This window comes from Streptomyces sp. NPDC007875 (assembly GCF_042868035.1).
In the GTDB taxonomy this organism is placed as follows: Bacteria; Actinomycetota; Actinomycetes; order Streptomycetales; family Streptomycetaceae; genus Streptomyces; species Streptomyces antimycoticus.
Map to the genome: position 1 here is coordinate 1 of NZ_JBIADZ010000009.1, position 57,310 is coordinate 57,310.

General features: G+C 71.5%; 46 protein-coding genes and 7 pseudogenes (1 of these 53 cut by a window edge). 27 read left to right on the forward strand and 26 right to left on the reverse strand.

The window, feature by feature from the left end; all coding sequences use genetic code 11:
• Window positions 1-430: 430 nt before the first annotated feature.
• Both ACFYOY_RS19760 and ACFYOY_RS19765 read left to right on the forward strand, forming a co-directional pair.
• Window positions 431-694, forward strand: a pseudogene (locus ACFYOY_RS19760) (D-2-hydroxyacid dehydrogenase); the annotation flags it as partial.
• Window positions 695-764: 70 nt separating this feature from the next.
• Window positions 765-1,178 carry an NAD(P)-dependent oxidoreductase gene (locus tag ACFYOY_RS19765; RefSeq protein ID WP_351887484.1) on the forward strand — a complete coding sequence of 138 codons (414 nt, stop codon included), beginning with the start codon at window positions 765-767 and terminating at the stop codon, window positions 1,176-1,178.
• Window positions 1,179-1,216: 38 nt separating this feature from the next.
• Here ACFYOY_RS19765 and ACFYOY_RS19770 read toward each other — a convergent pair whose 3' ends face one another.
• Window positions 1,217-1,645 (reverse strand): pyridoxamine 5'-phosphate oxidase family protein, encoded by a 429-nt coding sequence (locus tag ACFYOY_RS19770; protein WP_388588388.1) that lies wholly within the window; start codon window positions 1,643-1,645, stop codon window positions 1,217-1,219.
• Between the two features lie 141 nt (window positions 1,646-1,786).
• A pseudogene (locus tag ACFYOY_RS19775) lies at window positions 1,787-2,622 on the reverse strand (NAD(P)H-binding protein).
• 82 nt (window positions 2,623-2,704) lie between these two features.
• On the opposite strand from ACFYOY_RS19775, the gene ACFYOY_RS19780 reads away from it, so the two are divergent.
• The gene (locus tag ACFYOY_RS19780; protein WP_388588391.1) at window positions 2,705-3,664 is read left to right on the forward strand and encodes an AraC family transcriptional regulator; all 960 of its coding nucleotides are present in this window, start codon (window positions 2,705-2,707) and stop codon (window positions 3,662-3,664) included.
• Between the two features lie 66 nt (window positions 3,665-3,730).
• Here ACFYOY_RS19780 and ACFYOY_RS19785 read toward each other — a convergent pair whose 3' ends face one another.
• On the reverse strand, window positions 3,731-4,270 hold the full coding sequence (locus ACFYOY_RS19785; protein WP_388588869.1) for a GNAT family N-acetyltransferase: 540 nt from the start codon (window positions 4,268-4,270) through the stop codon (window positions 3,731-3,733).
• Window positions 4,271-4,445: 175 nt separating this feature from the next.
• Here ACFYOY_RS19785 and ACFYOY_RS19790 point away from each other — a divergent pair.
• Window positions 4,446-4,604 (forward strand): annotated as a pseudogene (locus ACFYOY_RS19790) (FAD-dependent oxidoreductase); the annotation flags it as partial.
• A gap of 179 nt (window positions 4,605-4,783) precedes the next feature.
• Here the strand turns inward: ACFYOY_RS19790 and ACFYOY_RS19795 are convergent.
• Window positions 4,784-5,713: an NADP-dependent oxidoreductase gene (locus ACFYOY_RS19795; protein ID WP_388588872.1), complete on the reverse strand. Its 930-nt coding sequence runs from the start codon at window positions 5,711-5,713 to the stop codon at window positions 4,784-4,786.
• A gap of 181 nt (window positions 5,714-5,894) precedes the next feature.
• Here ACFYOY_RS19795 and ACFYOY_RS19800 point away from each other — a divergent pair, with 181 nt between their 5' ends.
• Window positions 5,895-7,028 carry a helix-turn-helix domain-containing protein gene (locus tag ACFYOY_RS19800; RefSeq protein WP_351887497.1) on the forward strand — a complete coding sequence of 378 codons (1,134 nt, stop codon included), beginning with the start codon at window positions 5,895-5,897 and terminating at the stop codon, window positions 7,026-7,028.
• Between the two features lie 386 nt (window positions 7,029-7,414).
• On the opposite strand, the gene ACFYOY_RS19805 is transcribed toward ACFYOY_RS19800, so the two are convergent.
• Window positions 7,415-7,699 (reverse strand): hypothetical protein, encoded by a 285-nt coding sequence (locus ACFYOY_RS19805; RefSeq protein WP_351887500.1) that lies wholly within the window; start codon window positions 7,697-7,699, stop codon window positions 7,415-7,417.
• An 11-nt stretch (window positions 7,700-7,710) separates the two neighbouring features.
• Between ACFYOY_RS19805 and ACFYOY_RS19810 the strand changes: the two genes are divergently transcribed.
• The 3 genes from ACFYOY_RS19810 to ACFYOY_RS19820 all read left to right on the forward strand — a co-directional run bounded on the left by ACFYOY_RS19810 (window position 7,711) and on the right by ACFYOY_RS19820 (window position 10,030).
• Entirely contained in the window at window positions 7,711-7,995 is a 285-nt protein-coding gene (locus tag ACFYOY_RS19810) for a hypothetical protein (RefSeq protein WP_388588394.1), read from the forward strand.
• Window positions 7,996-8,114: 119 nt separating this feature from the next.
• Window positions 8,115-9,137 carry a threonine/serine dehydratase gene (locus tag ACFYOY_RS19815; RefSeq protein WP_351887506.1) on the forward strand — a complete coding sequence of 341 codons (1,023 nt, stop codon included), beginning with the start codon at window positions 8,115-8,117 and terminating at the stop codon, window positions 9,135-9,137.
• Between the two features lie 272 nt (window positions 9,138-9,409).
• Complete coding sequence (locus tag ACFYOY_RS19820) at window positions 9,410-10,030, forward strand: L-threonylcarbamoyladenylate synthase (protein ID WP_351887509.1); 621 nt, start codon at window positions 9,410-9,412, stop codon at window positions 10,028-10,030.
• A 30-nt stretch (window positions 10,031-10,060) separates the two neighbouring features.
• Here the strand turns inward: ACFYOY_RS19820 and ACFYOY_RS19825 are convergent, their stop codons facing one another.
• Together ACFYOY_RS19825 and ACFYOY_RS19830 are read right to left on the reverse strand one after the other, a co-directional pair.
• Window positions 10,061-11,515 carry a glycoside hydrolase family 28 protein gene (locus ACFYOY_RS19825; RefSeq protein WP_388588400.1) on the reverse strand — a complete coding sequence of 485 codons (1,455 nt, stop codon included), beginning with the start codon at window positions 11,513-11,515 and terminating at the stop codon, window positions 10,061-10,063.
• A gap of 11 nt (window positions 11,516-11,526) precedes the next feature.
• Entirely contained in the window at window positions 11,527-14,529 is a 3,003-nt protein-coding gene (locus tag ACFYOY_RS19830; protein ID WP_388588403.1) for an alpha-L-fucosidase, read from the reverse strand.
• Between the two features lie 219 nt (window positions 14,530-14,748).
• On the opposite strand from ACFYOY_RS19830, the gene ACFYOY_RS19835 reads away from it, so the two are divergent.
• A complete protein-coding gene (locus tag ACFYOY_RS19835; protein WP_388588406.1) occupies window positions 14,749-15,753 on the forward strand; it encodes a LacI family DNA-binding transcriptional regulator in 1,005 nt (334 codons plus the stop codon).
• Window positions 15,754-15,892: 139 nt separating this feature from the next.
• Window positions 15,893-17,356, forward strand: coding sequence for a hypothetical protein (locus tag ACFYOY_RS19840; RefSeq protein ID WP_351887520.1), 1,464 nt, complete (start codon window positions 15,893-15,895; stop codon window positions 17,354-17,356).
• A 101-nt stretch (window positions 17,357-17,457) separates the two neighbouring features.
• Here ACFYOY_RS19840 and ACFYOY_RS19845 read toward each other — a convergent pair whose 3' ends face one another.
• Window positions 17,458-18,027 carry a hypothetical protein gene (locus tag ACFYOY_RS19845; protein WP_351887523.1) on the reverse strand — a complete coding sequence of 190 codons (570 nt, stop codon included), beginning with the start codon at window positions 18,025-18,027 and terminating at the stop codon, window positions 17,458-17,460.
• 206 nt (window positions 18,028-18,233) lie between these two features.
• Between ACFYOY_RS19845 and ACFYOY_RS19850 the strand changes: the two genes are divergently transcribed.
• From ACFYOY_RS19850 to ACFYOY_RS19865, 4 genes are all read left to right on the forward strand, one after another.
• A complete protein-coding gene (locus ACFYOY_RS19850; protein WP_351887526.1) occupies window positions 18,234-18,635 on the forward strand; it encodes a PPOX class F420-dependent oxidoreductase in 402 nt (133 codons plus the stop codon).
• A 365-nt stretch (window positions 18,636-19,000) separates the two neighbouring features.
• Window positions 19,001-19,282 carry a polyprenyl synthetase gene (locus ACFYOY_RS19855; protein WP_351887529.1) on the forward strand — a complete coding sequence of 94 codons (282 nt, stop codon included), beginning with the start codon at window positions 19,001-19,003 and terminating at the stop codon, window positions 19,280-19,282.
• Window positions 19,275-20,342, forward strand: a complete 1,068-nt coding sequence (locus ACFYOY_RS19860) for a polyprenyl synthetase family protein (RefSeq protein WP_351887532.1) — start codon at window positions 19,275-19,277, stop codon at window positions 20,340-20,342. The genes ACFYOY_RS19855 and ACFYOY_RS19860 overlap by 8 nt, the downstream gene beginning before the upstream one ends.
• 84 nt (window positions 20,343-20,426) lie before the next feature.
• Window positions 20,427-21,590, forward strand: a complete 1,164-nt coding sequence (locus ACFYOY_RS19865; RefSeq protein ID WP_351887535.1) for an oxygenase MpaB family protein — start codon at window positions 20,427-20,429, stop codon at window positions 21,588-21,590.
• A gap of 53 nt (window positions 21,591-21,643) precedes the next feature.
• Here the strand turns inward: ACFYOY_RS19865 and ACFYOY_RS19870 are convergent, their stop codons facing one another.
• Window positions 21,644-23,164 carry an FAD-dependent oxidoreductase gene (locus tag ACFYOY_RS19870; protein ID WP_351887538.1) on the reverse strand — a complete coding sequence of 507 codons (1,521 nt, stop codon included), beginning with the start codon at window positions 23,162-23,164 and terminating at the stop codon, window positions 21,644-21,646.
• Between the two features lie 212 nt (window positions 23,165-23,376).
• On the opposite strand from ACFYOY_RS19870, the gene ACFYOY_RS19875 reads away from it, so the two are divergent.
• Entirely contained in the window at window positions 23,377-26,715 is a 3,339-nt protein-coding gene (locus ACFYOY_RS19875; protein ID WP_388588412.1) for a BTAD domain-containing putative transcriptional regulator, read from the forward strand.
• On the opposite strand, the gene ACFYOY_RS19880 is transcribed toward ACFYOY_RS19875, so the two are convergent.
• Window positions 26,703-26,900, reverse strand: a complete 198-nt coding sequence (locus ACFYOY_RS19880; protein ID WP_388588414.1) for a nuclear transport factor 2 family protein — start codon at window positions 26,898-26,900, stop codon at window positions 26,703-26,705. The genes ACFYOY_RS19875 and ACFYOY_RS19880 overlap by 13 nt on opposite strands.
• Window positions 26,901-26,911: 11 nt before the next feature.
• A pseudogene (locus ACFYOY_RS19885) lies at window positions 26,912-27,382 on the reverse strand (RNA polymerase sigma factor); the annotation flags it as partial.
• Between the two features lie 199 nt (window positions 27,383-27,581).
• Between ACFYOY_RS19885 and rph the strand changes: the two are divergent.
• On the forward strand, window positions 27,582-30,188 hold the full coding sequence (gene rph / locus ACFYOY_RS19890; RefSeq protein WP_388588417.1) for a rifamycin-inactivating phosphotransferase: 2,607 nt from the start codon (window positions 27,582-27,584) through the stop codon (window positions 30,186-30,188).
• Between the two features lie 167 nt (window positions 30,189-30,355).
• Here the strand turns inward: rph and ACFYOY_RS19895 are convergent.
• A pseudogene (locus ACFYOY_RS19895) lies at window positions 30,356-30,682 on the reverse strand (methyltransferase); the annotation flags it as partial.
• Between the two features lie 287 nt (window positions 30,683-30,969).
• Between ACFYOY_RS19895 and ACFYOY_RS19900 the strand changes: the two are divergent.
• Entirely contained in the window at window positions 30,970-31,821 is an 852-nt protein-coding gene (locus ACFYOY_RS19900; RefSeq protein ID WP_351888022.1) for an alpha/beta hydrolase, read from the forward strand.
• Between the two features lie 326 nt (window positions 31,822-32,147).
• On the opposite strand, the gene ACFYOY_RS19905 is transcribed toward ACFYOY_RS19900, so the two are convergent.
• The 7 genes from ACFYOY_RS19905 to ACFYOY_RS19935 form a co-directional block, all read right to left on the reverse strand.
• The gene (locus ACFYOY_RS19905; RefSeq protein ID WP_351887550.1) at window positions 32,148-33,047 is read right to left on the reverse strand and encodes a phosphotransferase; all 900 of its coding nucleotides are present in this window, start codon (window positions 33,045-33,047) and stop codon (window positions 32,148-32,150) included.
• A gap of 139 nt (window positions 33,048-33,186) precedes the next feature.
• Window positions 33,187-34,473: a serine hydrolase domain-containing protein gene (locus ACFYOY_RS19910; RefSeq protein WP_388588420.1), complete on the reverse strand. Its 1,287-nt coding sequence runs from the start codon at window positions 34,471-34,473 to the stop codon at window positions 33,187-33,189.
• 234 nt (window positions 34,474-34,707) lie between these two features.
• The gene (locus ACFYOY_RS19915; RefSeq protein WP_351887556.1) at window positions 34,708-35,373 is read right to left on the reverse strand and encodes a response regulator transcription factor; all 666 of its coding nucleotides are present in this window, start codon (window positions 35,371-35,373) and stop codon (window positions 34,708-34,710) included.
• Entirely contained in the window at window positions 35,366-36,556 is a 1,191-nt protein-coding gene (locus tag ACFYOY_RS19920; RefSeq protein WP_388588423.1) for a sensor histidine kinase, read from the reverse strand. The genes ACFYOY_RS19915 and ACFYOY_RS19920 overlap by 8 nt, the downstream gene beginning before the upstream one ends.
• A 163-nt stretch (window positions 36,557-36,719) precedes the next feature.
• Window positions 36,720-37,361, reverse strand: a complete 642-nt coding sequence (locus ACFYOY_RS19925) for a DMT family transporter (protein ID WP_388588426.1) — start codon at window positions 37,359-37,361, stop codon at window positions 36,720-36,722.
• An 807-nt stretch (window positions 37,362-38,168) separates the two neighbouring features.
• Entirely contained in the window at window positions 38,169-38,855 is a 687-nt protein-coding gene (locus tag ACFYOY_RS19930) for a DUF899 family protein (protein WP_351887565.1), read from the reverse strand.
• Between the two features lie 237 nt (window positions 38,856-39,092).
• Complete coding sequence (locus tag ACFYOY_RS19935) at window positions 39,093-39,776, reverse strand: DUF4232 domain-containing protein (protein ID WP_388588428.1); 684 nt, start codon at window positions 39,774-39,776, stop codon at window positions 39,093-39,095.
• Window positions 39,777-39,973: 197 nt separating this feature from the next.
• On the opposite strand from ACFYOY_RS19935, the gene ACFYOY_RS19940 reads away from it, so the two are divergent.
• Both ACFYOY_RS19940 and ACFYOY_RS19945 read left to right on the forward strand, forming a co-directional pair.
• Entirely contained in the window at window positions 39,974-41,434 is a 1,461-nt protein-coding gene (locus ACFYOY_RS19940; RefSeq protein ID WP_351887571.1) for a helix-turn-helix transcriptional regulator, read from the forward strand.
• A gap of 168 nt (window positions 41,435-41,602) precedes the next feature.
• Entirely contained in the window at window positions 41,603-42,253 is a 651-nt protein-coding gene (locus ACFYOY_RS19945; protein WP_388588431.1) for a DUF4232 domain-containing protein, read from the forward strand.
• A 36-nt stretch (window positions 42,254-42,289) separates the two neighbouring features.
• Here the strand turns inward: ACFYOY_RS19945 and ACFYOY_RS19950 are convergent, their stop codons facing one another.
• From ACFYOY_RS19950 to ACFYOY_RS19970, 5 genes are all read right to left on the reverse strand, one after another.
• Window positions 42,290-43,147 (reverse strand): Gfo/Idh/MocA family protein, encoded by an 858-nt coding sequence (locus ACFYOY_RS19950; protein WP_388588874.1) that lies wholly within the window; start codon window positions 43,145-43,147, stop codon window positions 42,290-42,292.
• Between the two features lie 129 nt (window positions 43,148-43,276).
• Complete coding sequence (locus ACFYOY_RS19955) at window positions 43,277-44,476, reverse strand: ROK family protein (RefSeq protein WP_351888028.1); 1,200 nt, start codon at window positions 44,474-44,476, stop codon at window positions 43,277-43,279.
• A 17-nt stretch (window positions 44,477-44,493) separates the two neighbouring features.
• Window positions 44,494-45,378: a carbohydrate ABC transporter permease gene (locus ACFYOY_RS19960; protein ID WP_351887577.1), complete on the reverse strand. Its 885-nt coding sequence runs from the start codon at window positions 45,376-45,378 to the stop codon at window positions 44,494-44,496.
• Window positions 45,375-46,397 carry a sugar ABC transporter permease gene (locus tag ACFYOY_RS19965; protein WP_351887580.1) on the reverse strand — a complete coding sequence of 341 codons (1,023 nt, stop codon included), beginning with the start codon at window positions 46,395-46,397 and terminating at the stop codon, window positions 45,375-45,377. The genes ACFYOY_RS19960 and ACFYOY_RS19965 overlap by 4 nt, the downstream gene beginning before the upstream one ends.
• A gap of 31 nt (window positions 46,398-46,428) precedes the next feature.
• Window positions 46,429-47,832 (reverse strand): extracellular solute-binding protein, encoded by a 1,404-nt coding sequence (locus tag ACFYOY_RS19970; protein ID WP_351887583.1) that lies wholly within the window; start codon window positions 47,830-47,832, stop codon window positions 46,429-46,431.
• 126 nt (window positions 47,833-47,958) lie between these two features.
• On the opposite strand from ACFYOY_RS19970, the gene ACFYOY_RS19975 reads away from it, so the two are divergent.
• The 5 genes from ACFYOY_RS19975 (at window position 47,959) to ACFYOY_RS19995 (ending at window position 54,221) form a co-directional block, all read left to right on the forward strand.
• Window positions 47,959-49,005, forward strand: a complete 1,047-nt coding sequence (locus ACFYOY_RS19975; RefSeq protein ID WP_351887586.1) for a zinc-binding alcohol dehydrogenase — start codon at window positions 47,959-47,961, stop codon at window positions 49,003-49,005.
• An 11-nt stretch (window positions 49,006-49,016) separates the two neighbouring features.
• A complete protein-coding gene (locus ACFYOY_RS19980) occupies window positions 49,017-49,817 on the forward strand; it encodes a sugar phosphate isomerase/epimerase family protein (RefSeq protein WP_351887589.1) in 801 nt (266 codons plus the stop codon).
• Window positions 49,814-51,169 (forward strand): hypothetical protein, encoded by a 1,356-nt coding sequence (locus ACFYOY_RS19985; protein ID WP_351887592.1) that lies wholly within the window; start codon window positions 49,814-49,816, stop codon window positions 51,167-51,169. Before ACFYOY_RS19980 ends, ACFYOY_RS19985 begins: the two co-directional genes overlap by 4 nt.
• A complete protein-coding gene (locus tag ACFYOY_RS19990; protein ID WP_351887595.1) occupies window positions 51,166-53,082 on the forward strand; it encodes a glycogen debranching N-terminal domain-containing protein in 1,917 nt (638 codons plus the stop codon). Before ACFYOY_RS19985 ends, ACFYOY_RS19990 begins: the two co-directional genes overlap by 4 nt.
• A 158-nt stretch (window positions 53,083-53,240) precedes the next feature.
• Window positions 53,241-54,221 (forward strand): alpha/beta hydrolase, encoded by a 981-nt coding sequence (locus tag ACFYOY_RS19995; protein WP_388588438.1) that lies wholly within the window; start codon window positions 53,241-53,243, stop codon window positions 54,219-54,221.
• Window positions 54,222-54,280: 59 nt separating this feature from the next.
• On the opposite strand, the gene ACFYOY_RS20000 is transcribed toward ACFYOY_RS19995, so the two are convergent.
• Window positions 54,281-54,445, reverse strand: coding sequence for a hypothetical protein (locus tag ACFYOY_RS20000; protein WP_388588876.1), 165 nt, complete (start codon window positions 54,443-54,445; stop codon window positions 54,281-54,283).
• Between the two features lie 14 nt (window positions 54,446-54,459).
• Here ACFYOY_RS20000 and ACFYOY_RS20005 point away from each other — a divergent pair.
• Window positions 54,460-54,561: pseudogene (locus ACFYOY_RS20005) on the forward strand (fumarylacetoacetase); the annotation flags it as partial.
• A 7-nt stretch (window positions 54,562-54,568) separates the two neighbouring features.
• Window positions 54,569-54,763 (forward strand): annotated as a pseudogene (locus ACFYOY_RS20010) (FAD-dependent oxidoreductase); the annotation flags it as partial.
• A 128-nt stretch (window positions 54,764-54,891) separates the two neighbouring features.
• Here the strand turns inward: ACFYOY_RS20010 and ACFYOY_RS20015 are convergent.
• Window positions 54,892-56,502, reverse strand: coding sequence for an MFS transporter (locus tag ACFYOY_RS20015; protein ID WP_351887600.1), 1,611 nt, complete (start codon window positions 56,500-56,502; stop codon window positions 54,892-54,894).
• Between the two features lie 222 nt (window positions 56,503-56,724).
• Between ACFYOY_RS20015 and ACFYOY_RS20020 the strand changes: the two genes are divergently transcribed.
• Window positions 56,725-57,310, forward strand: partial view of a TetR/AcrR family transcriptional regulator gene (locus ACFYOY_RS20020; protein WP_388588442.1) — the 5' portion only. It continues 38 nt past the right edge of the window; 586 of the gene's 624 nt are visible here — the first part of the coding sequence; it begins with the start codon at window positions 56,725-56,727; its stop codon lies beyond the right edge, outside the window.

A 57,310-nucleotide genomic window follows, 5' to 3' on the forward strand; every position in this document is an offset into this window, starting at 1 on the left:
CCACCCCCCAGGTCATCCCTGCGACAGGGGGGAACAGTCATGCCGGGCCCGGAGGCCAGCGGTCCTCTTGCAGGACCGCGAAGAAGATAACGGGGGAGGAGGATCAGATGCGGGATCAGGTGACCGGCAAGGGCCGCGCGGCGGACCGCCTCCGCGTGGCGGTCGCCGCCCCGCTGTCCGAGGAGAACTGCGACCGCATCCGGGAGTTGGAGCCGCGGATTGACCTCGTCGTCGACCACTCCTCCTCCCGCCGATGCGCTGGCCCGCCGACTTCGCCGGCGACCCGGCGTGGCGGCGCGGCCCCCAGCGGCAGCGCGCCTACGAGGCCGCGATCGACTCGGCCGACGCCCTGTACGGCAGTCCCGACGTGGACCCGGCCGCCCTGGCGCGGGCGGTCCGGGCCAACCCGCGGCTGCGCTGGGTGCACACGATGGCCGCGGGTGGTGGCGGCCAGGTCAAGGCCGCCGGGCTGAGCGCCGAAGAGCTCGACCGGGTCCTGTTCACCACCTCGGCCGGTGTGCACGGACGCCCGCTCGCCGAGTTCGCCGTCTTCGGCGTGCTCGCGGGAGCCAAGGACCTGCCCCGGCTGCGGCGCCAGCAGGACGACCGGGAGTGGAGCGGCCGCTGGACGATGGGGCAGGTGAACCAGCAGACGGTGCTGGTCCTCGGCCTCGGCAGGATCGGCCGGGTCGTCGCCGAGACACTCCACGCGCTGGGGGCCACGGTCATCGGCACCAGCAGGAGGCGTCACCGGCGTCTCCACCGTGGTGCACCCCGACCGCATCACCGAGGTGGCTCCCACCGTGGACGCCGTCGTGAACACCCTCCCCGGCACCGAGGCCACCGAGCACCTCGTCGGCGAACGGTTCTTCGGCGCCCTTCGGCCCGGCGCCTGCCTCGTCAACGTCGGCCGTGGAAGTGTCGTCGACGAGGCCGCGCTGATCGACGCGCTCGACTCCGGCCGGGCCGGCTTCGCCGCGCTGGACGTCTTCGAGACCGAACCGCTGCCCGCGCACAGTCCGCTCTGGGACCACGACCGTGTGCTGGTGAGCCCGCACACCGCCGCACTCGATGCGGCGGAGGACCCCCGCATCGCCGAACTCTTCGCCACCAACGCCACCCGGCTCCTCGACGGGCACGAGCTGCTCAACCGCCTGAACACCGTCGAGTTCTACTGACCGGGGCGGCGGCGCACTCGAAGAGGTTGTCGCGGAGGTCAGAACACGTAGCGACTCACGTTCTCCGGGTGGATGACGACACGGACCCAGTCCTCGGCCAGGATCCCGGCGAGGTCGTCGGCACGGGCCGGGTCGTCGAGGTCCCAGTAGCGCGCGGCCAGGCGGGCTGCCAGCTCGTGCGCTCCCTCGGGTTCCACCGTGGTGCGGCCGGCGACCGACAGCCAGCGCTCGCGTTCACCCACCGGGGCGGCGACGACGATCGAGGCGCGGGGGTCACGGCGCAGGCGCCGCACCTTGAGCGTGTCCGGGCCCGTGAACAGCTGGACCGTGCCCTCCGCGGTGGCCTCGAACCACACCGGCCGGGGCTGTGGCGGAAGCGGCCCCCCGGCCACGGACAGAAACCCGTACAGGGGGCGTCGGAGGAACTCGAGGTCCTGCGTGGTCAGCGAAGTGGCGTCGGTGCTCATCGTGGCCCTTCCGATGGGTGAGGGGGAATGGTTTCGAGGTCGTGGAACGAGGCGTCGGCTCGTTCGGAGCGGGTGTTCCGAGGACGGGCGATGGACGGGCGATGGGCGCGATGGCCAGGCAGCTCGGCCGCCGCCGGGCGGTCATCGCCCCCAGGCTCCCGCCGCCGCGGCCCGCACGGCGTAGTCCTCAAAGGTCCGGGGCGCCCGTCCCAGGACGGTGGCGAGATCATCGGTCGTCCCGGCGAGCAGACCGTGTCCCATCAGCACGAACATCTCGGCGACGTGGTGGGCGTCCTCCTCGCCCACGCCTCCTCGACCAGCGCCGCGGTGTACTCGGCGGGGGAGACCTGCCGGTAGGCGATGGGCCGCCCGGACGCCCGGGAGATCAGCTCGACGGCCTGACCGAAGGTGAGCGCACGCGGCCCGGTCAGTTCGTAGATCCGTCCGGCGTGCCGACCGGTCTCGGTCAACACCGCGGCCGCGGCGTCGGCGACGTCCTCCGCGTCGATGAACGGCTCGGGAACCGTGCCGGCCGGAAGCGCCAGCTCCCCGGCGACCAGCGGGGCGTGGAAGACGTCCTCGTCGAAGTTCTGGGCGAAGTTCGACGGCCGTAGGACGGTCCACTCCAGTGCCGAGCCGCGCACGGCGTCCTCGGCCGAGCGCATGTCAAGGCCGAACGTGGAGTCGCCCCAGGTGTCGGAGCCGCGCCCGGAGAGCAGGACCAGCCGCCGCACACCCGCGGCCCCGGCCCGGGCCACGAACTCGTGCACCGGGCCTGGTACGCGCGGGGCCACCACATAGGCGACGGCGATACCCCGCAGGGCCGCGTCCCAGCCGCCGGGGTCGGACCAGTCGAACCGGGTCCGGCTCGATCGGGAGGCGGCCCGCACCGGCGTGCCGTGCAGCCGCAACCGGGCGAGGATCCGCCGACCCGTCTTGCCGGTCGCGCCGAGGACGAGAGTGGTGTCGTTGCTCATAAGTCCGATTGAACACGGCCGACTCGGACGCACCCATGGGTAAAAAGCCGGATCGCCTGTGTATGCGTCTAAAATCGCTGAGGTGGACGCCTTCAGTGACCTGATCCGCGGGGTGCGAGCCCACGGCTCGATGTTCGGCAGCTCGACCCTGTCCCCGCCCTGGGCACTGCACTTCGTGGACGGCGCGCCGCTGACCCTGTGCACCGTCCTCACCGGGGCGGGCTGGATCGTGCCGGAGCACGGCCCGCCCGAGCCGCTGCGCGCCCGCGAGGCCATCGTGGTGCGCGGCCCCGCGACGTTCACCTTCGTCGACGAGGTCGGCACCCGGGCCGAACCGATCGCATGCGGCGAGCATTGCGCGACCCCCGAGCAGGGCGGGACCCGGCACCGGCGTGGCTGGAACGACCCCGGCGGGGACGCCGGCGGGAACTCCGACGACGGCCGCGGTGCGACGACCCTGATCGTCGGCGCCTATCCCGTGCGCGGCGAGATCAGCCGCCGCCTGCTGGACGCACTGCCCGTCGTGCTGCGCGTGGACGCCGGGGGCACGGCCGACCCCGTGCTGGACCACCTCGCCGCCGAGGTCGCCGTCGACACACCGGGCCAGCAGGTCGTACTCGACCGGCTGCTGGACTGGATGCTGGTCTGCACGCTGCGCGAGTGGTTCGACCGGCCCGGCGGTGAGCCCCCGGCCTGGTGGGCCGCCCAGCGGGACCCGGTGGTCGGCGACGCGCTGCGCCTGCTGCACGCCGAACCGGCGGCGCCATGGACGGTCGCCGCCCTGGCCGAGCAGACCGGAGTGTCGCGTTCGACGCTGGCCAAGCGGTTCGCCGACCTGGTCGGCGAGCCCCCGCTGACCTACCTCACCCGCTGGCGCATGACGCTGGCGGCAGACCTCCTGGTCGAGCGGAGGGCCGCGACCATCGCGGACGTCGCCCGTACCGTGGGCTACTCCGACCCGTTCGGGTTCAGCGCGGCATTCAAACGGGTCCGAGGCGCCAATCCCAGCGAATTCCGGCGCACCGCGATCACTGACGCCTGAACCAGGGGTGAGCCAACCCGACGCACCTCGCGGCCGCAGCCTGACCCAGCGCGGCAGCGGAGCACGTCAGACCCTCGTACCACGGGCGATGCGGTAGAGCACGTTCGGACGCAGTGGCCCTTCGGGCTCGGTGGGGTCGTCGAAATCGTCGGCAGGGTCCCGCGTCATGCCGATTCGTCGCATCACCGCCTGCGAGCGGAGGTTGGCGGCCGTGGTCACAGCAAGGATCTCGGGAAGTTCAAGCGTGTCGAAGGCGAAGGCCAGGACCGTCAGCGCGGCTTCGGTGGCGTAGCCCTGGCCCCAGGCCGAGCGGGCGAGCCGCCAGCCGATCTCCACTCCGGTGAACGGCATGTCGTCATCCACCTGATCCAAGCCCGCGAAGCCGATGAACTCGCCCGTGGCCCGCACCTCAACCGCCCACCACCCGTAGCCTCGCTGGTCGAACTCAGCCTGGAACCGCGCCACGGAGGCATCGCTCTGTTCGCAGGTGAGCAGGTCGCCCAAGTGCTCCCGAACCTCGGGGTCGGCATTCATCGCCGCCCATGGCCCAAGGTCGGAGTCACGCCATCGACGGAGGGTGAGACGATCGGTACGCAATTCAGCCATGGTGCCCAGCCCAACGTGAACCCGGCCTCGACGCAATCCATTTTCCTGGTGACACCGCAGGTCGGACGATGCGCTGCCGCACATCGTGCCGGGTCCGGTGGCTGTGCGGCCGCCCGAAGCCAGAGCCTGACCGGCGCCGTCACATTTCCGGGCACCCCGCGTTCCACGAGCCGCGGAGCGGGCACCGGGGCTCCGCGGCATGCCGGTGCGGGTGGGGTTGCGGCCCGCACGCCGCGGAAATGTCCGCCTGGAGGCCGAGACCGGCACCCGCCTGGTGCACAACTACGGGCACGGCGGCTCGGGATTCACCCTGTCCTGGGGCTGCGCACAGGAAACGGCGCGACTGGCCGCCGAGGTGGCGCGGGCCTGGAGGCGTGCTGTGTCTGTGGGGAGCGGGCCGCCGGGTGTGCATCCCGGCGGCCCGCGAGAGCGGCGGCGGCGCTCAGCGCATGGGTATCGAGCTGGATGGAACAGCACCTCCTGTGCCGCGGCACGGCGCCGAGCCATCCCGCCTCAGCGCACGGTGATGACCAGCTTGCCCGTGGTGCGGCCGGTCTCCCCCTGGACATGGGCCCGAGCGCCCTCGGCGAGGGGGAAGGTGCCGGAGACATGGGCGCGGAGCCTGCCCCGGTCGACGAGCTCGGCGATGGCGCGCATCCCGGCCTGGTCGTGCTCGACGAGCAGGGTGACGGCGCGGACCTGTGCCTTCTCCGCAGCGGCCCGGGTGTCCTCGGCCCCCGGCAGCAGGGAGACGAGGACGCCGCCGGGGCGGAGCACGCTCACCGAACGGGTGGCGGTCTCCCCGCCGAGGGCGTCGAGGACGACGTCGTAGCGCTGCTCGGCGTCGGTGAAGTCCTCGGAGCGGTGGTCGACGCAGGCATCCGCGCCGAGTTCGCGCAGGAAGTCGTGCTTGGGGGCGCTCGCCGTCCCGGTGACGTGCGCGCCGCGCTCCTTGGCGAGCTGTACGGCGAGATGGCCGACACCGCCGGCCGCGGCGTGGATCAGCACCCGCTGCCCGGCCCGCAGGTCCGCGGTCTCGACGAGGGCCTGCCAGGCGGTGAGCGCGGCCAGCGGCAGCGCGGACGCCTGGACGTGGTCGATCCCGGCGGGCTTGGCGGCGAAGGCGCGGGTGGGGCCGGTCACATACTCGGCGTGGGAGCCCGACCCGTACGGGTAGGGCAGCATGCCGAACACCTCGTCACCGGGCTGGAAGAGGGTGACGCCGAAACCGGTCTCCACCACGGTGCCGGAGACGTCCCAGCCGAGGGTCAGCGGCGGGGGCGGCAGGAAGATGCTCAGGGCGCGGTGCTTGAAGTCCGTGGGGTTGAGCCCGGCCGCGTGCACGGCGACGAGGATCTCGCCGGGGCCGGGCGCGGGCCGCGGCAGCTCGGTCAGCCGCAGGACCTCGGGGCCGCCGAGGGCCGTCTGGTGCAGGGCGAGCATCACGGGGGCGCCGTCCGGGGCGGCGGGGTGCGGGGAGTGCGTGGCGGCCACCGGGCCCGGGGAGTTGAGGTTCACGGGGGTGTCCGTCGAAGGGGTGTCGGTCGAAGTCATGGCTCGATCCTGGCCGCACGGTCGGGCCCGGGGCGATGGCCAGAAGGTCAGCCTCCGATACATTCCTGCCATGCCCATCGACCCTGCCGCCCACCGCGTTCCCGGCGCCCGTACCAATCCCACCGCCCGACCCGGATCCGCCGTGCCCTCCCGGGCCCGTGAGCTCGCCGACCGCGCGGCCGAACTGGACCGCCAGATGCGCCCGGCCCCGCGGCCCGGCGCCCACAAGGTCGTCGTCCTCGCCCTCGACGGCGTCTATCCCTTCGAGCTCGGCATCCCGCACCGGGTCCTGGGCTCCGCCGATGGCCGCTACGAGGTGCTGTCCGCGAGCGTGGACGGGCGGCCCGTGCGTACCGACTCGGACCTGACCGTCACCCCCGGGCACGGCCCAGAGGTGCTGGCCGAGGCGGACACCGTGGTCATCCCTCCGTACGCGATCACCCGGGCCTCGGCCGCCGCCCCGGACCCGCAGGTCCTCGCCGCCCTCTCCCGTGTCCGCCCCGGCACCCGGCTGGTGTCCATCTGCACCGGCGCCTTCCTGCTGGCCGCCGCCGGTCTCCTGGACGGGCGCCGGGCCACCACCCACTGGGCGCTCACCGGCCACTTCCAGGAGCTGTTTCCCCAGGTCGAGCTGGACGCCGGCGTGCTCTTCGTCGACCACGGTGATGTGCTGACCTCCGCGGGGGCGGCTAGCGGTGTCGATGTCTGCCTGCACCTGGTGCGCCAGGACCACGGCAGCGAGGTGGCCAACCACGTCGCCCGCTGCTGCGTCGTGCCGCCCTACCGGGACGGCGGGCAGGCGCAGTACATCGAGCGGCCGCTGCCGCCGGCGAGCGAAACCGGCACCGGGCCGACCCGCGACTGGGCGCTGCGGCGGCTGGAACTGCCGTTGTCGCTGGACGAGCTGGCCGCGCACGCGGCGATGAGCACCCGCACCTTCGCCCGGCGCTTCCGGGAGGAGACCGGTCTGAGTCCCGGCCGCTGGCTGACCCAGCAGCGGCTGCGGCGGGCACGGCACCTGCTGGAGTCCAGCGACCTGCCGGTGGAACGGGTCGCCCATGAGGTCGGCTTCGCCACCGCCACCTCGCTGCGGCGGCACCTGGCGGCGGAGGCGGGGGTCGCCCCGTCGGCGTACCGGCGCACCTTCCGCGCCTCGGGTCCGGCCGCGGGCGATGTCAGGGAAGCGCTACGGGCCGGGGGCTGAGGCCGTCGTTTCCTGATGTGCGTTACGCGCTCGGCAGCAGGTCGCGCGTGGGCAGGCCGAGACAGCCGGCCAGGAGGAAGCGGTGGTCCTCCGGCGAGCTGCCGCAGAGCTGCTCGATGCGGCGCACACGGCCACGGCGTACGGGCCGGTGGCCGGCCGGCCGAGGATCTCACTGCCCCGGCGGCCAGTTGGGGGTCGCCGCCGCGGCATGCCAGAAGTGCGTCGAAGGTGGTCTGCCGGCGCAGGGGGGGTTCGCGCCGGGACACCGGCACGGGCACCAGGCGAAGCAGGGCGGACGGAGGCGCCGCCGATGGCTTGGCGTCCGGCGACGGAGCTGATGTTGACCAGGTCGGCCACGCCGCGCGGAAAGTTCCGCGCGGCCGCGGTCAGATGCGGCAGCGGTCCAGGCGGTGCGCGCGGCGGGCGACGAGGGCGACGGTGGCCCCATGGCCGGCCAGGGTGCGGGCGGTGGCCTCGCCGGGGCGCGCGTCGACCGCATCCCGGCCGACGCCAAGGTGAGCAAGGCGCAGATGTACGCCTACCACGGCAGCAAGGAAGACCTGTTCGACGCGGTCCTGCCCGACCAGGTCGACGCCATCCTCGACACCGTGCCCCTGGCCCCGGACGACCTGCCCGGCTACGCGATGCGGCTGTACGACGCCTACTGGCAAGCCCCCAGCTGGTGTGTCTGGCCATCTGGGCACGGCTGGAGCGCACTCCCGCCGGCCACCTGTTCAGCGCCTCCGATGAGGAGCCGAAGATCCAGGCGATCAGCCGCGCCCAGGAAGCCGGGCAGCTGACCCGCGACCTGCCGGTAAAGGACATCCACTCCATGGTCATCGCCCTGGCCATGACCTGGTCACCGGCCAGCCTCACCTACGCCGCGACAACGGCCGATCCCGCCACCGACCGGCAACGCCACCGCGACAGCCTGGCCGCCACCGTGCGCCGCGCGTTCGTACCCTGACGACACGGGCGGAAGGAAGAACGCGCGTACCCTGCCGCTGAGGACCCCGCCCCGACCACGCGAAAGGACATACACCGTTGTCCGAGATCCACAACCGACCCGGGGAGCGGGGGCCACGTATGCCCGAGCCCCCGGAAGTGAACGTGGCGGCCGTCGCGGACGGCCCCGTACCCGGCTTCGGCATGGACGCCATCCACGAGGCCGCGCGGCGCCTGGCCGGCCACGTGGTCCGGACACCTCTGCTCAACTCCCCGATGCTGGACGAGCTGGTCGGCGCCCGCGTCCTGGTCAAGGCCGAATGCCTGCAGCTGACGGGCTCGTTCAAGGTGCGCGGGGCGCTCAACGCCCTGCTCACCCTGGACGAGGAGGCGCGCCGCGCCGGGGTCGTGGCCTACTCCGCCGGCAACCACGGGCAAGGTGTGGCCGCGGCGGCGCGGCTCGCCGGTTGTCCCGCGGTCATCGTCATGCCGCAGGACGCCCCGAGCATCAAGGTCGACAACTGCCGCTGGTGGGGCGCCGAGACCGTCCTGTACGACCCGCGGACCGAGGACCGGGAAGAGATCGCCCGGACGATCCTTCAGGAACGCGGCATGACGCTGATCCCGCCCTTCGACGACGTCGGGGTCATGGCCGGGCAGGGCACCGTCGGCCTGGAGATGGCCGAGCAGGCGCGCGAGCTGGGCCTGACCCCGGAGGTGGTCCTGGTGAACTGCAGTGGCGGCGGGCTGGCCTCCGGTGTGATCACCTCGCTCCACCACGCGTTCCCCGGCCTGGCGCACCACATCGTCGAACCGGCAGGCTTCGACAAGATGGCCCGGTCCCTGGCGACCGGCCACGTATGCGCCAACCCTCACCCGCCCGGCGGCCTCATGGACGCGATCTCCGGCCCGGCGGCCGGTGCGCGCCCCCTGGCCGTCCTCCGCCAGCACGATGTGACCGGCCTGACCGTCACCGACGAGGAAGCCCTGGCCGCCATGGGCACGGCCCACCGTCTCCTCAAGATCGTGATGGAGCCGGGTGCCGCGGCGTCCCTGGCGGCACTGCTGTCCGGGAAGGTGGACGTACGGGGCAGGACCGTGGCGCTCGTGGCATCGGGCGGCAACGTCGATCCAGCCGTCTACCGCCGGGCCCTGTCGGACTGAACCGCTCCACGTCCGACCGTCGACGACCGTTCGCTGGTCCTGCGCACGGTCAAGCACATGGGCCGGTTGCTGGACGAGGACGGCCGCTCGGCGGGCATCGTCCCGCTGCTGCACCCGTACGGCCCGGGCCCCTCCGACGCGGGCCTGGCCGCGGGTCTCGACCTCCACACGGTCTGGGCCACGGTCGCCGCGTGCGCCGCCCCGGCCATCGCGGCGCCGCCGATCAGGCCACCGAGGTCGAGACGTACCGTCGGTGCACGTAGGCTCGGTGGATGGCGAAGTATTTCGATGTGCATCCCGATAACCCTCAGCAGCGCACCATCAGCAATGTGGCCGACAGGATCCGCTCCGGCGGGCTTGTCGCCTATCCGACGGACTCCTGCTTCGCGCTGGGATGCCAGATGGGCAATCGTGACGGCATCGGCCGGATCCGGTCGATTCGGAACCTCGACGACCGTCACCACTTCACCCTGATGTGCCAGAACTTCGCGCAGCTGGGCCAGTTCGTGCACATCGACAAGGACGTGTTCCGCGCGATCAAGGCAGCGACGCCCGGCAGTTACACCTTCATCCTCCCGGCGACGAAGGACGTACCGCGTCAGCTGCCGCACCCGAAGAAGAAGACGGTCGGAGTCCGGATCCCTGACCATGTCGTCACCCAGGCCCTGCTCGCCGAACTCGGTGAGCCACTGCTCTCCAGCACCCTGCTGCTGCCCGACGAGGACGAGCCGATGACTCAGGGCTGGGAGATCAAGGAACGGCTCGACCATGTGGTGGACGCCGTGGTCGACTCGGGGGACTGCGGCACCGAGCCGACCACGGTCATCGACTTCTCCAGCGGCGAGGCCGAGATCGTACGCCGGGGGGCGGGTGACACGGCACGGTTCGAGTAGCCGCGCCGATGGCTCCCGGCCGCGCGTCGATCAGGGGTGTGGCAGGGGTGGCACCTCCTGGCCGTTGACGATGACCCGCCGGAAGGTCAGGTCGTCGGTGTAGGCGATGCTGTCGGGGTTGAGGATGCCGGTGAAGGCGGAGCGGGAGAGGTGCACGCCGCGCAGGTGGTCGGTGTCCAGGCCGGCCAGTCGCAGCACGGTCTGGGCACCGTCGATCGCCATGCGGTCCATATGGATGTTCCGCACGGACACCGGCAGGGTCCCGTCCTCGCCGCCGTTGTAGGCCATGGTCACGAACGCGATGTCGCGCTCCACGTCCTGTCCGGTGAAGTTCCGGATGTGCACACCGTCGATGAAGCTGCCGCGCTTCTTGTTCGCCTTGACGTACAGCGCGTGCTTGACGGGGTAGCGGCCGGGGAAGTCCGGTGGGTTGATCTCGCAGTTCTCGGCGAAGACGTCGCGCACCCCGCCGGACATCTCGCTGCCGACGGTCATCCCGCCCCAGCGGCCGGAGAACTGGCAGTCGCGCACCACGATGTTCCTGCTCGGCACGCCGACGCGGTGGCCGTCCTCGTCCCGGCCGGACTTGACGGCCACGCAGTCGTCGTTGGTGTTGAATCGGCAGCCGGCGATGAGTACGTCGGAGCAGCACTCCGGGTCGCAGCCATCGGTGTTGTAGAGCGTGCTGTCCACGGTGGCGCCGCGCACGGTGACGTTGCTGGAGAGCACCGGATGCACGGTCCACATCGGCGGGTCGACGATGGTCAGGTCGCTGACCAGGACGTTGCGACAGCGGTAGAACTGCACCATCTTCGGCCGCAGAAAGTGGCCGTCACCGAAGACGCGGCTGGCCACCGGCGCTCCCGTGGAGCCCATCTCGCGCAGTAGTTTCTGGTCGGCCCCCTGCGGTCCGCTGTCGCGGTACCAGCTCTCCCACGGGCCGAGCCGCGCCTGCCCGTCGAGGGTGCCTGGCCCGGTGACCGCGACATCCCGCGCGCCGTACGCGTAGATGAAGGGCGAGTAGTTGTAGCACTCGGTGCCCTCCCAGCGGGTGAGCACCACCGGCAGGAAGTCGCGCGGATCGGGGCTGAAGGCGATGGTGGCGCCCGCGGTGACATGCAGGTTCACCCGGCTGCGCAGATGGATCGCGCCGGTGAGGAAGCGGCCCTCGGGGACGACCACCTGGCCGCCGCCCGCCCGGTGGCAGGCGGCGATGGCGGCCCGGAACGCCGCCGTGTTCATCGTCCGCCCGTCGCCGACCGCGCCGTAGTCGGTGATCCTGAAGCTCCGGCGGGGGAAGGTGGGCGGCCTGATCCGGTCCAGGATCCCCGGCACCGTGCGCCACGCCCCGGTGTAGTCGGTGGCCGCGCCGGTGTGCGACGTGGCCGCGTACGCCTGCCCCGCGGGGAACTGGGGGAGCAGTGCGCCTGCCGCCAGCAGACCGCCGGTGCGCAGCGCCGAGCGGCGGGATGGTCTCGGACGCATCGCCTGACTCCTCAGGTGGTCCGGCCGAGGGAGAGCCGGTCGAGGTCGGGGGCGGACTCGGTGTCGTTGGAGATCTTGATGGTGTTGGCGCCGGATTTGAGGGTGACGGGGATGGAGGTCGTGCGCGGGGTGGTGTTCCCGGTGTCGGTCACGGTCACCTTGGTGGCCGGGCCGCCGTTGACGCTCACCTGGAACGAGCGGGTGCCGTTGACCGTGTAGTCGAGGTGGAGCGTGTGCTGCCCGCCGTCGGGGACGACGACATCGGGGAAGACCATGGCCGCCTGCTCGCTGCCGCCGATGTTGCGCACCTTCTCCGCCCCGGAGCAGGGTCCGCAGCCGGTGAGGCCCGTGCTGCCGAACTGGTTGGCCGAGTCCTCCGCTTCGCGTGCCCATATCCGGTCGGCGGGCAGTGGCCGCACTTTGACCTGGTCCGAGACCGACTTCTGCCGGCCGAGCAGCGCGAAGTCCGCCGTGACGGGGAGGTCGGCCGAACCGGCGTCCTGGCCGGGCGGGGAGGTCAGCGTCCAGGTGCCCCGCACCGTCTGGCCGAGCCGCAGCGACCGGGCCGTGACCGGGCCGCCGTCCGCGGTCCAGCCGGCCGGCAGCCGCGGGGCGAGGCTGATGTCGTCGAGCTGCTCGTCGGCGTCGAGCCTAAGGGTCGCCGTGACGGTGAGGGACCGCCGGCCGGGGCCGACCCACTGCAGACCGTGGGGCCGGACGGTGAGCGTGGTCTTGGGTGTGTACGAGGCCGGGGGCAGCGGGGCGACCGCGATCCGGTCCAGCCCGGGGCCGCGGCGGGCGGTGCTGAAGACCCTCACCGTGTTGGCGCCCGCCTTGAGCGGCACGGACACCGCCGTGCTCTCCGGCACCTCGGGGCTGCCCGCGACGACGGGGACCTCGACCGGCGCCGCGTCGTTGACGCTCACGGACAGTGAGGAGGCGGCCTTTGCCGTGTGGTCCAACTGGAGCCGGTAGTCGCCGCTTTCGGCGGCGCGGACCTCGCGGTACGTCACGGAGTTGCGCGCCCCGCCGCCGAGACCGTCGACGCGCCGGCCGCCCGAGCAGGCCCCGCATGCCGCGGAGTGGACCGCGCCCGACGACGCGTTCTGCCGTGCCTCGGCCTCCAGCGGCAGCGGGGTGCGGGTGGTCTTCGAGCGGCCGTAGGCCACCTGGATCTCGTCGATGCGCAGCTGGTTGTAGAACTCCGGTGCCTGCGGGCCGCCCCACAGGCTGCGCACCTCCAGCTTCAGATAGCGGGCGTCGTGGCCGCCGATGTCGATGGTCTGCACCCCGCGGGCACTGGGCAGGGTGCCGGAGCGCACCTGTGTCCAGCGCTTGCCGTCACCGCCGGCGTAGACGCGGTAGTCCTTGATGCGCGCGGAGTCCTCGGGGCGCCCGAAGGACGACCGGGCGTGTGTCGGTGACCACTCGCGCTGGTTCACCGCCAGCGCCTTGGCGTGCTTGCGGGCGCCGAGGTCGAGGGTGACGGAGACGGGCAGCTTGCCGTCGCTGTCCCAGTAGGTCTCGTAGTCGCCGTCGGCGAGGTCGGCCGCGGGGTGGCCGGTCCGCGCGGAGGTGGCGGTGGCGCCGACACCGGACTGCGGGTAGAAGGGCCGGCGGCCGTCGGTCTCGACCTTGAAGACGGTGTCGTACGGATCCCAGTCGTGGATGCCGAGGATGGACAGCCGGCCGCCGGACTGGCTGAAGCGCATCTTCTGACCGGTGCGGAGGTTGGTGACCCGGCGCACGGTGTAGCCGTTGTCGCCCAGCCGCACCATGTCGGTACTGGGCCGGGTGACCACGTGTACGTACTGGGTGCGGTCGCCGTTCTCGCCCCGGCCCACGGTGACCACGCCGTGGGCGCCGTCGTTCCAGAACCCGGGCCGCATACCGCCGTACATATAGCCGCCGCCCTCGACGCCGTACACCGACTCCTTGATGGGCTCGACCCACTTGCCCATGAAGTCGTTGAACTCCTCCTGCTGGGGCGGGAGTTTGCCGTTCACCATGGGCGTCTCGGCCATGAGCGACTTGATGGAGGAGCCCGCGTTGGTGATGTAGCGGCCGGTGCTGAGCCGGGCGTCGACCTCGTGGTCACCGCCGTCGTACCACCAGTCGCCGGTGGTCGGCAGCTTGTAGTCGGCCTCGGTCAGCCGGGGCATGGGAACGCTCACGGCGGCGGGGTAGTCGTACGCCGGGGTCATGCCGGTCTTCTGCTCATTGCTGACCGTGTCCATGATCGGCGTGTCTTCGTTGTTGTTGCTCAGCAGCCAGTCCGGCCGGCGCTCGCGGATCTTCTCGTAGAGGCCGTGCTCCTCCCAGTACTCGTTGTCGTTGTCGATCCAGAACCCCGACAGATCCGGGTACTTCTCCATGGCCTCGAGGAACAGGTCGTAGCTGTACATGCCGAAGCCCGGGCGCGTGGTCAGATCGACCTTCTCGCCCTTGTACGCCGAGTAGGCGGCCGAATCCAGCGTCTCGGCGCCGTCCGCGTTGTGCCACTGCGGGTCGTCGGTCATATAGAGGACGATGTGCACGCCCTTGGCCTTTCCGGCGGCCACCAGCTCGCCGAGCAGATCGCGCTCGGTGGCACAGCTGCCGGGAATCTTCGACGGCCACGGGCGGGCGTAGCCCAGCCTGCTGTGGAAGGTGGCCAGCACGATGTACGAGGCGCCGAGCTTGCGTGCCTCGTCCACCCAGTAGTCGGCGCTCCAGCCGCCCTCGGTGACATCGCGCTCCCACTCGGCGCAGTCGCGGTGCTGGGGGTGGGTGAACATGCCCCAGTGCAGGAAGAGCCCGGCGGTGGACTGGCGCAGCCACTCCTGCCGGGGGTGGTGGACCTCGGCCTTGGCGGGGGTGGCGAGGAGGCCGACGGCCAGGACGAGTACGACCGCCGCGCACACGGCGCGCCACCGGGAGCGGGCGGCACGTGCGGCGCGAGCGGGCCGGTCGGGCCAGGCCGGTCGGGCTGCAGAGATGTGGAAGGGGCGGAGCGGGATCCTCGGCGTGGGCATATCCTGTCCTCCGTGAACGTTCCCGTGAGCGCTCACGAAGCACTGTCCGGCTCACCCGGCCGCCGTGTCAATATGTGTGCGACGGTGGGGTGTTATGCGGTGGCGATCCGTTGACGCCCGTCGTCGCCGCGGTGATTATCAAGGCGTAAGTGGATCGGGGACCGCATCCATGAGCGCGCCCGAGTGCCACGTCCGCGGGTGCGGAAAGGGGTGGGGACCATGCCTGCGAACGGCAGGTCGCGCCGTATCACCATCGACGACGTGGCGCGCTCGGCCGGGGTGTCCCGGCAGACCGTGTCCCGCGCGGTCAACGACAAACCGGAGATCGACCCCGCCACGCGACAGCGGGTGCTCCTGGTGGCCCAGTCCATGGGATACCGGCCCAGCCGGTTCGCCCGTGGCATGGTCGGCCCGGGGCTCACCACGCTGGGGCTGGTCATCGCGGACGTGCTCAACCCCTTCTTTCCCGAGGTGGTCTCCGGTGTGCTGGCGGCGGCCGACGAGCGCGGCTGGCAGGTCGCCGTCTACAGCACCGGATCCGCCCTGGAACGCGAGACCGCGGTGGCGGAGACCGTGGTGAACCACGTGGACGCGTGTGTCGCCTTTCTGCTGGACCCCGGCGCCATCGAGCTCATCCGGCGCTCCGGGATGCCCTTCGTGCTGCTGGACAACGAGCACCGGCCACCCGCGGTGAGCGGGGGCCGGATCGACTTCGCCAGCGGGATGCGCCAGGTGGTCGGCCACCTCGTCGAGCGCGGCCACCGCCGGATCGCGATGCTCGACGACCGCGGGCGCCCGGACGCGGGCGACCGTGGCACCCGGCACTCGCTGTTCCTTGGCACCGCCGCCGAACTGGGGCTGCCCGCGGACGAAAGCTGGGTGTTCCCGGCGGCCAACTCCCTCGACGGCGGGGCCGCGGCCATGGACGACGTGCTGGACACCGGCTTCGGCGCGACGGCCGTGCTCGCGTACAACGACCTGATCGCCATCGGTGCCATGCGCCGCGCCCGCGACCGCGGGGTGCGGGTGCCGGAGGACTGCGCGTTCGTCGGCTGCGACGGGCTGACGCTGAGCCGGCTCGTGGACCCACCGCTGACCACCCTGACGGTCGACAAGGAACTCCTCGGCCGGGCCGCGGTGCGGCAGGTCGCGGCGCAGATGACCGGCGCCGGAACGGGCGAGACGGTGATCGAGCCACGCCTGGTGGTCCGCGCGTCTTCCTGAAGCCATTGGCGCCACCGTCATTGGCGCTCCCGGCGAACAATATGAACGCAATGATCGACGGGATGGCGCTCGCCCCCGGCGGTTCCTAGCATCCCCGTGCGCAGCGCAGCTTCGCGCGGAGCACGATAGGAGCCACTCCTTGAACACATCTGACGCGCCCACGCATGTCTCCTGGTGGGCCTCCCACCGCCGACGCCGTCCAGCGGTACTGGCGGCCGTGCTCGCGGCCGTGTCTCTCGGCACGCTCGGCAACGCACCCACCAGCCACGCCCAGACCCCCCGGCCCGCGGCCGCCACCTGCCCGCCCAAGCTGGCCGGGAAGGCGACGTGCTACACCGGCCAGGACACCAACGGGGCGTACTACACGATCGCGGTGCCCACGCACTGGAACGGATCCCTCGTCGTGCACGCACACGGCGGACCCGATCTAGGCGACTCGTCCGACCCGTCCCGCAGCGCCGACGACCTGGAGCGCTGGGCGGTGATGGTCGACCAGGGATATGCCTGGGCCGGCTCCTCCTACCGCCGCGGTGGCTACGGAACCCGGATGGCCGCCGCCGACACCGAGAACGTACGCCGCCTGTTCCTCGCACGGTTCGGCAAGCCGAAGCGGACGTACATCCACGGCCAGTCCTGGGGCGGCAACGTCGCCGCGAAGGTCGCGGAAACCTACGGCGCACGGCCCGGGGCCTACGACGGGGCGCTGCTGACCAGCGGTGTCCTCGGCGGCGGCTCGCGCGGCTACGACTACCGCGTCGACCTGCGGGTGGTCTACCAGTACTACTGCCACAACCACCCCCGGCCGACCGAGCCGCAATACCCCCTGTGGCAGGGGCTGCGCCCGGACTCCACCCTGACGAACACCGGGCTCCGCGCCCGCCTGCAGGAGTGCACCGGCTACGCGTCCGACCCCGCGGACCGGACGGCGACACAGCAGCGCAACCTCGACGACATCCTCGCCGTCACCCGCATCCCGGAGCGCTCCCTCGAATCGCATCTGCGGTTCTCGACCTTCACCTTCCGGGACATGGTGTGGAACCGGCTCGGCGGCCGTAACCCGTTCGGCAACCGGGGTGTGTGGTACTCGGGTTCACACGACGACAAGGCGCTCAACGCGGGGGTCGAGCGGTTCTCCGCCGATCCCACTGCCCGCCGTGACCTCTCCTACGACAGCGATCTCACCGGCAGGGTCGCCCTTCCGGTCCTCACCCTGCACGCGATCGGCGACCCGACCGCCTTCGTGGAGCACGAGGCGGCCTACCGCGCCACTCTCCGGGGTGCCGGCCGGGGCGGGAACCTCGTCCAGACGTTCACCAAGGAGACCGAGCACAGTGCGCTGAGCGACTCCGAGTACGCCAACTCCCTCTCGGCGCTGGACACGTGGGTGCGTTCCGGCCGTAAGCCGACCCCGTCCTCGATCGCGGCCTCCTGCGGCGCCTTCGACGAGATCTACGGGAGCGGTTGCTTCTACGACGCCGCGTTCCACCCCTCGCCCTACGCCTCGCGGGTCCGTCCCCGGCCGGGCGGGCTCGGCTGGCCCGCCATGACCGCGGCGCAGGAGCGGGCGTGGAGCAGGATCGACGGTGTGGGGATCGCCCCCTGACGGGCCCCGCCCACCGGGGTCGGCTCCCTGCGGCCGACCCCGGCCACTGGCCCCCCCGGAGCGTGGCCACTCGGGCGCGGTGTCCGGTCCCCGCGCCACGATCAGCGGCGGCGATGGGCGGCGGCCCGCCGTGCGCGCCGCTTACCGCCGGCACTTCTCGCCCACGCCGCCGGCTCGCAGCTCCAACTGACGCTGAGGCTGCCGCCGTCGGGCAGCGCATGCCAGCGATCGGCGTACTCGTCCATCCGCACCACGATGCGCTCCGCCACCGGGTCCGGAGTCCATCCGCACAGCCACGGCGGCAGCGCCGCACGCTGCCCGCGCCGCAGCTCCCACAGCATCAGGCAGGCGCCGGCCAGCTCCTCCGAGCGGCCCATGTCCGCGCTCGCCCGCGGCGTCGGCTTCCGCGACTTCTCACGGTGCCGGGCGCGTCCTCGTTCGGCCGGGTCGGCGGGCCAGAAGAAGCCGAGCTCGCCCGCGGCCAGCCGGCCGTAGACCCCGCCGCGCAGCCTGGCTTCCGCCTCGACCAGGAAGTGCACCAGGTCGTGCGGCAGATACGGGTGGTGGCCCGGCCCACCACGTGGCGCCGGCTCCGGGCCGCACTCACGCCGAACCGCGACGGAGTACGAGCGGCCGGGGCCCTTGGTGAAGGTCACGTCGATACCCGCCACGGTACGGAGCCCCTCTGGGTTTTCCGGTGCGGACGGCGGGCTGCGAGCGTGCGTCGACCGATGGCGTCGAAGGGTCCCACCCACCTCGCGGATGCCGCTCATGCGGTGCAGGTGGGAGCCGTAGCCCGGGGATGGGGAGGGCCGGGCTCCGTGCCGTGGTTACCGTGGCCCCAGCACCCCACCGAACCGCCCCCTGGAGGAATCCCGTGCCCGTACCCCTCGGCGAGGATGTGCTGGCGCTGCTGCGCCGCCCCAGCACCTGCTACATCGCCACCACGATGCCCGACGGCTCGCCCCAGCTCACCCAGACATGGGTCGACACCGATGGCGAGCACGTCCTGATCAACAGTGTCGAGTCGCATCAGAAGACCCGGAACATCGCGCGCGACCCGCGGGTGGCCATCGCGGTCGCCGACCCCGCGCAACCCACCTCCTACGTCCAGATCCGCGGCCGCGTGGTGCGGGTGACCACCGAGGGAGCGGCCGAACACATCGAGGCGCTCGCGCAGAAGTACCTCGGTGGGCCCTACCCATGGTTCGGCGGCCGCGATCAAGTCCGGGTGCTCTATGTGATCCAGCCGGAACGGATCAGCAGCCCCCGCGGCTAGGGCCCTTCTGGCGGATCTCCGCGGCGTCGCGACGCCCGGCACGCCCTCTCGCCGCACCGCGCGAAAACCCAATCCGCTCCGCTACGAGGGCCTCCGCGCGGCACGCCGGGAGCACGCTCCCCCAGCTACCGCTGGGAGGTGCCCCCTGATGCCGCTCCTTCGCCCACGGAGATCCGTCAGAAGGACCCTGGGCGAGGTCCGCTGGGTCGTGATCGCCCGACCCCCGCGGGAAGAGCGGTCCGTACACACGAGCGATGCCATCACTCGATCGTGAGTTGGTCCCTTCATATGCCCGGTGCGATGCGACGCTGGCCGACACGGCGTGTGACCGGCGCCGCCCGGATGGCTGAGGGTGGGGGGATGGGATGGCGCAAGGCGCGGGACGACGTGGGGGGCTGGACGAGCGGGCGGTGCTGCTGGCGGCCGGGCTGGCCGATCTGGCGGTGAGCACGCTGGGTTCGGTGCTGGGGACGGCGCGAGGGCTGCTGCGCCGCTCGGACGCCGCGGAACTGGCGGCGGAGGCGGAGCACGATCTGATGGCACGCGGGCGCCTGGTGCTGGACCGGCGCACCGCGGCCGTCCCCCCGGCCCACCTGGAGATTCTCGCCCGGCACGCCCTGGCCCGGCGGGCCACCGGCGATGTCTGACCGGCGGAGGTCTGACCGATGGGGGCCGGCCGCGTTCAAGACCCGCGTCGACGAGGTGCTGCACCGCTTCGTCGCCCAGGAGGCCGAGCAACTGTCGGCCATCGACCCGGCCCTGGGCCCGGTGGCCGGGCAATTGGAGGCGGCGGTCGCGGACGGCAAGCGGCTGCGGGCGGCGTTCTGCTACTGGGGCTGGCGCGCGGTGGGGCAGCCGGACAGCGATGCGCTCGTGCGGGCGGCGGCCTCGATGGAGCTGGTGCATGCGGCCGCGGTGGTGCATGACGATCTCATCGACGACAGTCCGCTGCGGCACGGCCGGCCCACGGCGCATATCGCCCTGCGCGCTGCCGTACGCCGTCGCCCGCGCGCCGTCGCCGCCGCCAGGTCGCTGGCGATGCTGGTGGGCGATCTGCTGATGTCGCTGGCCGGGCAGATGTTCGCCACCAGCGGTCTGCCCGCCGCGTACCTGGCACGAGCCCGCCCGCTGTGGTCGGTGCTGGCCCGGGAGCTGATCGCGGGGGAGTGCCTGGAGATCCTGCGGACCGGGGCCGATCCGGACACCACGGCGTCGCTCAAGGTGATCCGGTACAAGACCGCCAAGTACACCGTCGAGCAGCCCCTGCTGATCGGCGGAGCCCTGGCCGGGGCCGGCCGGCGGCTGCGCGAGGGCTACTCCGCGTACGGGCTGCCGCTGGGCGAGGCGTTCCAGCTCCGGGACGACCTGCTCGGCCTGTTCGGAGACCCGGAACGCACCGGCAAGGCCAACGCCGACGATGTGCGCGGCCACCGGCCCACGGCCCTGCTGGCGGAGACCTGGCGCATCGCCGGTGACGGCGAACGTGAGCAGCTCAGCGTCCTCCTGGGCCGACGCGATCTGGACGCGGCCGGGCTGGACACGGTCCGCGAGGTGATGTGCCGGCTGAAGGCCCCGGACCGTATCGAGGCCATGATCTCCGCGCGGGTCGAGGAGGCCCTCGACGCCCTGCACGAGCTGGACACACCCCCGCACGCCGCCGCTGCCCTGACCGCGCTGGCGCGTTCGGCGGCGGTCCGCCTGTCCTGACCCCCGCACAGGCGGGAGTACGCGCCGTCCCGGTCGCCGCCCCCGCCTGTCGTGGACGGCCCGTCAACGACAAGGAGTCCTGTCATGACCTACACCGAGGCATCGATGGACGCCCTGCGGCAGGCCGGTGACGAACTCGCCGACGCCACCGTCGCCGCCCTCTTCGAGCGCGGGGAAGTGGGCACGTTCAACACCCTGATGCGCTATGTCTCCACCGTGGGCGCTCCCTTGCCGGACGGGCTGCCCGATGTCGCCCGGGAGTACCTTCGGGCCACCAGCGCCCCGCCGGCCTGGGTGGACTGGGGGGAGATGGAGAAGGCCCGGCTGTTCTTCATCGACAACAATGTGCACATCTCCACCGCCCTGTCCTTCGCCTCCATGCCCGCGTGCTACCTCGTCCCGCAGGTGGCGAAGCTGCTGTCGGCCACCCACGGGCTGAAGTACCCCTCCAAACGGATGGCGGAGACCGGCCAGTTCACCGTCTACCTGATGCAGCCCGGTGCCTTCGAGGCCGGCAGCCGCTTCATCCCCGCCGCCCAGAAGGTCCGCCTGCTGCACGCCTCCATCCGCCACCACCTGAGGCGGGAGAACCGCTGGGACACCTACGCGCTCGGGACGCCGATCTGCCAGGAGGACATGATCGGCGGGCAGATGTTCTTCTCCCTCCTGGTCCTGGACAGCCTGCACCGCCTCGGCATCCATATGTCGACGGAGGGCGCGGAGGCGTACTACTACGCCTGGCGCGTGGTCGGCGCCATGCTCGGCGTCGACCAGGACGCCGTCCCCACGACCCTCGACGACGCCCGCCGGTTCCTCGACCTGTACATGGTCCGGCACATGGGGCCGACCGAGGAGGGCGCGCACCTGACCCGGCAGCTCATCGACCTCTACGAGGAGGTCGTGCCCGGGACCTTCTTCGACCCGATCGTCTCCGCACTCATCCGCCACCTCGTCGGCGACACCTGCGCCGACTGGCTCCAGGTGTCACGCACCCCCTGGGACACGGTCGTCAAGGCCGTGCCCCACCTCCTCGGCGTACTGGAGACCATCGAGGACCGCTCCCCGCTCGGGGCCTGGGCGCTGGACCGCCTCGGCCACCTCACCACCATCCTCGAACTGTCCTCCCTCACCCGCGGACGCGTCATGCACTACGCCATCCCCGAACAGCTCAAGAAGGACTACGGCATCCCCGGCACGGTGCCCCGCACCCACCGGTGGACCCCGCCTGCCGCCACCGTCTCCCCGTGACCCGCGCCCGCCATCTTCGACGGCGCGGCGAGCAGGGAACGGGGATGGCTGCATCAAGCCGCCGGACTGCCGAACCATTGGCCCGCGGCCCGCTCGAACGCCTCACGGTCGGGGTGGCGATCACCTGCCCAGACGACGACGCCGTCCGGCCGGACGAGCACGGCGCCTGCTCCGAGGTCGTTTCTCGCCGGCCCGGCCGCGTACCGCATCCGGCTCTCCCAGCCCATCGCTGCACCGTGCAGGCGTCGGTCGACGCTGAAATCGAGCACGATGCCTTGTCCGTCCCGCATCAGGTCGCCGAGGCGCGTGCCGTCCTGAAGGCGAAGGTCCGGGGCGTTGCGGCCGACCAGTGGATGCTCGCTGCCGAGGTCGTAGCGGATCGACGATCCCGACACCTTCTGGAACACATAGGTCGTTCCGTCACGGGTCCCGATCAGGTCGCGGACCACCGCTTGGATCGCCTGGCCATGCGCGTCCGGCCGCATGGCCGCCACCTGGGCGCGCGACCAGTCGAGCACCGCCGCGCCGATCGGATGGCGCTCGCGGGTGTAGGTGTCGAGAAGCCCGTCCGGCGCGTGCCCGTGCACGGTGGCCGCGAGCTTCCATCCCAGGTTCATGGCGTCGCCGATGCCGGTGTTGAGTCCCTGCCCGCCAAGGGGGGAATGGATATGAGCGGCGTCGCCCGCGAGCAGGACGCGTCCCGCCCGGTAGGTCGTCGTCTGCATCGCCCGATCGGTGAACGTCGAGGCGAGATGGATGGCGCTCAGTGTCACGTCGGTGCCGGACACGCGGCGCAGAACCGTCTGGAGATGGTCGCGAGTCGGCGGCTGCGAGCGGTCGAACACGCCGCCGTCGAAGTCCATCATGCCGATGTGCCCTTCCGCGGGCATCCGGATGTACATGCCCGTCGGCGTCAGGTGGAACCCGGGGCGCAGCTTCTCGGGATCGGCGATGGTGGCGTGCAGGGTATAGCCGGTGAACTGCGGCTCGGTGCCGACGAACGCGAAGCCCGCGAGCCCGCGCACCACGCTGCGTCCACCATCGCAGCCGACGAGCCAGCGCGCCGGGTACTCCTGCTCGCCCGCTTGCGCGACCGCGCTCTCCTCGTCCTGGGCGATGGCTGAGACCGTGACGCCGCGCCTGATGTCCACACCGAGCTTGGATGCCCGCTCCGACAGCACCGCCTCGACCGCTTCGAGGTGTGTCAGCATGCCCTCCGGTGCGGGGCTGGGAAGCCGGAACGGCAGGGCGGCGACGTCGACCTTGGCCGGATCGAGCATCATCCCGGCGAAGTGGCCCGCGGTGCGCGGGGATGACGGCTCATCGGCGTCGGGGTGCGCGCCGGGATCGTCGTGGACGCCCGAGGCCGTCAGCAGCGGGTGCAGCATCCCGCGGCGGTGGAACGCCTCGACCGACGCGGCGGACAGGCCCCGCATCCCGAGCGGCTCCGCCCGCCACGGGGAGCCGGGCTCCGGCTCCCGTTCGAGCACCAGGACCGAGCAGCCCGCGAGGCCGAGTTCGCAGGCGAGGAACAGACCGACCGGGCCGGCGCCCACGATCACTACGTCATGCACGACAACTCCCCTTCCGAAGCCTGTGGTCTTCAGGCACGGGAAGACTGACGCGGGCCGCTCACACGGGGCACACACGGCGCTGGCATGGGGGCACGTGGCGTACGGGCGTGGACGGCGGACGTCAGGCGCTGCCCTGATGTCGGCACGGCCCTGATGTGGGGGTCCGAGGGCGGGTGCGCGAAGATCGGGGGATGGACGGGAGTGCGCTTCGCGTGACGCTGCTCGGCGCCTTTCGGGTGTCTCGCGGTCACGTCGCCCTGCCCGTTCCGGGTGTCCGGTCGCGGGCTCTGGTCGTACGCCTGGCGCTCGCCGGTGGGCGCGTGGTCGAGCAGGGCGTGCTGGTCGACGCGATCTGGGCCGAGGACCTTCCGGCCGGGCCCGGCCACGCCCTGCAGACCCTCGTCTCGCGGCTGCGCCGGACCCTCGGCTCGGCCGCCGCCGTCGCACAGATCGCGGGCGGCTACCGGCTGGACGTGGACGCGGCCGACGTGGACGCGCTGCGGTTCGAGCAACTCGCCGCCGACGGCCGTGCCCGCCTGCGCGCAGGCGACCCGCGTGCCGCGGCGGCCGTGCTCGGCGAGGCCGTGGCGCTATGGGACGACCGTCCCGGAGCCGAGCCCATGGTCATCGCCGCGGTCGCGCCCGCCGCCGCGATCCGACTGGCCCACGCGTCGGTCGAGGCCGTCGCCGACCTCGCCGACGCCGAGCTGTCCCTGGGCCGGGCCGACGAGGCCGCCGCCCGCCTGACCGCCCTGCTCGCCGAGCACCCCGTCCACGAGCGGGCGGCCGCGCTGCTCATGGACGCGCTCGCCGCCCAGGGCCGCCAGGCCGAGGCCCTGGCCCTGTACGAGCGGATTCGCGTAACCCTGGCCGACGTCCTCGGCACCGACCCGGGCGCCGCCCTGCACCAGCGCCATCTGCGCCTGCTGCGCGCCGAGCGGCCCGCCCCGGCCGCCGACGCCGCGCCGACCGGTCTGGCCAACCTGCCCGCGCCGCTGACCAGTTTCATCGGTCGCGACGCCGACCTCGCCCGGATCGACACGCTGCTCGCCGCCGGGCGCCTGGTCACCGTGCTCGGTCCCGGCGGCGCCGGGAAGACGCGCCTCGCCGTCGAGGCCGCCCGCCGACAGCGCCACGCGTACCGCGACGGCACCTGGATGATCGACCTCGCCTCGGTCACCGAGCCGGCCAAGGTGGGCGCGGCGCTGCTGGCCGCGATCGGGCTGCGCGGCGGCGCGATGTTCGAGGCCCGGATGCGGGTCGAGGGCGACGAGTTGGGCGTACTCGTCGACCAGCTCACCGGCCGGGAGAGCCTGCTGCTGGTCGACAACTGCGAGCACCTGATCGACGCCGTGGCGCACCTGATATCGGCGCTGCTGGCCCGCTGCGCCGGGCTGCGGGTGCTGGCCACCAGCCGGGAGCCGCTGGCGATCGACGGCGAGGGGCTGGTTCCGCTCGGCCCGCTCACCCTGCCCGAGGCCGACGCGGAGGTGGGGCAGGCCCGCCGTACGGCGTCGGTGCGCCTGTTCACCGAGCGGGCGGCGGCCGTGCGGCCCGGGTTCGACATCGACGCGCACAACCTCGGCGAGGTGCTGCGCATCGTCCGCGGCCTGGACGGCATGCCGCTCGCGCTCGAACTGGCCGCTGCCCGATTGCGTACGCTCGCGCTGGCCGATCTGGCCGCCGGGCTGTCCGACCGGTTCCGCCTGCTCACCACCGGCAACCGGACCGCCTTCCCGCGCCACCGCACGCTGCGGGCGGTCATCGCGTGGAGCTGGGACCTGCTCGACGCGGACGCGCGTACGGTCGCGGAACGGATCGCGGTCCTGCCCGGCGGCGTCACGCCGGCCTCGGCCACCGCGGTCTGTGCCGGTACCGCGGTGCCGCCCGGCGAGATCCGCGAGCTGCTCGCGGGCCTGGTCGACCGGTCGTTGCTGCAACTCGCGCCGGACACCGGCCGGTACCGGATGCTGGAGACGATCCGCGAGTACGGCCTGGAGAGCCTGGCCGAGCGGGACACCCTGACCGGTGTGCGGGACCTGGCGGCCCGCCACTTCGCCGAGCTGGTCGCCCGCCACGACCCGCTGCTGCGCGGCCCCGGGCAGCTGGACGCGCTCCATGTGCTGCGCGCTGAGTACGACAACGTGCTCGCCGCCCTGCGCCACCTCTGCGATACCGGCGATACCGGCGATACCGGCGATACCGGCGATACCGGCGATACCGGCGATACCAGCGACACCGGTGGCGCCGACCGCGCGATCGGGCTCGCGGTGAACCTGATCTGGTACTGGCAGATGCTCGGCCGCCACTCCGACGCGGTCTTCTGGCTCGGCGAGGCGGTCGCGTTGCCGACCGAGCGGCCGAGCGTGGCGCGTGACATCGCCGAGGGGATGCTGCTGCTCAACACCATCGCCACCCCGAGCGCGCCGGCCATCGACTCGATCAAGGAACGGCGCGAGGAGCTACGGGCGCTCACGGACCGGCTGTTGAGCCAGCCGGAGTCGGCGGACTCCGGCGGCTTCGGCGGCTTCGGCGGCGCGCTGACCGCGGCCGGGCTGGCCTCCCTGGAGGAGATCGGAGCGTCGCCGACGATCATCCAGCGGCTGGTCGACGGACCGGACGTGTGGCTGGCCGGGCTGGCCCGCATGTTCCGGGCCGAGTCCGCCGAGGCCGCGGGCCGCCTCGATCCGGTCCGCGGCGATGTGACCGCCGCCCTGGAGTGCTTCGCCCGGGCGGGCGACCGCTGGGGCCTGGCCAGGGCGCTGCCGCTGCGCGCGCTGCTGCGGCAGTACGACGGCGACCTGGACGGCGCGCTGGCCGACCTGACCGAGGCCAAACGGCTGGCCCGCGAGTTCGGGTCGCTCAGCCTCAGCGACGAGATCTTCATCGACCTGCGATGGATCGATCTGCAGGTGCGGCTCGACGAGGCCGCGCGGGCGACCGAGATGATCGCCGCGACCCGGGAGCGTGCGCTGCGCTCGGCGTCGCCCGAGATGGCGATTCTCCTCGACGCGCGGGAGGCCGGTCTGTGGGTGCGGATCGGTGACCTGGACCGGGCACGTGAGCTGGTCGCGTCGGCCGAGGCCGGGCTGTCCGCGCAGTTCCCGCTGGGTGGCGGCCACGGGCAGGTACTGGTCGGCGCGGCGCGGGGCGCGCTCTGTCTCGAACTCGGCGACGGGCCGGGCGCCGAGGAGGCCTTGGGCCGGGCGTACGCGGCGGCGGTCGACAGCAAGGACATGCCGATCGTGGCGACGGTGGCGGTGACCGTGGCCGGCCTCGCCGCGCTGTACGGGCGCCACCTCGACATGGCCGTTCTGCTCGGCGCGGCGGCCCGCCTGCGGGGCGCCCACGACCGTACCGATCCGCAGGTCCGCACACTGACCGGCCGCGGCCGCGCCGCGCTCGGCGACGAGCGCTTCGCCGAGGCGTACGAGACCGGCCGGCGGCTGGACGCGCCGACGGCCCTGACCCTGGCCGATCCGGCGCGGCTGCGCCATGCGGCGCCGCCCGCGGCGGACAGCGCCGCACCTTCCGACGTTCACTCGGGGTGAGCCGGCCGGCCGATGGCGTCGAACACGGCGGCGGGGTCGAGACAGTCGCGCCAGTGCGTGATCTTTCGGTCCTTGATCGTGATGACGGAGACGAAGTGGTTGTCGTAGGCGCACCCGGTGCTGACCGCTTGACCCCCCTGGCCTGGTTGAGCCGACCGCGCACGGTGCCCACCGGTACCTCGCACGCGGCGGCGGTCTCCTGGTAGGAGGTGATGCCGGGGAAGTGCCGCAACATCAGCACCAGCCGTAGCTCCGGGGGCAGTTGCTCCACCGCGCCCCAGATCCAGTCACGCATCGCGTGCAGCTCGATGGCCTGCTCGGGATGCGGCAGTTCGCGGCCGGGCACGTGCAGGTGCAGATGGTCAAGGCCGTCCGGTCCGGGCATTTCCCGGGTGGCCCGCAGACGCGTGCGGGCGGCGTGGCGTACGACCGCCCTCAACCACGCCCCCACGGCCGCCCGATCCCGCGCGTCGCCGATGCGCCGCAGTGCGGTCAGCGCGGCATCCTGCACCGCGTCGTCGGCGTCGGGGCCGTAACCGAGCAGGCTCAGCGCCACCGCGCGCATCGGCGCCTGATGCCGAGCGAGCAGCCACCGCTTCGCAGAGAAGCTGGTCGGTTCCCATGGACGGCAAAGGCAAAGGCAAGGAGAACTGACTCTCCTTGCCACTTTCAACGTATAGCGCGCCGGGGGGCTTGCCGCAAGCCCCGGGTCACGGCGCAGAATCGTCGGCCGATGCCACAACCTGCGGAAATGGGGGCACGACGTACGTGTGTTGTTGTCGACGGATGGGGGACGCGATGACGTCGAACCAGTGGTGGGACCGGCCCGCGGTGCAGCGGAGCACGGCTGCCTCGGAGGTCTCGCGATGAGTGAGCGGTACGTGTTGGATCTTCGAGAGGTTGCCGAGACGCAGGTCGCGGTCGTCGGCGGCAAGGGCGCGCATCTGGGCGGGCTGTCGCGGATCGAGGGCGTCTGGGTGCCGGGTGGCTTTTGCGTGACGACGGACGCCTTCCGGCGGATCATGGCGGAAGCACCGTCGATCGACGATCACCTCGATCAGTTGTCGCGCGTGAACCCGGACGACCGGGAGGCGATCCGCACGCTCAGCGCGCGGATTCGTCGGACCATCGAAGGGATTGCCATCCCGGGCGATCTCGCTGCGGCGATCATCCGCGCGCTCACCCGGCACGGCGAGCAAGCCGCCTACGCCGTCCGATCCAGCGCGACGGCGGAGGACCTGCCGACGGCCTCCTTCGCCGGCCAGCAGGACACGTATCTGAACGTCGTGGGGCCGACGGCGATCTTCCAGCACATCAGCCGGTGCTGGGCCTCGCTGTTCACCGAGCGGGCCGTGACCTACCGCCGCCGCAGCGGCATCGACCACCGTACGGTCCACATGGCCGTGGTCGTGCAGCGGATGGTCTTCCCGCATGCGGCCGGCATCCTGTTCACGGCCGACCCCGTCACGGGCAACCGGAAGGTCGCCACCGTGGACGCCGGCTTCGGGCTCGGCGAGGCCCTGGTCTCCGGCCTGGTGAACCCGGACGTCTTCACGGTGCGACACGGAGAAATCGTCGCCAGGACGATCGCCGCCAAACAGCGTGCCGTTCACGCCCTGCCGGCCGGCGGTACGCGGGAAGTGGCGATCGACTCGCGGCGGCAGGAACAGCCGGCGCTGACGGACGCGCAGGTCCTGCGGCTCGTGCGGCTCGGGCGGCGGATCGAAGCACACTTCGGCCGCCCGCAGGACATCGAATGGTGCCTGGTCGACGATGACTTCCAGATCGTTCAGAGCCGGCCGATCACGACACTGTTCCCCATCCCCGAGACCGGCGACCAGGAGAACCACGTCTACCTCTCCGTGGGCCATCAGCAGATGATGACCGACCCCATGAAGCCCCTGGGGATCTCCGTGTGGCAGCTGACGGCCATGGCGCCGATGCACGAGGCCGGCGGGAGGCTGTTCGTCGACGCCACCCGGCGCCTGGCCTCGCCCGCGAGCCGCGCCGCCCTCCTGGACGTCGTAGGGAGAGGCGATCCGCTGATCAGGGACGCTCTGGAGACCGTCCTCGACCGCGACGATTTCATCCCGTCGCTCCCGGACGCGGGCCCCGGCGGGCCGCCGGCCCGCGGCGCGTCCGCCCCGATCGAGACCGATCCGGCCATCGTCACCGAGCTGATCGAGCGCAGCCGGACGTCCGTCGCCGCCCTGGAGCGCGACATCCGGACGAAGACCGGACCGGCGCTGTTCGACTTCCTGCTGGAGACCTTCGAGGAGCACAAGCGCGTCCTCACCGATCCGCTGAGCATGCAGGCGATCATGGCGGGGATGGAGGCCACGTGGTGGCTCAATGACAAGTTGCAGGAGTGGCTGGGCGAGAAGAACGCGGCTGACACGCTCACGCTGTCCGCCCCCGGCAACGTCACATCGGAGATGGGGCTGGCGCTGCTCGATGTCGCGGATGTGATCCGCCCGCATCCGGAGGTGGTGGCGTTCCTGCGGGGCGTCGAGTACAGCGAGGACAACGCCTTCCTGGACGAGCTGGCGAAGCTCGTGGGCGGGGCCGAAGCGCGCGACGCCATCGAGTCCTACCTCGACCGGTACGGCATGCGCTGCGTCGGCGAGATCGACATCACGAGGCCACGTTGGCGCGAGCGCCCCGCCACGCTCGTGCCCGTGATCCTCGACAACGTCAGGAACTTCGAGCCGGGCGCCGCCGAGCGGCACTTCGAGCAAGGGCGGCAGAAGGCGCGGAAGAAGGAACAGGAGGTGCTGTCACGCTTGCGGGCCCTGCCGGACGGGGACCGGAAAGCCGACGAGACCAAGCGGATGATCGACCGGGTCAGAACCTTCATCGGGTACCGGGAGTACCCGAAGTACGGCATCATCAGCCGCTACTTCGTCTACAAGCGGGCCCTGCTGGCGGAGGCCGAGCGCCTCGTGCGGGCAGGTGTGCTTCCTGAGCAGGAGGACATCTTCTACCTCACGTTCCAGGAACTGCACGACGTTGCGCGCTCGCACCAGGTGGATGGCCGGCTCATCCAGCGGCGCAAGGACGCGTTCCGGTCGTACCACGCGCTCACCCCGCCCCGGGTGCTCACCTCGGATGGTGAGGCCGTCACCGGGGCGTACCGGCGCGACGACGCGCCGGCCGGCGCCCTGATCGGCCTGCCGGTTTCCGCCGGGACCATCGAGGGACGAGCCCGCGTCATCCTTGACATGGCGGAGGCCGACCTCGAGGCGGGCGACATCCTGGTCACGGCCTTCACGGACCCCAGCTGGTCGCCGCTGTTCGTCGGAATCGCGGGCCTGGTGACGGAGGTGGGCGGCCTGATGACCCATGGCGCGGTGATCGCCCGGGAGTACGGCTTGCCGGCCGTCGTGGGCGTGGAGCGGGCCACCCGGCTGATCCGGGACGGGCAGCGGATCCGCGTGCACGGAACCGACGGGTACATCGAGATCCTGTCCTGACCTGCCACACCGAGCAGCGCCCACGGCACATCCATCGGTCGGGAGGCGTCGAGTGGGACAGCCTTCCGGCCCTTGGCAGGGGTGCACACCCGCGGTGCGGCGGAATGCGGCGGTCTCCGCTGACCGTCGCGGAGTGTCTCGACGATCAGCACTCGCGCTCCCGGGCCACCCGCCTTGGCCGTTGACCGGAGCAGGCGAATGGCGGCGTCGTCGTCCCGGTCGTGAAGGATGTAGCCGAGTACGTAGATGTCCGCGACCGGCAGGCTGTCGAAGAAGTCACCACCGACGACCTCGACCCGGCCGTCGAGCCCCTGGGCGGTCATGGTGGACCACGCCGCCGGTATCACCGGCGGGAGGTCGAATTCGAATTTGATTCCCCGACGGTCGGGCAGCTTCTTGAGGAGTTCGACCAGAACGCTGCCGTCGGCTCCCCCGATGTCGGCGATGAACTCGCCATCGCGACATGGGTACTCGTCGAAAAGGCCGCTGCGAATCCGGTGGTGACCGAGGCCATCGCATTGCTGAACTGCTGCGAGCGGTAGGCAATGCGGGCCGGATTATTCGACGCCTGCGCGGATTTATTTAGGAGCCGCGAAAGCCCGCCGTGTGGCCCGCCCGGCGGCGGAAGAACGTGGGTGAAGACGGTGGTGCCTTGCGCACAGGGACGCCGGGTGTGCTCGCGCCGCTCATTACCTCCGGCGTAATCGACGGACGGGAGTCGGCTGGACGAGAGTTGCCGCAACGCGGCGACACCTCATCGCCCAGGAAGGATTCGCCCACCATGCCGTACTTCGAGGGTTCCGACGGAACGAGCCTGTTCTACACCGACTGGGGCCAGGGCAGGCCGGTGGTGTTCGTCACCGGGGCCTGGCTCAGCAGCAGCTCATGGGAGTTCCAGATGCTCCCGCTGTCCGAGGCGGGCCTGCGCTGTATCGCCTTCGACAAGCGGGGGCACGGCCGCTCGGACTGGGTCGGCCACGGATTCGACTACGACACGCTCGCCGATGATCTCGCGGCGCTGCTCGATCGCCTCGACCTCCGCGAGGTGACCCTGGTGGCGCACTCGATGGGCGGTGGGGAGGTGATCCGCTACCTGACGCGGCACGGCTACGACCGGGTGAGCCGGGTGGTGCTGATGTCGGTCACCGCGCCGTTGATGGCCTGGGCGCCGGACAACCAGGGCGGGATCGACCAGGGCGCCTTCGACGCCCTGATGGCGGAGCGGTCCAAGGACCGCCCGCGGTGGATGGCCCAGAACGCGCAGGCGTTCTTCGCGACGCATCTGGGCAACACGATCTCCACCGAGCTCGTGGAGTGGATGGTGCGGAGATGCCTTGACTGCTCGGCCAAGGCGGCTGTCGAGGTGATCAGGACAGGGTTCCGGACCGATCTGCGCGAGGAGGCCGCCGCGCTCCGGGTGCCAGCCTTGATCATCCACGGTGACGCCGATGCCTCCGCTCCCATCGGACTCTGCGGCCGACGGATGGCGAAGCTGGTGCCGGACAACATCTACAGGGAGTACCCCCGGGCGGGACACGGTCTCTTCATGACCCACGCGGATGACGTCAATCAGGACCTGCTCGACTTCATCGGTGCCACCTCGACCCTCGGCGGGATCAATTATTCCGGCTAGGAGCGCATTAGTCCGATGCCCTCTCTCTTCATTCGTCGCCGACGAGATCGCCGGACCACTCGGCGTCGACTTCCAGATCGGGGCGGGCGAGGCGGACTGGAGCCGCATCGCACCGATCACCCCGCCGCCCCCCACTCCCCTTCGGCGCGGCGGCTTTGGACCCTGAGGCCCGAGGTCCAAGACCGTCGTCGGGCCGCTGCCCAATGCCCAAGCCGCGAACACACCGGCCTGGCGACGCGCCGACCTGCCCGCGCTCAACGGCCACGGGAACGTACGGTCCGTGGCCCATATCCTCAAGGCCCTCGCCCTGACCCGGGGCGGGAGTTTCAGAGCCGCTTTCGCAGCCAGCGCAGGGAGCCGAGACCCAACGCGGTCATCATGGCCACGATATGGGGATCGGCGTCAGGACCGGCCGCGGCAGCGGTCCGCAGGAGAAATCCGGAGTGCAAGGCGAGCACTTCGTTGATCCGGACGGGGTCGAGATCGCGGGTCAGTGGGTGGTTCTCGGCGATCGGCTGCGGGTCCACGCCACTGAGGGACGCGCTCGACATCAGTGTGACCGCATCACCGTGACGGGGGCCGATCCAGGCGTGCGGCCAGTCGACGACGAAGACACGGTCCGCGGTCAGCATGATGTTGAACGGGTACAGGTCTCCGTGCAGGAGGGTGGTGCCGTCCAGCGAAGCGTTCTCTTCCAGGGCGATGAGTGGGTCGACATGATGGGCCGCCCACGGCGACAGTTCCTCGACCTTGCCTCTGACCGCGGTATCGTCCGCCATCGTCGGCCACCCTCCCAGGCGCGGCTTGGCCAGGATTGCCTGATCCACGGGCGATGGCGTCAGGACCTCCGCCATCTCGGTGACTGCCGCGAGCACTCTGTGGGGTTCCTCCCGCTGCCAGGGCTGGGCGGGCAGATGTCCCGGGATCTCTTCGAAGGCCAGCACGACCCAGGTGCCGTCGTCGTAGGCGTCGAGCAACCGCGGCGCCGGCACTTCCCTGGGAAGCCGCTCGGACACTGCGATCTCACGGCGGTGGAAGTCCGCCTCCGCCGGTGCCATCAGTGAGCTTGCTGCCTTGATGAACGCACGCTTGCCGTTCCCCAGGCGCACGCGTGCGGCCAGGCCCTCGGAAAACCCGCCCGGCTGGCTGATCGCGTGGGCCACCGGGCCGCCGAGCAACTGCTCGATCCGGGCCGTCACCTCGCGAGGCAGTGCCGCCCAGTCCATCCTTCGGCTCCCCGTGGCCTCGGGCATGCCCAGGTCTGCGGCAGGGAGTCTTTCGTCGGAATCGCGTGTCATGGTGGCCTTCCCGTCTTCAGCGTCGTCGGTGAAGGTTGGTGTGGCCGTTGGCCGGCGGGCGGGCGGGTCACCGGGGAGGGGTGGCGCTCTCGGTGGGAAGAGGCTTGCCCAGCATGGTGCAGACCGCGGTGTTGACCAGAGCCTTGTTGGCGGCGGCGGCCTTCGGTTCCTTGATGCCGAAGTTGGTGACGGTCAGGACCGCGGCACTTCGGCGTCCGCTCTTGTCCGTGTAAATCTCACTGGAGTAGCCGGGCTGACCGCCGGTGTGACCCCAGACGGTGCCACAGGGAGTGTTCACCTCCATCAGCCCCAGTCCGTAGCCGCCGCCCTCCTCGGGAGCGGGAACGGCCGTGAGCATCTGCTTCATCTGGGCCCCCGGCAGAAGCTTGCCGGACATCAACGCGGTCTGGAACCGCTGCCAGTCCGCCGCGGTGGAGACCAGGCCCCCCGCCGCCCAGGACCAGCTCGAGTCGACAGCGGTGGTGTCGGTGTTGCCGTGCGGGCGCTTCGGGCCCGCGAACGCCGTGCCCTTGGGCACGTGCAGCTCGGGAGGAAGGATGCGGCGGAGGCGTTGGGCGTCCGGCTCGTAGCCGGTGGCGTGTGTCTTCCCGGCGCTGAAGTCCGCGTTCGTGGACAGGAATGTGTCCTTCATCCCCAGCGGCTTGATGATCTTCTGCTCGAACAGGTCGGCCAGGCTCTTCCCGGTTGCCTTCTCGAGGATCAGCCCGAGGGCAGCGTAGTTGGCGTTGCTGTAGGAGTACTTCTCGCCGGGGGCGGCCGGGGGGTCCTGCTGTGGGGTGATCGCGAGGAGTTCCTCGGCCGTCCAGGTGCGCTTCTCCTGACCGGTCAGGGTGGGCAGGAATTGCGGGGTCAGCAGATAGTCGCCCAGCCCGCTGGTGTGGTTGAGGAGCATCTTCACGGTGATGTCCCGCCCGTGGGGGACCAGTCCCGGCAGCCACTTCTCCACCGGGTCGGCCAGTCGGATCGTGTGCTGGGCCACCTGTTGGAGGACGAGGGTGGCGGTGACCGTCTTGGTGTTGGACGCCACCCTGAACTGGTCGTTCGCCGAGAGGCGGTGATCGGCCTCGGTCCACGAGGCCTGACGCGCGATCGCAAGAGGTTTCCCCGTGCCCCGGTCGACTCGGACGATCACTCCCAGGGAACCTGTGTCAGCCGCCTTCTGCGCGAGAGGGGCCAGCCGGGCGTCGAGCGACGCACCCTGCCCGGTCGACGTCTTCATCGTGTCCGTGTCCGTGTCCGAGCAGGCCACAAGGGCCGTGCTCAGACTGGTTGCCAAGGCCACTGTCAGAGCCCCACGCAGGATCCGGCGGCGAGGTGACGTGGGTGAGGGCATGACAGTTCCCTTCGGCGGTGAGCAGTTGCTTTGTGCGTCGAAAACCCGTGGGTTCCTCAGCCCGTGGGTTCCGCTCGATACCGAGCGTCCACGGCGGGCTCCGCCGCACAGGAACCATTCAGCCGGGAACGGGCGCCCGGTACATCGCTCGATGGTGGGCCCTTCACGGGCCCTGGGTCACTCGGAGGAATGACGCGGAGGGGCGCGGGGCCCCGCCCCGTCCGCCGCGGACGGTCAGGACAGTGTGTTCCTGGCCAGCACCGCCGCCTGTGCCCGGCTCTGGCAGCCGGTCTTCGCGAGCATGCGGCTGACATGCGTCTTCACCGTGTGCAGGCTGACCACGAGCCGGTCCGCGATCTCGGCGTTGCTCAGCCCGTGCCCGACGAGCCGCAGCACCTCGCGCTCCCGCTCGGTGAGGTCCGCCAGCCGGGCCAGCTCACGGTCGTCCGGCCGGCGCCGAGTGGTCAGGTGCCCCTCGATGATCCGGCGGGTCACCGCCGGGCTCAGCGCGCTGTGCCCGGCCGCGGCCGCCCGCACCGCCCCGGTGAGCTCCTCGTACGCACTGTTCTTCAGCAAGAACCCCGCCGCCCCGGCGGCAAGCGCGTCATCCACGTACTCGTCGAGGTCGAAGGTCGTCAGCATGAGCACCTGGCTCCGGCCCGGCCCCAGGAGCCCCCGACGGCCCAGTTCGGCCAGGGCCCACAGCCCGTCCCGACGGGGCATGCGGATGTCCAGCAACAATACGTCCGGCCTCAGCCGCGCACACATGTCGACGGCCTCCTCACCGTCATCCGCGGTGCCGGCCACGGTGAGATCGGCCTGACTCTCCAGGATCGCGCCCAGACCGGCGCGGATGATCGGCTCGTCGTCCACCACGAGCACGCTGATCCGCTCAGGCATCGGCGGTCTCCAGCGGTATCGCGGCCAGGACACGGAAGCCGCCGTCGTCGGTCGCTCCGGCGGTGAGCTCGCCACCCAGCGCGTCCACTCGTTCCCGCATGCTGACCAGGCCGAGCCCGACCCCGGCGCCCACGGTGCCGCGCCGCGCTCCGCGGCTGTTCACCACCTCGAACCGCAGCTGCCCGGCGGCGCCGTCGACGGTGAGCCGGACCGGTGCCCCGGGCGCGTGGCGGCGGGCGTTGGCCAGTGATTCCTGCACGATCCGATAACCCGCCAACTGCACCGGACTCGGCAACGACTCCCACTCGGTCCTGATGCGCACCTCGACCGTTCCTCCCGCGGCCCGGTGGCTGTCCAGCAACGCATCCAGCCCGTCGAGCCCGGGCATCGGCTGCAACGGGGCCGCGTCCGTGGGATCACGCAGTATCCGCAGCAGATCACGCAGCTCACCGCCGGTCTGCCGACCCGCCGCGGCGAGTCCGTCGACCTGTGTGCGGGCCCAGCCGGGCAGTTCATCACCGCGTGCGCGCAGGGTTTCCGCGTGCACGACGAGCAGGGTGAGCGAGTGCGCGACAACGTCATGCATCTCGCGGGCGATCCGCGCCCGCTCCCGCTGTGCGGCCTGCGCCGCCCGCAGGCGCTGCGCGCGGTCCGCGTCGGCCGCCCGCCGCTCGGCCGCGACGAGCAGCGCATGCCGGGTCCGTGCGGCGAAACCCACCGTCCACGCCAGCGGCATCGGAGCCAGCATGGCGAGGACATCGGCGCCGCCCCGGAACTCACCGGCGCTGGCCGTCGTCCGGTTCACCCACAAGCCGACCAGGGCCATCAGGCCACCACCACACATGGCCAGCACCGTACGCACCCAGCTCGTGCAGCGAGTACCCAAGTTGTAGATCAGCACCGCGAGCGGCAGGAAGACCAGCGGGGTCAACTTGGCGTCCTCGGCCGCACTCCCCACCAGCGCCACCACGAGCGCGCCGAGGCTCACCACGAATGCCGTGACCGGCAGCCGTCGTCGCAGCACCAGGACCGCCAGGGTCACCACTTCACAGCCGATCAGCGACGACCACGCAGCCCTCGACGTGTCCGCGTAATACTGCGCCAGCAGCGGCGGCAACAACGTCAGCGCGACGAGCCCGGCATCAGTACCCCACCCAGGCCACCTACCGGAATCTCTGTTCATCCAGGTAACAGTAGGAACTCGTACACCCTCCTCCGTCACTCCTAGGAATGACTTCCGCGAGGGGTGTGAGTATGGCCGACGCGTCCCCGTCGGCAGTCCGCCGACGACGCGACCGGACTCGTCTCCCTGAGAGAGCACGTTCCCCGGCCTCCTCGGCGGGGCGTTACTCGACCGGGACGGTGATGTCGTCCCTCTCGGCCCGCGAAGGGCGTCCGCCAGGTGCCGGTTCGCCCTTCGCGCGTTCTCGTGACTTCGGTCGCTCCCCGGCTCCCAGGAACGTGGCGGCGATGGAGGCGAAGGCCACCGCGGCGATGCCGAGCCACTGCGGCCAGGCCAGCCGCTGTCCGAGGATGAGGAGTCCGAACAGGGCGTCGGCGGCCGGTTCCAGGCTCGTCAGCACGCCGAACATCCGAGGCGGAATCCGGCGCAGTGCCTCCAGGTTGAGCGAGTACGGCAGCACGCTGGATGCCACCGCCACCACCCACAGCACACGCGGGTCCAGGAGTGCGCTCCCGGCATGGGCGACGCCGTACGGAGCGCTCAGCAATGCGGCCCACAGCACCGCCAGGGCCAGGCCATGGCCGCCGCTGAGGCGTCGCGCCATGCGGGAGGAGACGAGGATGTAGCCGGCCCAGCAGCACGCCGCCACCGCGGCCAGGGCGAGGCCGCCCGGGTCGAGCGGGACGCCACCCCCACTCAGCAGGAGAACACCGCCGGCCGCCAGGCACGCGGGCAGCAAGTCCACCCACCGTCGTGATCCGGCCAGAGCGATGACGAACGGGCCGAGGAATTCGATCGTGGCCACGGCCCCCAGGGGGGATGTGCTTCACCGCCTCGTAGAACGCGAGATGGTGCCCCGCCAGCAGGGCCCCGGCGCCGATCACCGTCCCCCAGGCACCCTTCACCGAGTTCGGCGCCTGCCGCCGCGGGCGCCACCACAGGCACAGAAGGACACCCGCGATCAGCAACCGGAGGAACACCATGCCCGCGGCACCCACCTGCGGGTACAGCCGAGGCGCGAAGGCGGCGCCGAACTGGATTCCGCATACGCCGCCGAGCACGAGCCCAGGGGCGGGGATCTTCCCCACGACCGCCGCGTACCCCCGGGGCATGCCGCTCTCATTCATCTCTCTGTCCGCATTCCTCTCGCCGTGGACCCGGGGGAACAGTCAGGTGTTCAATGTAAACCGAACACTGGTGACCGTAAGAGGTTCGTCGAACACTGTGCAAGGTGAGGAGGGGCAATGGCGAACCAGGCGATGAATCGACGAAGGAGCATCACGACGCCGTCCCGCGGTGTTTCAGCCGGCGAAGGTACGGCGGTATCTCGACGGGCTGGACATATGGCTGTGCCGACCGACTCCCTGCTGGGGGACGGCGACATCCAGGGGGAGGCGCTTTTTCTCGCCACGGTGCTGCACGGCATTCGGCCTGACCGACGAGGGACACGGTCCGAACCGGTTCGAGGTGGACGGTGCCTTCCGAGTCGCCTGCTTCGCCCGCGACCACGGCCTGTCCGATGCCGTCGCCGACCTGCTCCGGGACGCGGTGGCGCCCCGGCGCTTCCGGACTGACAGGACCGCAGCGCGCGGGTCCGCCCGGAGGCGGACCCTCACGCCTCCCGGCCGTAGAGCGCGGCGATGTCCTCGGAGCCGGCCCAGCCGCTGTAGGTGGGCGACTGTGGCCAGCCGTCGGGGGAGTCCTGCCATTCCTCCTGCCGCCCGTACGGCAACAGGTCGATCAGCGCGAAGGAGTGACTGAGCTGCTCGGTGCCACGGCCGTTGGTGTGCCAGGTGCGATAGACGGTGTCGCCATCGCGCAGGAACACGTTGACGGCGAATCCTCCGCCGGGCGGTGCGCCGACGTCGGCACCGAACGGGCTGTTCGCCGTGGAATACCAGGCCATCTTGTTCCCGACCCGCCGCTTGTAGGCGAGTGCTTCGTCGATCGGGCCCTGCGTGACGATGACGAACCGAGCATCGTAGTTGTCCAGGAAAGCCAGCCGGGTGTACTGCGAGGTGAACCCCGTGCAGCCCGAGCACTGCCACTCCTCGCCCGGGAACCACATATGGCTGTAGACGATCAGCTGCCTCTTTCCGTCGAAGAGGTCCGCCAGCCGGACCGGTCCGTCCTCGCCCTCGAGGGTGTAGTCGGGCATCTCGACCATCGGCAGGCGGCGGCGCTCGGCGGCGATCGCGTCGAGCTCCCGGGTCGCGGCCTTCTCCCGAACACGCAGCGCTTCGAGCTGACGCCGCCAGGTGTCGGCGTCGACGACGGGCGGTAGTGCGTTGGGGCTCATGGTCCCCTCCCTGATCAAGTGTGTGGCCTGCTGTGTCTATGTGCAGACCTCGCTCGGTCCTCGAATTCATCGGTGTCGGCCATTCGACCGCTTGGTTTCCCGCCCGACCGGTGAGGCGGAGGGTCGCTCCAGGACCTTCGGCATGGCGAACTCGGACGGCCCTGAACCACGCCGTTCAGGGCCGTCTTCCGTGGTGCGAGCCGCGAGTGAGCCTTGAACGCCCTGCCGGCGGTGGCGTTACCAGCTGATGGCGTCGTCCATCGACTGCTGCCAGTACGTGACCTTGAGGGAGTCGTCGATGTAGGCGCCCTTGGCGGGCAGCGACGGGTGGGCGGCCGAGGGGACGTCCTCGTCGGCGGTGCGGCCCTGGAAGTAGACGGCCAGGGACTTCTCGGTGTGGCCGTTCGTACCGCTGCCGTCGGCGGCCGACAGGTTCACGGAGGAGTAGCCGGACTCGCCCGGGGCGAGGGTGACGACGGCCTGCGGCTTCGAGTCCTCGATGACCGGCGGAACCGACTGGGCCTCGCCGAAGCGGACGACCGGGTAGCCGTAGAGGTAGCAGATGCTGCTGCCGGTGTTGGTGACCGTGAGCAGCATGTGGTTCACGGGGCGGTTCAAGGGAGCCGCGACCGTCTTGGTGTTGGAGCCCTGGCAGGTGACGCCCTTCTTCCCACTCGTGCCGGACGCGCCGTTCCCCGACGCCGCGGGCCCGTCCGCGGTCGACTTCGAACCGGCGGTGCCCGTCTTCGCGTCCTCCTGGGAGGACGAGGCGGAGGCGGAGGCGGTCGAGGAGGCGCCTGACGACGAGCCCTCATTGCGGACGCCCTCTCCCTCGTTGCACGCCGTCAAGGAGAAGGCGGCGATCGCGACGGTCGCGGCGGCGGTCAGGAGGCGGGTGCGGGAGGCGCGGATGCTGGACATGTGGGTGAGCCCTTTCGGTGCTGCGGTGGGTGTGGTGCTTGGATGACCGGAGCTTGTGGGGCGGTCCGTCCCAGCTGCCACTCAAGCCGGGCAGTCGGAGACGCTGGAACGCAGAAACGGGCTTTGACCAGGGGGAACGTAAGGGACCTGGGACGCGGGAATGGGACGCGCCGGGCCACAGGGGAAGGGGAGCAACGGTGTCAGGGACGACAGGGGCCACGGGAGCGAGTGGGGCCGCCGGGGACGCGGAGGCGTTCGCGGAGCAGCTGCGGGGGCTCAAGGAGCGCTCGGGGCTGAGCTACGGGACGCTCGCCAAGCGGCTGCACATGAGCACGTCCACGCTGCACCGCTACTGCAACGGCACGGTGGTGCCGGGCGATTACGCGTCGGTCGAGCGGGTCGCGCGGGTGTGCCGGGCGACCCCCGAGGAACTGGTCGAGCTGCACCGGCGGTGGATTCTGGCGCATGCGGCGCGGGCGCGTAAGGGACCGGAGCCGGACGGGGCGGCGCGCGGTGCGGGTGCCGGGGCCGACGCCGCGGCCGGCGAGGCAGAGGGTGCGCCGACGCCTGATGACTCGGCGCCCGGCGCCGAGGGCCGCGGACTGCCCCAGGCGGCGACGGGCCCTGCCGATTCCGGTGGTGGGCGACCCGAGGTGGCGGGTGGAACGAGGGCGGCGTCCGAGGGCGGTCAGCTCCGCGAACCCGGTGGAACGGATGAACCGGTTGTCGGCGGCACCGTCCCATCCGCTCCCGTGCGGTCCCGGCGGCGCCGCACCGCGCTCGTCGCATCCGTCGCCGCGGCCGCGGTGCTGGGAGCCGTCGCGTTCGCCGTGAATCTGCCGTCCTCCGGAGGCGACGGCGGTGACGAGAAGGCCGCGGGGGCGGGGGCAGCCACACCGACCACCGGCCCCGGCACCGCCACCGGCCGAGCCAACGACAAGCGGCCGTCCGCGTCGGCCTCCCCTTCCCCGTCCCGGAGCGCGAAGACCGGCAGCCCCTCCGCCCCGGCGTCGGAGCCCGCCGCCCACAACCGCGGGGGCGCCGCCGAGCTCTCCGGCGGCGCACCACCGGTCAACATCGCCACCCGCCCCTACGTCTACGACAGCCCGTGCAGCCAGCACTTCCTCGTCGACAGCGAGCCCGAGCAGGTCGGCCCGCCCGCCGCCGAGCCGGACGCGCCCCGCTGGGCCGCCGCGTACGGCGCGGTCTCCTCGGGGGAGCAGCGCGTCGCCCTCACCGTGCAGGGCACCGGGAAGGACACCGTCGTCCTGGAGGCGCTGCACGTACGCGTCGTCGCCAAGGGCGCCCCGCTCGCCTGGAACGACTACTCGATGGGCGTCGGCTGCGGCGGCGGCGTCGAGACCAAGTCGTTCGACGTCGACCTCGACAACGGCAGCCCCACTGCCACCGTCAAGAACGGCCAGGGCGACTTCCCGTACAAGGTCAGCGAGTCCGACCCGGAGGTCTTCTACGTCACCGCCCACACCAAGGCGCATGATGTCCGCTGGGACCTCGCCCTGGACTGGTCCAGCGGCGACCGCCACGGCACCGTGCACCTCGACAACAACGGCTCCCCGTTCCGCACCAGCGCCGCCGCCGGCCGCCCCGGCTACGACTACCCGCTGGGCAGCAGCGAGTGGGCCGAGCGCGAGGAGTAGCCACGGACACCGAACGCGGCCGTCCGCCCTCGGGGGCGCCGGCGACGTGTTAGCCATCGGTTAGCCGATCGTCAGCGGCGGCGACCAGGGTTGCCTCCAGGACGCGGCACGCACCACGGAAAACCCATCGCGTTCCGGACGCATATCAACCACCCCTGGGGGGATTCCATGTCGCGCCAGACCGCTCTCCGCCTCACCCGCACCGTCGCCGCCGCCTCGCTGATCGCCGCTGCCGCCCTCTCGCTCACCGCCTGCCAGGGCGGCGACTCCGACGCCAAGGGAAGCTCGTCCTCGGCCACCTCGAAGGCCACGTCCGGGGGTTCCTCCGACGCCTCCGGCGACGCCGTCGACACCAAGGCGGGCAGCGCCTCCGACGGCTCGTCGTCGGCGAGCCGCTGCACCAGCGACCAGCTCGACGCCGCGTGGTCGAACTTCGAGGGCGGCCCGGACATGGACTACGACGGACAGCAGACCGCCCGGGTCGTGCTGAAGAACACCGGCACCGCCGACTGCACCATGGTCGGCTTCCCCGGCGTCCAGCTCCAGACCGCCCACGGCGACACCTGGGACCTGCGGCGCACCAACGCGAAGCCGAAGCCCGTCCGGCTCAGCGAGGGCGAGCGGGTCGGCTTCGACATCACCCTCCTGGCGTCGACCCAGAACGACGACCGTAAGTTCGAGCCGAGCCAGGTGGTCATCACCCCGCCGAACGAGCGGCGGAACCTCGTACTGGACTGGCCGTACGGCGGCGCGCTGCTGGACCAGTCGGGCGCCACCCACCCCGGGACCTTCGTGGGTCCGGTCGGCGCGGCGGAGTGAGTGTGGGGGCGGACATCCGCGCCGCGCCCGCCGGGTTCAGTGCTCCGTGGCCCGGTTGATGAGGGCCTGCAGGTACAGGCCGCGGTGGGCGTCGAGTTCGGTTGGGGTGTGGGTGCGTACGGCGGTGGCGAAGTCACGTCGGAGGATCGGCCAGCACTCCTCGTGGTCGATCTCGGCGGTGTCGTAGACCAAGGGGGCTTCGGCGCCGAAGAGTTCGATACGGGTGAGCGCGCGCGGCACGTTGACGGCGCCGGACAGGGACGCCTGGCTGACGGTGCCGTTCTCGTGTTCACAGGTGAGCTCGATCCAGCGGCGGGAGTCGCCGGTGGCGCGGATGTCGGTGATGGGGCCGACGGCGGCGTCCAGGAGGTCGAGGAGGTGGGGTCCGAGGTCCAGCAGGGCGCCGTGTTCCAGGCGCCAGCTCGTGGCGAAGTCGCCGCCGAGAAAGGCGCCGTGGAGGTAGCAGGAGCGGGCCCCGGCGATGTCGCGGGCGCGGGCGGCGGCGAGGAAGGCGCGGGTCGCGGGGTGGTAGCGCTTGGTCAGGACCAGTTGGGAGACGACGCCGGCTTCGGCGACGGCGTCCGCGAGCCGCCGTGCGGCGGCCAGGTCGGGGCCGAGGGGCTTCTCCAGCAGAAGGGCCCTGCCGCGCTTGGCGGCCAGGGGGGCCAGTTCGGCCTGGACGCCGGGCGGGACGGCGAACGCCACGGCCTCGCAGTGGTCGAGGAGTTCCTCGAAATCGGCGGCGACGTGCGCCGCGTAGGGGGCGGCGGTCAGCCGGGCGGCCTCGGGGCGGCGGGCCCAGACCGCGGTGAGCCGGGTTTCGGGGCCGGTGGCGAGCATGCGGGCGTGCATCGCCCTGGCCCAGGGACCGGCGCCCACGAGGCCCACGTCCAGGGGTCGGTGCGTCCAGGGGGCCGGTTCGGTGGGGGGAAGGGGATCCGGTTCGGTGGGGGGATGTGGGGTGGGTTCGGTGGGGTGTGTGGGCACGGCGTTCCTGTCGGTTCGGGGTGGCCCCCTGCGGGGTCAGTGCGCGATGCGGTTGAGCCGGTCGTCGGCGCAGGCGGGTGCGTAGAGGGATTCGACCACCATGGCCGCGGCGCCGATGACACCGGCGTGGTCGCCGAGCCGTGACGTCACGACCTGCAGGTGGGCGGTGGTACGGGGGATGGCGCGCTGGTAGAGCAGCTCGCGGACGCCGGTCATGAACGGGGCGCCGGCGAGGTCCCCGGCGAGCATCAGGACCCCCGGGTTGAGGAGGGTGACCACGGTCGCCAGGACTTCGCCGGCACGGCGTCCGGCCTCCCTGGCCAGCCGGATCGCGTCGGGGTCGCCCTTGGCGAGCAGCGCTTTGACGTCGGAGCCCGAGTGGGTTTCGGCGCCGAGGCCGGCCAGCTCCCGGGCCAGTGCCCCGCCGCTGGCCACGGCGGCAAGACAGCCGTGGGCACCGCACATGCACAGGGCGTCGGACCGGTCGTGGAGGCGGATATGGCCGATGTCGCCGGCGCCGCCGTCGATGCCGCGGTAGACGCTGTCGCTCACGACGACGCCGGCGCCGATGCCGGTGGAGACCTTGACCAGGACGAAGGCCGAGCAGTCGCGATGGTTGGCCTGGTGCTCGGCCAGCGCCATGAGGTTGGCGTCGTTGTCGACGAAGACGGAGACGGGACCGTCTTCCAGGCTGGGGCCCACATGATCGGCATAAGCCTTCTGCAGCCGTTCCCGGATGGGGTACTGGTCCCATCCGGGCATGATCGGCGGCTCGACGACCCGTCCCGTGTCCCAGTCGACGGGGCCGGGCACCGAGAGCCCGATGCCGCAGACGTCGGCGGCGTCGATACCGGCGGCGGTGATCAGATCCGGGAACCAGCGGGCCAGTTGGTCCAGGACCTCGTCCGGGCCCTGGTCGATGTGGAGCGGGCCGGTGTGCTCGGCGAGCAGGGTGCCCGCCAGGTCGAGGACCGCGGCACGGGCGTGCCGGGTTTCCAGGTCGGCGGCGATGACCGCGGCGTGGGAGGGATCGAAGACGAGCCGGTCGGACGGGCGGCCGCCGGTGGAGGTGCCGGTGGTGTGGCGCAGCCAGCCGGCCCGGTCGAGCAGGTCCAGGCGCTGCCCGACGGTCGAGCGGGACAGCCCGGTGGCGCGTTGCAGATCGGCTCGGGTGTTGGCGCGGCCACTACGGATCAGCTGCAGCAGTTCGCCCGCGCTGACCTGGTTCGGTGTCATCATGCTTCCCCCACACGTCAGCTCTTGTCGGCGCCGCTGGTGAGGCCCTCGGTGAGGAGGCGTTCGGCGGCGAAGAACAGAAGTACCACGGGGATGGTCAGCACCACCGACCCGGCCATGAGGACGGTCTTGGGCACTTCGATGCCGTTGGACAGCTGGGCCAGGCCCAGGGAGACGGTCCACTTGCCGGGGACGGCGGCCAGGAAGAGCAGCGCGAACAGGAATTCGTTCCAGGCGATCATGAAGACGTACAGGCCGGTGGCCATGAGGGAGGGCAAGGTGAGGGGCAGGATCACCTTGCGGACGGTCTGCAGCCGGGTGCAGCCGTCGAGCGCCGCGGCCTCCTCGATGGAGGCGGGGATGGTGACGAGGTAGTTCTTCAGCATGTAGATCGACACCGGCACGGTCTGGGCGACGTAGACGATGGCGAGGCCGACCAGGCTGGAGGACAGTCCCATCTTGGCGAAGACGACGAAGAGCGGGACGGCCAGCAGGGTCGCGGGGAACAGGTAGACGGCCAGGAAGAGCGCGCTGACCTGGCGGTGGCCGAAGAACTTCAGACGGCTGACGGCGTAGGCGCCGGGTACGGCGGCCAGCAGGGTGAGCACGACGGTCCCCAGGGACACCAGGGCGGAGTTGAGCAGGAACCGCAGGAAGCCCTGGCCGCCGTCGTCGGTGGAGCGCAGCACGTCCCGGTAGGTGGACAGCGTGAAGTCCTTGGCCGAGACCAGGAGGGATCCCGGGTCGAGCAGGAGAGCGTCGATGGGCTTCACCGACAGCAGCAGCATGTAGTAGAAGGGCAGCAGGGTGATCACGGCGAGGAACGCGATGACGCACCAGCGCAGGACGCCGAAGATCCTCTCCTCGACGTGGGCCCGGGTCAGGGCGGCCTTACGGGTCACGATTCCTCCTGGACCTTGTTGCCGAAGAGCTTGAAGTAGAAGCCCAGCAGGATCATCAAAGCGGCGGCCAGCACGAGGGCCTGGGCGGCGGCGGCTCCCACGTCGTAGCGGGCGGTGAGGAAGTCGTAGACCCTCACGGCGGCGACGTTGGTGCCCGCACCGCCTCCGGTCAGCAGGTAGACATCGTCGAACTTGTTGAACGTCATGATGAACCGCAGGACGCACAACAGGGCGATGACGGGCATCAGCTGGGGCAGCAGGATGTGACGGAAGCGCTGGGAGACGGTGGCGCCGTCGACCAGGGCGGCCTCTTCCAGACCGTCGGGGACCGCCTGCAGCCGGGCGAGGATGAACAGGAAGGCGAAGGGGAAGTAGCGCCAGCACTCGAAGGCGATGACGGTCAGCAGGGCCAGCGGGATGTCGACATGCATGCCGAGCAGGTGGACCTCGTACTCGCGGGTGGAGAGGAAGGCGATGGGGTCGTCCCAGCCGAACAGGCGCCGGCCCCAGTCGTTGACGACGCCGTACTGCGGGCTGAGCGCGACCTCCCAGACGAAGGCCACGGCGACGACGGGGGCGACGTAGGGCAGCAGCATGGCCGCGCGCAGCAGTCCGCGGCCGCGGAAGGGCTTGCGCAGCGCGAGCGCGGCGATGAGTCCCAGGGCGACGGAGCCCAGCGTGGCGCCCGCGGTGTACAGCAGGGTGGTGGTCAGGCTCGACCAGAAGCCGGCGGAGTCGAAGACCTGGGCGAAGTTGTCCAGGGACCAGTTGCCGAACAGCCCCATGCCCTGGATGTCGACCAGCTTGGCCTTCTGGAACGCCAGCAGCACGGTCCACGCGATGGGCAGCACGACGACCACGAGGACCACGATGAAGGTGGGGGAGACGAACGCGAGGCCCGCGCGGTTGGCGCGGCGGCTGGCGGTCATCGGGCGCCGGTCCCGGGGGACGGCGGGCCGGCCCGTGGGCCGAGGGCTGGTTTCCCGGCGCTGCGGTGCGCCTGCTGGGGCTGTCGTCATGAGGAGACCTTTGTGAGGTGCATGCGGGCGGCTACTGCAGGGACTTCTTGAGGGCGGCGACTTCGTCGGCGGCTTCACGGGCCGCCTCGGAGGAGGAGATCTGCCCGCTGGTCATGGCGCCGATGGACTTCGGTACGGGCAGCTCGCCGTTGGTGGCGCCGACGAGCGCTCCTTCGCCCTGGGTGATGCCCCAGCGCCGCATGTTGCTGACGCCGTCGGCGAGCTGGTTGAGCAGGCGCGCCGGATAGACCTGGTCGAAGGGGATACGGGTGTCGACGCCGATGGCGCTGTGGCGCCAGGCGGCGAGGTAGCGGTTGGGCTCCGTGGCCGTGCCGTGCCGGACGGGGATCTTGCCTTCGGGCGCCATGCCGAACCAGGACTCGTAGCCGGAGCCCATCATGTACTCGATGAACTCGCGGGAGGCCGCCGTCTCGGCCGTCTTGGTGGTCACCCAGGAGGTGATCTCGCCGAACTGGGCCGCCTTCGTGGCGTCCGGGCCCTTCATCGCGGTGACGATGCCGCTGTTGTGCGCCAGGTACCGCGGGTCCTTCTTGCACTGGGGGCAGCTGGGCAGGGCGTCCTTGCGCAGACCGGCCAGTTCGTCCAGCAGGAACGAGGACCAGATGATCATGGATGACCGGTCCGCGAAGTAGGTGGCGCGGGTGGAGTCCACGGTCTGGGCGCCCGGCGGGCCGTAGGCGCGGGCGAGCTGGTCGTAGGTGTGGAAGGCGGTCTCGCACGGCGGGGATGCCAGCGCGACGTCGTGGTGGCCGTCGACGAGCTGGCAGTTGTTGGCGAGCGCCAGGTTCTCGAAGCTCTGCGAGGTGAACACGTCGGCGGGGTCGGTGGACGCCGAGATGCCGTCGTGCCCCTTGGCGGTGAGTGCCTTGGCGGCGGCCAGGGTCCGCTGGTAGGTGTCCGGAGCCGCCAGATGCTTACCCGCGAACTGGTCCTTGCGGTAGACCAGCAGCTGGAGCCAGGCGTCGGAGGGCACACCGAGGGCGGTGCCGCCGTCGGAGGTCAGGTCCAGCGCGTTCGGGTTGAAGGTCTTACGCCCCAGCTCGGCGATGATCTTCTTCGGGATGTCGGTGTTGAGCAGCCCGTTGTCGTACATCTGCCAGACCTGGCCCATCGGGGCCGCGCCGATGACGTCCGGCAGGGTGCCGGAGGCCGCGGCCGACATGATCAGCTGGGGCATCTGGCCCTCGTCCACCCCGACGAGGTGGACCTTGATTCCGGTCTTCTTCTCGAACCCGTCGATGATCTTCTGGGTCGCCGCGGCGCGGTCAGGGAGGTTCTCCTGTGACCAGACCGTGATCTCACGGTCCGGTTTCCCCGGTCCGGTGTTGCCGGCACAACCCGCGAGCAGCCCGATGCCCAGGGCTGCCGTGACGCCGACCGCGGTCATCCTTGACCGCCGGGTCCTGGTGCGCATGGTGTCCTCGTCTCGACTTGCGTCTACTGAGCACGCATCTCAGCATCACTTTTGCTTGTTGACAAGACGTAAGTGGCGGTTATTGTCGACGCAACCGAACATCCGCACCCCCTTCCGGAGCCATCCGTGGAACGCGTCGTTCAATTCACCGGCCCTCGCCAGGTGGAGGTCGCCGAGCACCCCAGAGCCGAACTTCCCCCCGGACACCTCAGGGTCCGGACCCGCTTCTCGGGCATCTCGGCCGGCACCGAGCTCACCGCCTACCGCGGCACCAACCCGTATCTGACGCGGACCTGGGACCCCGACGCGCGACTGTTCCGCGAGGGCGCGGCCGGCATCCAGTACCCCGTCGCCGGATGGGGCTACTCCGAGGTCGGCGAGGTCGTCGAGGTCGCCCCGGACCTCGCCGGTACCCCGGGCCTGCCGCACCCCGGCGACCTGGTGTGGGGCATCTGGGGGCACCGCAGCGAGGGCCTCGTCCCGGCCGAGCGCATGATCGGCCACACCCTGCCCGCCGGGCTGGAGCCCCTGGCCGGTGCCTTCGCCCGCGTCGGCGCCATCGCGTACAACGCCGTCCTGGCCGCCGACATCCACCTCGGCGAGGACGCCGCCGTCTTCGGCCAGGGCGTCATCGGGCTGCTCACCACCCGCCTCGCCCAGCTCAACGGCGCACGCGTCACCGCCGTCGACGCGCTGGACAGCCGGCTGGAGACCGCCAGGACCTACGGTGCCCACCACACCCTCAACGCCATGACCGACCAGGTGGCCGAGAGCATCCGCGACGCCACCGCCGGCCTCGGCGCCGACCTCGCCATCGAGATCAGCGGCGCCTACCCGGCCCTGCACGAGGCCCTGCGCTCGGTCGCCGCCGGCGGCCGCGTGGTGGCGTCCGGCTTCTACCAGGGCGACGGCATCGGACTGCGCCTGGGCGACGAGTTCCACCACAACCGCGTGCAGCTCATCTGCTCCCAGATCGGCGGCGTCCCCCCGCAGCTGTCCAACCGCTGGAGCGTCGAACGCCTCCAGCAGACCTTCCTGCGCCTGGTCGCCGAGGGACAGGTGGACGTCACCTCCCTGGTGAGCCACACCATCCCCGCCGCCGACGCCGCCGACGCCTACGCGCTGCTGGACGAGCGCCCCGCGGCGGCGCTGCAGATCGTCCTGGAATTCTGAAAGGGCTCCGCATGCTCAAGACCGCCGTTCAGGAACAACTCCTGCCCCAAGGCACCCTGCAGGCCAAGTGGGACTTCGCCCAGGCGGCCGGCTACGACGCCATCGAACTGCGCGCCAAGGGCGACTTCCACTTCGCCTCGCGCCTGGACGAACTGCAGCAGGCACGCAAGGACGGCGTGGTCATGCCGACCGTCTGCGTCGACATGCTCCACTTCCTCGGCGCCTTCGACGAGGACCTGCGCCGCGACGCCGTCGCCCAGCTGAAGTCCCAGCTCACCGTGATCGCCGAGATCGGCGGTCTGGGCGCCCAGACCCCCGCCTCCTACGGCATGTTCTCGCGCCGCCTGCCTCCCTTCGAGCCCCCGCGCACCGAGGAGGAGGACCGGGAGGTCCTGCTGGCGGGCCTTGCCGAACTGGGCGAGCACGCGCGCAAGGAGGGCGTCACGCTCTTCCTGGAGCCGCTCAACCGGTACGAGGACCACATGGTCAACCGGCTGGAACAGGCCGCCGACCTGATCCGCGCCACCGGTCTGGACTCGATCAGGATCGGCATCGACAGCTACCACATGAACATCGAGGAGGCCGACCCCGCCGCGGCGATCCTCGCCCACGCCGACCTGATCGGCCACGCCCAGGTCTCCGACTCCAACCGCTTCCAGCCCGGCGCCGGCCACCTCGACTGGCCCGCCTGGCTCGGCGCCCTGCACACCATCGGGTACGACGGCTACCTCGCCGCCGAATGCCGCCTCACCGGCGAGCCCCTCGAAGCGGTCCGCTCCGTCCCCGCGTTCCTGCGGGGGTCCGGCGCGTGACCGCACTCCTGGACGGGCCCGTGCCCACCGCGGCCGCAGCCCTGACACTGCGGCGCGGTGCGGCGCGGGTCCTCATCGAGAACTGGACCGGCACCTCCACCGTTCCCTCCCGCACCCTCTACCCCCACCAGTGGAGCTGGGACTCCGCGTTCATCGCCATCGGGCTGCGCCACCTCTCGGCACGCCGCGCCCAGCGGGAACTCGAATCCCTGCTGGCCGGGCAGTGGGCCGACGGACGCATCCCGCACATCGTCTTCAACCCCGCGGTGCCGCACGACGCCTACTTCCCCAGCCCCGACTTCTGGCAGTCCTCGCACGCCGGCCGGGTGGCCGGCGCACCGGCGGCACCCGAGACCTCGGGCATCGTCCAGCCACCGGTGCACGCCCTGGCGGCCTGGCTCGTGCACCGGGCGGATCCCGCCGAGTCCCGGCGGCGGGGCTTCCTGCCCCGCGTCTATCCGCGGCTCGTCGCCTGGCACGACTACCTCCGCACCCGACGCGACCTCGCCGGTGCGGGACTTGCGGCCATCGTGCACCCGTGGGAGCCCGGCATGGACAACAGCCCCTGCTGGGACCGGGCCCTGCGACGCGTCGACCCGGCCGCGCCCGACACCTTCCAACGCGCCGACCTGACCCAAGGTCACCCCGCGGACCGGCCGACAGATCTGGACTACGGGCGCTATGTGCGGCTGGCGACCGACTACCGGCAGGCCCACTACGACGACCGGACGGCCCAGCACCGCTTCGCCGTCGAGGACCCCTGCTTCAACGCCCTGCTGATCGCCAGCGAGCTGGCCCTTGCCGGGATGGCCCGCGACCTGGGCACGGCCGACGCACCGCACACCGCACGCGCCGACGAGCTCACCCGGCAGCTCGTCACCCGGCTGTGGGACGACACCGCCGGTCTGTTCCGCGTCCGCGACCTGGTCACCGACACCCTCGTCGACGAGCGCGCCGTGACCGGTCTGGTCCCGCTCATCGTTCCGCATCTGCCGCCCGACCTGGTCAGGCGCCTTCGGGACACACTCGACGGCCCGCACTTCAGGGCACCGTCCTCGCGACTGGTCCCCAGCTACGACCTGACCGGTCCGGCCTTCGACGCAAAGCGCTACTGGCGCGGCCCGGCCTGGTTCAACACCGCCTGGCTGATCCAGCGCGGACTGCGCACCCACCGGCTGTGGGCGGACGCCGACCGCCTGCGGCACGGCATCCTCGCGGAGGCGGGAGAGTCGGGGTTCGCCGAATACCTCGATCCCACCACGGGCGCCGCCCGCGGTGCGCGGCCCTTCTCGTGGACCGCGGCCCTCACGCTCGACCTGCTGTGCGCCGATCCCGAGGAGTCCACGCCATGACCGCGGACCACCGCGTCCAACTGGTGCGCGACGCCACGTTCGCCCACCTGGAGGCCGACGGGGGCATCAGCGGCACCCGCGGCACCACACCCGACGGTCTGTTCCTGCGCGACGCCCGTCACCTCAGCCGCTGGCAGCTCACCGTCGACGGCACCAGCCCCACCACCCTGGTGCCCGCCGCGGCGGAGGCGGACCACACGGCCGCATGTGTCCTGACCCCGCAGGGCACCCGGGACCAGCCGCCCGCCTACACCGTCTTCCGCCGGCAGAGCGTCACCGCGGGCACCTTCACCGAACACCTGCGGCTGGTCAACAACCGCCCGGCCCCGGTCACCGCCCGCATCGAGCTCCGCGTGGACGCCGACTTCGCCGACCTGTTCGAGCTGCGCGCCGACGACCGCCACTACGCCAAGCCCGACGGCCGGTACGAGACGCACACCACGGACGACGGGCTCCTCTTCGACTACCGGCGTGCCGACTGGCACGCCCGGACCACCCTCGTCTGCCGCCCCGCCCCCGACGCCGTCGACAGCGCACGGGCCGCGTCGCGGCCCACCGCGCGCGCCCTCACCTGGCAGCTGCGACTGGACGGACACGGCGAAGCCCACCTCCACCTGACCGTCCGCGCCCGCCCGCACGGAGCGCCGTCCCATCCGTTTGCCGCGCCGCCCGCGCCACGGCGGGCACCGGCACCGGTGGACGACCTGACCCGCACCTGCGAGCGCGGACTCGCCGACGTGGATCTGCTGACCATCGCGGCCACCGGTGTGGACGGCGAGGACGTGTACGTCCCCGCCGCGGGCATCCCGTGGTTCCTCACCCTTTTCGGCCGAGACTCCCTGCTGACCTCCTACTTCCTGCTGCCGCACCGACCCGCAACGGCCGCTGCCACGCTCAGCGCACTCGCCGCCACCCAGGGGCGGCGGTACGACGCCTTCAGCGGCGAACAGCCCGGCCGCATCGTCCACGAGACCCGCCACGGAGAGCTGGCCCACTTCCGCCAAGTCCCCTACGGCCGCTACTACGGTGCCGTCGACGCCACTCCGCTCTTCCTCGTCCTGCTCCACGCCCACTACGAGACGACCGGCGACGGCGCGCTCGCCCTGCGGCTGGAGGAGCACGCCCGGCAGGCCGTCGACTGGATGTTCACCGACGGCGGCCTCGACCGCCACGGCTACCTCGTCTACAGCCCCGACGCGGGCGGCCTGGTCAACCAGAACTGGAAAGACTCGGCGGGCGCGATCTGCTTCGCCGACGGCACCCAGGCGGCGGGCCCCGTGGCGGTGTCCGAGGCTCAGGGATACGCCTACGACGCGCTCGTCCGCACCGCGCGACTGGCCGATGAGCTGTGGAAGGACGAGCCCTACGCACACCGGCTCCGTACCGCCGCGGCCCGGCTGCGCACCCGCTTCACCTCGGACTTCTGGATGCCGGACGCCGACTTTCCGGCACTGGCCCTGGACGGCGACGGCCGACAGGTCGACGCCCTCGCCTCGGACGCCGGCCATCTGCTGTGGTCCGGCATCCTCGACGCGGAGCGCGCCCGCCGCGTGGGGCGGCGTCTGCTGGAGCCGGACTTCTTCTCCGGCTGGGCGATCCGCACCTTGGCCGCCGGGCAGCAGCCCTACCACCCGTTGTCGTACCACCGTGGCAGCGCCTGGCCGCACGACAACGCCGTCATCGTGCTGGGCCTGGCCCGCCACGGACTCACCGACCAGGTCGACACCGTCACCGAGGGCCTGGTCGCGGCGGCGGCCCACCACGGATACCGCCTCCCCGAGGTCATCGCCGGCTACGACCGCTCCGCCACCGCCACACCGGTGCCCTACCCCCATTCCTGCTCGCCGCAGGCGTGGGCCGCCGCGGCACCGCTGGCGCTGCTCACGGCGTCGCGGCAGGTCGCCGTCCCGTAGTGCCGTAGCCCCCGCCCGGGCCGTAGCCCCCGCCCGGGCCGGGGGCGCTGTGGAGTGACTGTTCGGCGGATCGCGGGGGATCGGTGCCCCCTCGGCAGTGACCAAGCCCACGGGGTTCCGGGGGTGTTGGCGTGAACCCGGCCATTACAGTCGGCGCCGTGGACTTCCTCACCGACATCCTGGGCGAGCCCTACCAGTCGATCGACCTGCCGCTCACCGCCGACGACGAGGGCGATGTCGTCGCGACCCTGGTCCGCCGCCGGTCCGCGGATCCCGGCGCCGCGGCCGGAGGCTCCCGCCGAGCGGTGCTCTATGTGCACGGCTTCGTCGACTACTTCTTCCAGACCCACCTGGCCGACTTCTACACCGAGCGCGGCTACGACTTCTACGCACTGGACCTGCGCAAGTACGGCCGCTCACTGCGCCCGCACCACTCGCCGAACTACATCCACGACCTCGACGCGTACGACGAGGAACTCGACGAGGCCGTCCGCATCATCCGCGAGGTCGACGGACACGACACCCTGCTGCTCAACGGCCACTCAACGGGCGGCCTGATCAGCGCCCTGTACGCCGACCGGCGGGCCGGGCGGGGGACGATCGACGCGCTCTTCCTCAACAGCCCGTTCCTGTCCCTGCCCGCTCCCTTGCTGATCCGCACACTCGGTGCCCCCTTCGTCGGCCTCCTCGGACGTCTGGCGGCCACCCGCAAGCTCCCGGCCCCGCTCAACCCGCACTACGTCCACAGTCTCCACCGTGACTTCCGGGGCAGTTGGGAGTTCGACCTGACCCTCAAACCGGCTGAGGGTTTCCCCCTCTACGCCGGGTGGCTGGCGGCGATCCAACGGGGTCAACGGCGGGTGCGCCGCGGGCTGGGCATCGACTGTCCGGTCCTGGTGATGGCTTCGACCGCCAGCACCGCCACCACCGAATGGGACGACGCCCTGCTCCGCACCGACGGCGTGCTCCGCGCCGACGACATCGCCCGCCTCGCACCCCGGCTGGGCCCGCGGGTCACCACCGTACGCATCCGGGACGGGGTGCACGACCTGGTGCTGTCGCTACCCGAGGTACGCGAGCGCATCTTCGCCGAGCTCGATCTCTGGCTCCGCGCCTATCTGCCGGACCGGGCCGGATAGTCCGCGGACGGGGCTCACCCGGGCATCGCCGAACGGCGGTCCGGGCTCCCGCCGTGGCCTCAGCCGTGCGCGGGAAGGGGGCGGTCGGCGATGTCCAGGGCCTCGTCGGCGGGGACGCCCAGCATGCGCAGCATCATCTCCGCCATGGCCGCGGCGGCTTCGTCGCCGTTGGCGTCCGGCTGGGCGAGGTGCAGATCCAGGAGCGCCAGCAGGCTGCCGCCCAGTGCGGAGAGGGCGACCGGGCGACCTGATCACGGCCACCATCGCGACCTCCGACGGGCGGATCGACCTCGGCGAGCAGTGCACCGCCGTCATGGACGCCCCATCCCCCGAGAAGTGAGCCGCGCATGAAAACGCACCAGGTCGTCCCGGGCGGCGCCGCCCGGACGGCGCCGGTGGTCATCGTCGGGGCGGGCCCGGCCGGTGTCACCACCGCGATCCTGCTCGCCCGCCGTGGGGTGCGCAGCATCCTGCTGGAACGGCACCGCGACGTGTACCCGCTGCCGCGCGCCGTGGCCATGGACGACGAGGTCCGCCGGATCGCGCGTAACCAACCTGGGAGCACAGAACGCGCGTAACCAACCGGGGGCATGGAAAAAGGACGGTGCCGGGCGTCCCCTCCCGGCACCGTCCAGGGCCGTGTGCCGCTCGAGGCACGGCCCGTCCGGGGTCAGCCGACCTCCGCGGGCTCCTTCACGGCCTCTTCCGTCTGCTCCTTGCCGTGCTGGGGGGCGGCGGCCTTGCGGCCGGGCAGGACGGCCAGGACGATCAGGGCGCCGGCGGCCATGATGATGCCGCCGATGAGGCTGGTGTGCGCGACACCGTGGGCGAAGGACTCGTGCACCGCGTCCACCAGCGCCTGAGCCTTCTGGGGGCCGCCGCTCGGGCTCTTCGCGATCTGCTCGGCGACCGCGAGGCCACCGCCCACCGACTCCTTCGCGACGTCCATGGCGTTGTGCGGGAGCTGGTCGCCCACCAGGTCACTCAGCTTGCCCTGGTAGGACGTGCTGAGCAGCGAGCCCAGAAGGGCGATACCGAGGGAGCCGCCGAGCTCCAGCGAGGTGTCGTTGGCGCCGCCGCCGACGCCCAGTTCGGCCTCGGGGAAGGAGCCCATGATCGTGTCGGTCGCCGGGGAGACGCTGAGGCCGATCGCGAAGCCGAGCAGCAGCAGCGACGGCAGGAAGTCGGTGTAGTCCGAGCCCTTGCCGATCTGCGTGAGCAGGAACACGCCCACGGTGCCGATGACCATGCCGGGCACGACCATGGCCTTCACCCCGAGCTTCGGGGCCAGCTTCCCGGTGACCGCGGCACCGACGAACACGGCACCGGCCAGCGGCAGCAGACGAACGCCGGTCTCCAGGGCGTCGTAGCCGAGGACGAACTGCAGGAACTGGGTGGCGTAGTAGATCGAGCCGAAGGTGCCGAAGAAGAAGAACAGCACCGCGAGCATGGAGCCGCTGAAGGCACGCAGTGTGAACTTGCGGACGTCCAGCATGGGGTGGGGGTGCTTGAGCTCCCAGAGGGCGAAGGCCACGAAGCCCACGCCCGCGACCACGGCCGCGGTGACCGGGCCGGCGCCCCAGCCGAAGTGCGGGCCCTCGATGATGGCGTAGACGAGCGAGCCGACGGAGACGATCGAGAGCAGACCGCCGATGTAGTCGATCCGGCCCATGTCCTTCGCCTTGGACGGCGGCACCAGGAGGAGTGCGCCGATGACGGCGACGACCGCGATGGGCACGTTGATCAGGAACGTGGAACCCCAGGCGTGGTCCCGCAGCAGCCGGCCGGCGACCACGGGGCCGACGGCGATGGCGAGGCCGGAGGTCGCGGTCCAGGCCGTGATGGCCCGTGCCCGCTCACGCTTCGGGAAGATCGCCACCAGCAGGGACAGGGTGGCCGGCATGACCACGGCGGCGCCCACGCCCATGATCGCCCGGGCGGTGATGACCAGGTTGGTCTCGTCGACCTGGCTGCCCATCACCGAACCGCCCGCGAAGATCAGCAGGCCCGTGATGAGGGCGCCGCGGCGGCTGTACTTGTCGCCGATCGCGCCGAGCACCAGCATCAGCGCGGCGTAGGGGACGGTGTAGCCGTCGACGACCCACTGCAGGTCGCTGCTGCTGAGGTGCAGGTCCGTGGTCATGTCGGGCGCGGCGACGATCAGGGACGTGTTGGCCATGACCACGATCAGCAGGCTCAGGCACAACACGATCAGTGCCCACCAGCGCCGTGGGTAGTGCCCGGTCATCTTCTCGACCGGGGTGTTCGCGACGAGCGGCATCGGAAGCTCCTAGGAGGGCGAAGCGGCGGGCTTCGGGAGTCGGCAGGAGCGGTGCGGGCTGCTGCCTTGGCACCGAGGACAGTTACTTGCCCATGGATGTGCAGACTAGTTTATTGCCCATCGGTGTGCAAATATTAATTGCTCGCCGATGTGCAAGCAGGTGGACCCGCGCGAGGCGGCCCTTGGACCCCGCGAAGCGGCCCTGGTGAAGGAGGTTCCGCCGTGCCCACCCCACGAGTCCTGCCGGCCCTCGGGTGTCGCCGGACGCGCACCACACGGACCCGCATCCTCGAAGCGGCCCGCCGGGAACTGGACCGCGATCCCGACAGCAGCCTGCGCGACATCGCCGAGGCCGCCGGGGTGTCGCGCCGTACCGTCTACGGTCACTTCGCCGGGCGGTCCGCGCTGGTCGAGGGCCTCGTGGCCGACGCCGCGCAGGCCCTCCGGGAGGCGCTCACCGCGGTCGCGCTCCCGGCCCCCGACGCCGCCACCGCTCTGGCGCGCTTCGTCCTCACCCTGTGGCCGGTCGGCGACCGCTACCGCATGCTGCTTCGGCTCGCCCCCCAGGACCTGGGCGTCGAACGGGCCGACGTCCTCGCCCCCGCCCGCGACATGGCCACGGCGATCATCACAGAAGGCCGGCGGCAGGGCGTCTTCCACACCAGCCTTCCGCCGCCCGTGCTCAGCCGCGCCGTCGAGGCACACGTGCTGGCGCTCCTGGAATGCGTGAACACCGGCACCTGGACCGACGACGGCACACGCACGGCCGCCGCCGCCCTGATCGCCGTGGGGGTCGACGGCGACCTCG

Excerpts from the sequence above, each read along its gene's own strand:
- ACFYOY_RS19865 (WP_351887535.1), top strand. The coding sequence starts at position 20,427 with ATGACCTACACCGAGGCATCGATGGACGCCCTGCGGCAGGCCGGTGAC.
- ACFYOY_RS19815 (WP_351887506.1), top strand. The coding sequence starts at position 8,115 with ATGCCCGAGCCCCCGGAAGTGAACGTGGCGGCCGTCGCGGACGGCCCC.
- ACFYOY_RS19980 (WP_351887589.1), top strand. The coding sequence starts at position 49,017 with ATGCTCAAGACCGCCGTTCAGGAACAACTCCTGCCCCAAGGCACCCTG.
- ACFYOY_RS19830 (WP_388588403.1), bottom strand. The coding sequence starts at position 14,529 with ATGCCCACGCCGAGGATCCCGCTCCGCCCCTTCCACATCTCTGCAGCC.
- ACFYOY_RS19920 (WP_388588423.1), bottom strand. The coding sequence starts at position 36,556 with ATGAACAGAGATTCCGGTAGGTGGCCTGGGTGGGGTACTGATGCCGGG.
- ACFYOY_RS19970 (WP_351887583.1), bottom strand. The coding sequence starts at position 47,832 with ATGCGCACCAGGACCCGGCGGTCAAGGATGACCGCGGTCGGCGTCACG.
- ACFYOY_RS19945 (WP_388588431.1), top strand. The coding sequence starts at position 41,603 with ATGTCGCGCCAGACCGCTCTCCGCCTCACCCGCACCGTCGCCGCCGCC.
- ACFYOY_RS19800 (WP_351887497.1), top strand. The coding sequence starts at position 5,895 with ATGCCCATCGACCCTGCCGCCCACCGCGTTCCCGGCGCCCGTACCAAT.
- ACFYOY_RS19820 (WP_351887509.1), top strand. The coding sequence starts at position 9,410 with ATGGCGAAGTATTTCGATGTGCATCCCGATAACCCTCAGCAGCGCACC.
- ACFYOY_RS19935 (WP_388588428.1), bottom strand. The coding sequence starts at position 39,776 with ATGTCCAGCATCCGCGCCTCCCGCACCCGCCTCCTGACCGCCGCCGCG.
- ACFYOY_RS19785 (WP_388588869.1), bottom strand. The coding sequence starts at position 4,270 with ATGGCTGAATTGCGTACCGATCGTCTCACCCTCCGTCGATGGCGTGAC.
- ACFYOY_RS20015 (WP_351887600.1), bottom strand. The coding sequence starts at position 56,502 with ATGCCGCTCGTCGCGAACACCCCGGTCGAGAAGATGACCGGGCACTAC.
- ACFYOY_RS19910 (WP_388588420.1), bottom strand. The coding sequence starts at position 34,473 with ATGCCCTCACCCACGTCACCTCGCCGCCGGATCCTGCGTGGGGCTCTG.
- rph (WP_388588417.1), top strand. The coding sequence starts at position 27,582 with ATGAGTGAGCGGTACGTGTTGGATCTTCGAGAGGTTGCCGAGACGCAG.
- ACFYOY_RS19905 (WP_351887550.1), bottom strand. The coding sequence starts at position 33,047 with ATGGACTGGGCGGCACTGCCTCGCGAGGTGACGGCCCGGATCGAGCAG.
- ACFYOY_RS19860 (WP_351887532.1), top strand. The coding sequence starts at position 19,275 with ATGTCTGACCGGCGGAGGTCTGACCGATGGGGGCCGGCCGCGTTCAAG.
- ACFYOY_RS19900 (WP_351888022.1), top strand. The coding sequence starts at position 30,970 with ATGCCGTACTTCGAGGGTTCCGACGGAACGAGCCTGTTCTACACCGAC.
- ACFYOY_RS19855 (WP_351887529.1), top strand. The coding sequence starts at position 19,001 with ATGGCGCAAGGCGCGGGACGACGTGGGGGGCTGGACGAGCGGGCGGTG.
- ACFYOY_RS19930 (WP_351887565.1), bottom strand. The coding sequence starts at position 38,855 with ATGAGCCCCAACGCACTACCGCCCGTCGTCGACGCCGACACCTGGCGG.
- ACFYOY_RS19825 (WP_388588400.1), bottom strand. The coding sequence starts at position 11,515 with ATGCGTCCGAGACCATCCCGCCGCTCGGCGCTGCGCACCGGCGGTCTG.
- ACFYOY_RS19965 (WP_351887580.1), bottom strand. The coding sequence starts at position 46,397 with ATGACGACAGCCCCAGCAGGCGCACCGCAGCGCCGGGAAACCAGCCCT.
- ACFYOY_RS19990 (WP_351887595.1), top strand. The coding sequence starts at position 51,166 with ATGACCGCGGACCACCGCGTCCAACTGGTGCGCGACGCCACGTTCGCC.
- ACFYOY_RS19795 (WP_388588872.1), bottom strand. The coding sequence starts at position 5,713 with ATGCTCGCCCTGCACCAGACGGCCCTCGGCGGCCCCGAGGTCCTGCGG.
- ACFYOY_RS19770 (WP_388588388.1), bottom strand. The coding sequence starts at position 1,645 with ATGAGCACCGACGCCACTTCGCTGACCACGCAGGACCTCGAGTTCCTC.
- ACFYOY_RS19915 (WP_351887556.1), bottom strand. The coding sequence starts at position 35,373 with ATGCCTGAGCGGATCAGCGTGCTCGTGGTGGACGACGAGCCGATCATC.
- ACFYOY_RS19955 (WP_351888028.1), bottom strand. The coding sequence starts at position 44,476 with ATGACACCGAACCAGGTCAGCGCGGGCGAACTGCTGCAGCTGATCCGT.
- ACFYOY_RS19835 (WP_388588406.1), top strand. The coding sequence starts at position 14,749 with ATGCCTGCGAACGGCAGGTCGCGCCGTATCACCATCGACGACGTGGCG.